This is a genomic window from Pseudomonas sp. BP11-1-1 (genome assembly GCF_052112105.1).
GTDB classification, from domain to species: Bacteria; Pseudomonadota; Gammaproteobacteria; order Pseudomonadales; family Pseudomonadaceae; genus Aquipseudomonas; species Aquipseudomonas alvandae.
This window is the reverse complement of the sequence record NZ_JAUTYU010000028.1, coordinates 1-54,296: the sequence shown is the minus strand read 5'-3', so window position 1 is coordinate 54,296 and position 54,296 is coordinate 1. Positions and strand designations below refer to the sequence as shown.

Genomic DNA, 54,296 nt, shown 5'->3' with positions numbered 1-54,296 from the left:
CCGGGACCCACACCGACTATGTCAAGCTCAATGCCATTACCGACAAATATGATGTGCCGTTTTCCATCGGCTTTGACCTGATCAAGGGCAACGAGGGCGGGACGGTGCAGGCGTCTTATTGGGTCAAGCGCAAGGCCGATGGCCATATCAGTCCGTCGGAGGTGCTGCCGATGAGCATTGGTGCGGGCATGGACTTGCTCGTCATGGGCGCGCGCGCCACGCAAACCAGCTCAGGCTCGCGCCATCTGTCATCGCTAGATAAGGTAACGCACGCGCCGCTCGTAGCGAGATGGCAATACGAGGGCGACAGTGGCGCGCCGGTCGAGGGCGCCACCTTCCGCGACAGCCAGCCCTGGCGAATCCTGCGGGTCAGCATTATGGATGATGAGGTCCGCATCAATCCCGCGAACCTGTTCGGAAGTGGTCTTGTTTGGGGGGGATCGTCGGAAGTCGGCGCCTTTGTGGCACGCCGCAATCGCGGCGATATGGTCGCCTGGGGCGCTCCAAATGGTGGCGGCAGTGTGCCGGGGCCGATCGCGGGGCTCAACGACGTTGTCGACGTAGCCGGTACTGATTTGGCCTTTGCGGCGCGGCGCACTGGTGGACAGGTTGTCGCCTGGGGCCACGCAAGCTTTGGCGGCAGCGTGCCAGGGCCAATCGCGGAGCTTACCGACATCGTCGACGTGATCGGTGTCGGGGACTCCTTTGCGGCGCGGCGCACTGGTGGACAGGTTGTGGCCTGGGGCGCTCCAAATGGTGGCGGCAGCGTGCCAGGGCCAATCGCGGGGCTCACCGACATCGTCCAGGTAACCGGTAATCAGAGCTCCTTTGCGGCCCGGCGCGTTGGTGGACAGGTTGTCGCCTGGGGCCACGCAAGCCTTGGCGGCAGCGTGCCAGGGCCAATCGCGGAGCTTACCGACATCGTCGACGTGATCGGTGCCGGGGCCTCCTTTGCGGCGCGGCGCACTGGTGGACAGGTTGTCGCCTGGGGCCACGCAAGCTCTGGCGGCAGCGTGCCAGGGCCAATTGCGGGGCTCACCGACATCGCCCAGATAACCGGTAATCAGAACAGCTTTGCGGCGCGGCGCGTTGGCGGACAGGTCGTCGCCTGGGGCGATACACGTAGCGGCGGTAGCGTGCCTGGGCCGATCGCGGGGCTCAACGACATCGTCGAGATAATCGGTACTTCAGCCGCCTTTGCGGCGCGGCGCGTTGGCGGACAGGTCGTCGCCTGGGGCATCGAAAGCTTTGGCGGCAGCGTGCCAGGGCCAATCGCGGAGCTTAGCGACATCGTCAACGTGACCGCGTCAGGGGGTGCATTCGCGGCCTTGCGCGCCAATGGCACTGTCGTGGCCTGGGGGCACGCGTCGCGTGGCGGCGACATCAGCGCCATAGTCGCTCAATTAACCGATGTGCGGGCTATCTACTCCAACTTCCAAGCCTTTGCGGCGCTGACCGGCGACGGCCGGGTAGTCACCTGGGGCGTACCTGATCGCGGCGGTGACAGCAGTGCGGTCCAGGACCAGCTGCGCGGCCAGATCTCGTACGAAGCCGCCCCGGCCTCAAGCGGAGCGGCGCAGGTCTGAAAGAACGCGAGCTCGCCTTCGGTAAATAGGGGCGGACTGTGAAATTGTGTAAGGGTTTTGTTCGCGGGGGGGCGAGGGCGTATATCCTTGGCGGCTTGAGATTTCTGCGCCTGGATATCGCCATCGCGAGCAAGCTCGCTCCCACAGTGGGTCTGTGCCATACAGAAGACTTGTGGGAAGAGGCTTGTTCGCGATGAGGCCTAGCCCAGCACCACAGCATTTGTCTGGACCCACCCATGCCCAACATCCTCCTCGTCGAAGACGACGCCGCCCTCTGTGAACTGATCGCCAGCTACCTGGAGCGCAACGGCTATCACGTCAGCGTGCTCAACCGTGGCGACCACGTCCGTGAACGTGCGCGGGCGAATCCGCCGGACCTGGTGATCCTCGACCTGATGCTGCCGGGGCTGGACGGCCTGCAGGTCTGCCGCTTGCTACGCGCCGATTCGGCGACCCTGCCGATCCTGATGCTCACCGCCCGGGACGACAGCCACGATCAGGTGCTGGGCCTGGAGATGGGCGCCGATGACTACGTCACCAAGCCCTGCGAGCCACGGGTGCTTCTCGCTCGGGTGCGCACGTTGTTGCGGCGCAGCAGCCTGACCGAGCCGCAGACGGTCAACGATCGCATCGTCATGGGCAACCTGTGCATCGACCTGTCCGAACGCACGGTGACCTGGCGCGGCCAGCCGGTGGAATTGTCCAGTGGCGAATACAACCTGCTGGTGGTGCTGGCACGGCATTCCGGCGAAGTGCTGAGTCGCGACCAGATCCTGCAACGCCTGCGCGGTATTGAATTCAATGGCACCGACCGTTCGGTGGACGTGGCGATTTCCAAGCTGCGGCGCAAGTTCGACGACAACGCCGGCGAAGCGCGCAAGATCAAGACCGTATGGGGCAAGGGCTATCTGTTCAGCCGTTCCGAGTGGGAATGCTGATCGATGTGGAAGCTGCTGATTCGCCTCTATCTCGTCACCATCGTTTCCTACAGCGCGGCGATCTACCTGATGCCGGAACTGGTGATCCGCCTGTTCCAGGAGCGCTTCCAAGCCTACAACCTCGACTATTCCCGTGGACTGCAAACCCTGATCGTCAAGCAGTTCCGCGTCGTACCCAGCGCGCAATGGCCGGCGCTCGCTGCGCAGATGGACAAGGAATTCGAGCCGTTGCGCATCGAGCTGGCAGCCACCGAGGACACCGGTTTCACTGCGATCGAGCAGGCGCGCCTAAAGCGTGGAGAAAACGTGGTGCGCATCGGCGATTGGGGCTGGCGCACCCTGGCGGCGGCGCCTTTGGACGAACGCACGGCGGTGAAGATGGTTGTGCCGCCGGATCCGGCGGACGTCAGTTGGCTGTATTGGAGCATCAACGTGCTGATCGGCGCGACGATGCTTGCCTGCCTGCTGCTCTGGCTGCGGCCGCACTGGCGTGACTTGGAACGCCTCAAGCGCACCGCCGAGTGTTTCGGCAAGGGGCATTTAAGTGAGCGTACGAAGATCGCGCCGAGTTCCAACATCGGCAGCCTGGCCCATGTATTCGATACGATGGCCGGGGACATCGAGAACCTGCTCAACCAGCAGCGCGACCTGCTCAACGCTGTATCCCATGAATTGCGCACGCCGCTGACCCGGCTCGATTTTGGCCTCGCCCTGGCGTTGTCGGAGGAGATGCCGTCGGCCAGTCGCGAGCGCCTGCAGGGGTTGGTGGCGCACATTCGTGAACTGGACGAGTTGGTGTTGGAGTTGCTGTCCTACAGCCGCCTGCAAAATCCCGAGCGTTTGCCGGAGCGGGTTGAAGTGCCGTTGGATGAGTTCATCGACAGCATTCTCGGCAGCCTCGACGAAGACCTGGCCGCGCCGGAGGTGGTGATCGACGTGCTGCTGCACGGGTCGCTGGAGCGTTTTGTGCTGGACCCGCGCCTGACCGCCCGCGCTTTGCAGAACCTGCTCCGCAATGCGATGCGTTATTGCGAGAAACGCATCCAGGTCGGGGTGCTGGTCAGCGAGCAAGGCTGTGAAATCTGGGTCGACGATGACGGCATCGGCATCCCCGACAGCGAGCGCGAGCGTGTCTTCGAACCATTCTACCGCCTGGACCGCAGCCGTGACCGCGCCACCGGCGGCTTCGGCCTCGGCCTGGCGATCAGCCGCCGCGCCCTGCAAGCCCAGGGCGGCACGCTGACCGTCGAGGCCTCGCCGCTGGGCGGGGCACGTTTCCGGCTGTGGCTCCCCACACCGTCTTGAGGCCAGTGCAGTCTCTGTGGTGAGGGGATTTATCCCCGCTGGGCTGCGCAGCAGCCCTGAATCAATGAATTCAATCTTCCTGGCACACCGAGTTGTCTGGTTTGGGGCCGCTACGCAGCCCAACGGGGATAAATCCCCTCGCCACAAGGGAAATGCTGTTCACTTAAGGTATCGATATTCCCGTGGCGAGGGAGCTTGCTCCCGCTGGGCCACGAAGTGGCCCCAAACAGTCAACCAAACAACCCCGCCGCAATATTGATCGAAAAACCCAATATCGCCGTGTTGAACACGAACCCGATCAACGACTGCGCCAAGACAATCTTGCGCAACTGCCGTGTGGCAACCCCCACGTCCGAGGTCTGCACCGCCACGCCGATGGTGAACGAGAAATACAGAAAGTCCCAATAGTTGGGTGTGGTCAGCCCCTCGGCAAAACGCAGGGCCGGTTCCTTGCCGTTCCAGGTGTAATACAACCGGGCGTAGTGCACGCTGAAGATCACCCCGATCAGCAGCCATGAGCCGATAACGGTCAACGCGGTGACGCCGTAGTGCAGCAGTTTGCCAGCGGTTGCCAGGTCGCGGCTGCCGGCCAGTTCAAAGGTGATGGTCGCCAGGCTCGCCAGCGCCGCGATGCAGACCATCAGCAAAACCAATCCGGCGTTTTCGTCCTCCATCTCGGCGATGCGCTTCACGTCCGGCGCCTTGGCCCGCACCGTCAGCCAGAACATCAGCACCAGGTAGGTCCAGACCCCGGCGTTCCAGCCGATCAGGATCTTGCTGATGATCGAGTCCGTTGGAATCAACAGGCCCGCTGCCAGGCCGATGACGGTGGCTAGGGAGAGTCGCGGATGAGTGCGGGTGAGGCGGGGCATGGGGGCTCACTGTGGCGTGGAAATGCTCGGAGTATGAATCATCCGCTGGTTATGTCATTGGATTGAATCAGCCGTACGCCGGCCTCCTGCATGCGCCGCATGGCCGCGTCCATTGAGCCGTCGATATCGATGCCCCGGCAAGCGTCGAGCACGACGATTGCGTTGAAACCGACCATTCGTGCGTCAAGCGCCGAATACATCACACAGAAATCCAGGGCCAGCCCGACCATGCACACGGTGTCGATGCCGCGCTCCTTGAAGTAGCCGGTCAGGCCGGTCGGGGTCTGGCGGTCGGCTTCCATGAAGGCCGAGTAGCTGTCGATGGCCGGGTTGCAGCCTTTGCGGATGATCAGTTGGGCATGAGGCAAGTCCAGGTCGGGATGCAGGGCGGCGCCCTGGGTATCCTGGACGCAGTGTTCGGGCCAGAGCTTTTGTTCGCCGTAGGGCAACTGGATAAGGTCGAAGGGGTGTTTGCCTTCGTGGCTGGAGGCGAACGAGGCATGCCCGGCGGGGTGCCAGTCCTGGGCACAGACAACGTTCAGGAACGAGCGGCCGAGTCGGTTGACCAGCGGCACGATTTCGTCGCCGCCCGGCACCGCCAGTTGGCCGCCGGGGATGAAGTCGTTCTGGATGTCGATCACGAGTAAAGCGGTGGTTGTGGCTTTGGTATCCATAGGGGTCATGCCGGCTGCTCCTGGTAATGATCTGTGGAGATTAGCCGAACCTGCACGGGCTCAGGTTGTTCTTTGTCGCGGGCACCGCATCGCGAGCAAGCTCGCTCCCACATGGGCTCGGAGCCGAACCTCAGATTTTCATACGTCCGCAGCCTTCTGTGGGAGCGAGCTTGCTCGCGATAGCGCACTGGCAGCCGCCTGCCCCAGTGTCTTTCGTCGCAAACTTTCCAAGGATGATGGCTTTTTGATGTGTGGTCAGTGCACTCTCGTCCCGATTGTGTACAATCGCCGCCTTTCAACCGGGCATGGACGCAGTACGGCCTTCAGGTCACGAGAAAAATCCATGCTCATCGGCAGTTATTCCCCCGCCCTTGTTTCGATTTCTTTATTTGTTGCAATCCTCGCTTCTTTTACCGCCCTGGACTTGACCGGGCGTATCGCCACGGCCCAGGGCCGGGCCAAGCATTACTGGATGGCCGGTGGTGCGCTGGCGATGGGCGTGGGCATCTGGTCCATGCATTTCATCGGCATGCTCGCGTTCACCTTGCCGGTGGAGCTTGGCTACGATGTGGCGATCACCGCGCTGTCGCTATTGATCGCCATTCTTTCCAGCGGCTTTGCCTTGTGGTTGGTCAGCCAGCCGCAACTGCGGGCCTGGCAACTGGCGTTCGGTGCGTTGGTGATGGGCACCGGCATCAGTGCCATGCATTACACCGGCATGGCCGCGTTGCGGATGCAGCCGGGTATCGACTATGACCCGACGTTGTTCGGGGCTTCGTTGCTGATTGCCGTCGTGGCCTGTGCGGCGGCGCTGTGGATCGCTTTTCGCCTGCGTCGGAACACCCCTCATGTTCGGCTGGCTCGCGCTGGCGCCGCGGTGGTGATGGGCGCTGCCATCGTCGGCATGCACTACACGGGCATGGCTGCGGCGCAGTTCAGCGAGGGCAGTTTCTGCGGTTCCCTCGATGGCCTGAGCGGCAAGGGACTCGACAATCTGGTGCTGATCACCACCCTGGCGGTGCTGGCGATTGCCTTGCTGACTTCCATCCTCGACGCCCGCCTGGAAGCTCGCACGGCGGAGCTGGCCAGGTCGCTGACCCAGGCCAATCGGGAACTGACCCAATTGGCCTTGCACGACCCCCTGACCGGATTGCCCAACCGCGTATTGCTGGCGGATCGCATCGGCCAGGCCATGCACCGAGTGCAGGAGCAGGGCGGTTGTTTCGCCTTGATGTTCATCGACCTGGACGGCTTCAAGCCGGTCAACGACGCCTTTGGGCACCACATGGGCGATCTGTTGCTACGGGACGTGGCCCTGCGCTTGCGTGAAGATTTGCGCAACCAAGACACCCTCGCGCGTATTGGCGGCGATGAATTCGTCCTGCTGGTGCAGTTGGCTGATCCTGACGATGCCCTGCGTCTGGCTGCGCGGCAGGTCGGGCTGATCGGCCAGACGTTCCGTGTCGCCGACCATGACTTGCAGATTTCCGCCAGCGTCGGCATTTCGCTGTACCCCGGTAACGGCCAGAGCGCCGATGAATTGCTGATGAATGCCGACGCGGCGATGTACCACGCCAAGGGCGCCGGCAAGAACGGCTACAGCTTTTTCGACGCCTCGATGAACAGCAACGCCCGCAAGCAATTGCAACTGCTGCAAGACTTGCGCATCGCCGTTGAGCAGCGGCAATTCAGCCTGCATTACCAACCCAAGTTCGACGCCGCCAACGGCCGTCCGGTGGGCGCCGAGGCGCTGTTACGATGGACTCATCCGACCCAGGGCCTGTTGATGCCCGATACCTTTATCGATCTGGCGGAAAAAACCGGGCTGATCATCCCCATCGGCGAATGGGTGCTCAACGAAGCCTGCCGGCAGATGCGCGAATGGTACGTGCTGGGCTACACCGACTGGCGCATCGCAGTGAATCTCTCTGCGTTGCAGTTCTGCCATGTAGGCCTGGTGCAGAGCGTCGCCAAGGCGCTGGAGACTCACCATCTGCCGCCAAACAGCCTGACCCTGGAAATCACCGAGACCACTGCCATGAGCGACGCGGACGCGAGCATGACGGTGTTGCAGCAGTTGTCGGACATGGGCGTGGACTTGTCCATCGACGACTTTGGCACCGGCTATTCGAGCCTGATGTACCTCAAGCGCCTGCCGGCCAATGAGCTGAAGATTGATCGCGGTTTCGTCCGCGACCTGGAGCACGACAGCGACGACGCGGCTATCGTCTCGGCCATCGTCGCCCTTGGCCAGGCCCTGGGCCTGCGGATCGTCGCCGAAGGGGTGGAGACCGATGTGCAGCAGGACTTCCTGACCCAGTTGGGCTGCGACTCACTGCAAGGTTATCTACTGGGGCATCCGCAGCCGGCCGAGCACTTCCTCAAGAACATCCGCCAATTCCCGCGCGTGGCAATCGCCTGAGGCGACTGCTCAGGAAACGATGTCGAATGCGGTGCTGCCCAGCCGCTCGCCATTGATCAGCACATGCACCGAATGCCGGCCCTCATAGTGCCGGCGCGTGGTCAGCTCGCGGATGTGCTGGGAGCGGCTGAGGTTGGCGGACGCCAGGGCGGGCAGGTCGAAGGTCTTGAGCTTGAATACCTTGGCCGACGTGCCGCCGGATGCCTTGACGTAGTCGATGGCGTAATCGATCACCAGACGCTGGTTCTCGGGACACGTCGATTGCACTTTGAACGACAGCGTGACTTGCTCCCCCAGGCGAATCACCGCCGGCAGCACTTGCAGATCCGAGACCTCGACCTGAGCCTTGCCACCCGCTCCGATCACGGCCAGCGCACGAGGATTGCCTTGCTTGATCAGGCTGCGCAGGGCATGCCGGGCGATCCAGGCGGTGTGGCGCTGCTGGAGCGGCCAGCCTTCGATCCGGTCGAGGACCCATTCGGGATGCTGCTTGGTCACGTCGTTCAGGTGGTTGGCGACGGATTTGCGTACGTACAGGCTGTCGTCGGCCTTGAGCGTTTCGAGGATCGCGGCGGCGAGTTCCGGGTTGGCCTGGATCGGTTCCAGGTGGAACGACCAAGGCAGGCGCGGGCGGCTGCCTTCGCTGGCGAGGCGGCGGACATGCTCGTTGGTGTCCAGTGCCCAGTCGTGCATCACCGCTAGCGTGCGCGCCAAGTCATCGCGCAGGAAATGCCGTACGGCGAATTCTGCTGAGCCGAATCGGGTGAAGTATTTGAGGGTGTCCATGGAGGACTCGAACGCATGTCGACCGTACGACGCCACGTAGTGCGGCAGGAACATGCTGACGAACATGCTGTTCAGCCGCGGAGCCAGGGCGCGCAGGACTTCCAGCGATGCTTCGTAATCCAGCGGCAGCACCGCATGCAGGCATTCGCTGACCCGCGCCATGCGCTGCATCACCGACAACTGCGCCAGTCCATCATTGGCCATGTTCAGGAACGCCTTGGCATCGAAGGCGGGGTAAACCGCACGCATTTCCGTGGCGATGTGTTCGAGGCGGGTGCTGTTGAAGATTTCCTTGAGGGCTGGGGAAGAGGTGGTGGTGCTCATGTTGGGTCCGTCCGGCGGGTGTTGGGCCAAGGCTCGCCACTATGCCATGCCCGGCACAACCTGTGGTGAGGGAGCCCGCCGCGTCTCGACGCTGCGCTGTCGCGCGGTGAACTAGGTCATGTGGCGAGGGGATTTATCCCCGTTGGGCTGCGCAGCAGCCCTAAAGCAGTGAACTCAATCTTCCTGGCACACCGAGTTGCTTGGCTTGGAGCTGCTGCGCAGCCCAGCGGGGATAAATCCCCTCGCCACAAAAGGGGGGGGGCCCAGCTTCCAGGCACCACAGTAAACGGAATGATTCGCCGCCGCCGAAGTCCCAGACTCAGTACCTTGAATTAATTGGAGCTCTTCTATGCGCAAACCCACCCTCATCGCCAGCCTGGTCCTGATCGCCGGCCTCGGAGCCTTTGGGCCTGTCGCCCAAGCCGTCGAGAAGACCGGCGATGCCCTGGAGCATTCGCCGAGCAATGGTCGCCGGCTGGTGGAAAATGACCGGGTACCGGCGGACTACCAACGCGCGGACAGGGCCGTGAAGGACTGGAAGCAGAAAAAACTCGAACAGCCGACAAGTGAGCAGCAATGGGTGCAGATCGACGATAAATACCTGCTGATCGAAACCGTATCCGGCGCCATCGTCAAGATTGTCCCTGCGACACGCTAAAGCACTTCGCCTTTATCCCACAGATGAACCAAGTCGCCAGGTGCCCGGTCCTCGGGCACCTGCAGCACCATCTCGTCGTCCTGGTCGTTGGATCGGTAACGCACCTCGATCTGGAAATAACGCTGGTCGCCCCGGCCGGGCGTGGAGGAGGTGAGTGGCAGGCACCCCTCCAGCACCGAACAGATGCGCGTGCGTTGGTCGAGGTCGCATTGGGCGAACTCGATTTCCCGGGGACGGGTCAAGGCGTGGATCGCCGCGACGCCGCCCTGGCGCGACAGCTTCACGACTGCTTTGTCATCAAGGTCTGGAAGGGTTTTCATCCGTTCTCCTCGTTCAGGTCAACGCCCACCTGCGTCCAGCCGTCCTGCACCGCCTTGACTTCCCGGGCGCCGAAGCGTTGGCGGGCGTGCTCGACGGTCAGGCGGGCGAACGCACTGAAGGACGCATCGTTGGCCAGTTGCCTGTCGCACAAGGTGTCATACCAGATTCGCCCGGCCTTTTCCCAGGCGAATCCGCCGAGCGCGGTTGCAACCAGATAAAAGGCCCGGTTGGGAATGCCGGAGTTGATGTGCACACCGCCGTTGTCTTCGCGGGTGATGACGAATTGGCGCATGTGTGCCGGCTGGGGATCCTTGCCCAGCAGCGGGTCATCGTAGGCTGTGCCGGGGTTGGACATGCTGCGCAGGCCGTCGCCGTTGATCTTGTCGGTGAGCAAATCGGCGCCGATCAGCCAGTCGGCCTGCTCGACGGTCTGGCCCAATACGAATTGCTTGACCAGCACGCCGAACACATCGGAAATCGACTCGTTCAACGCGCCGGACTGGTTGGCATAGATCAAGCCGGCTTCGCTCTCGGTGACGCCGTGGGCCAACTCGTGGGCCACCACGTCCAGGGAGCGGGTGAAGCGCTGGAAGATCTCACCGTCGCCGTCGCCAAATACCATCTGCGCGCCATTCCAGAAAGCGTTCTCGTAGCCTTGGCCGTAATGCACGCTGCCGACCAGGGCAAAGCCTTTGTTGTCGATGGAGTCACGCTCCAGCACTCGCCAGAAAAAATCATAGGTGGCGCCGAGGGCGTCGTAGGCTTCGTCTACCGCTGGGTCACCGCTGGCCGGCTGGCCTTCCAGGCGTACTGGTTGGCCCGGCAGCTCCATGGTGTTTTGCGCATCATGCACGCTGCGTTGGGGATGGCCAGCCTTGCCGGGCTTGGGCAATTGGGCGGCTACGGGTGGATGAATGGGTGGGCCAGGGTTGTGGCGCAGGTTGTTCACGTGGGTCAGGGTGCCGAGGGCGCTGGAACGCTGCTGCTCGGAGCCATGGGCGATGATGCGGTTGAGAATGTAAGGCGGGATGAAACCGTGGAGGGGGCGAGAGTCGATCATCAGAAAATCCTTATCTGAAATGCAGGGTCGATACCCATGTGAACCGAAGTGACCGTTGCGGTTCCCTTTGCCGCAAAAGGTTGCCTGTCACGCAAATATCTGCGAAAACCCCGCGCCTGGATCACACGGGAAAGAAGCCATGCTTGAAGAATTGCAAATCATCGACCTGGAAGAGGGCGACGGCAAAAGCGTAGTCAAAGGCGCGCTGATTACCACCCAATACCGCGGCACCCTCGAAGACGGCACGGAGTTCGATTCATCCTACAGCCGCGGCAAGCCGTTCCAATGCGTGATCGGCACGGGCCGCGTCATCAAGGGCTGGGACGTCGGGCTCATGGGCATGAAGGTCGGCGGCAAGCGCAAACTGCTGGTGCCGGCCCACCTGGCCTACGGTGAACGCTCCATGGGCGCCCACATCAAGCCCAACGCCGACCTCATCTTTGAAATCGAATTGCTGGAAGTCCTGACGCGGGACGATTGATGGCGTTTTTATTGATTACCGATCGCTGAACAGCGGGATGCGTCCATTGACGGAGGGGCGGTAGCGCCAGGTCAACTGGTCCAGGCCCGGCTCGCGTTCCAGAATGGCATCTAACGTCGCATGGGCGATGGTCATCGCCAAGGCCTGGCCTGGGCATTCGTGGCGGCCACTGCCAAAGCTGAAGCTGCGCCGATTCGGCCGATCCAACAGGAGGGCGTCCGGTTGCGGATTGAGCTGCGGGTCGCGATTGGCCGAGGCCAGCAGCACCAGGACCACGTCGCCCTGCTGCAGGGCAGTGCCGAGAATTTCGCAAGGGGCGGCGATGAAGCGCCGGGTGTTCTGCACTGCCGGGTCGAAACGTTGGACTTCAGCCAATAACGGGCTGATTTGCGTGGGATCATCCCGTAGCTCGCGTTGTAGCGCTGTATCACGGATCAACGCCAACAACGCGTTGCCGATCAGGCCGGCCGTGGCTTCATGGGTTTGCGAAAGCAAGCCGATCAGGTTGGCGATCCGACTGTCCGCGTCGCCCGCTTCGAAGCCTCGGCAGATGCCGTTCAACAACTGGCTGTCTTGCGCAACGATCCGCTCCTGGAAAAGCTTCGCCAGTTGTTCGCTGGCCCGGTGCGCAGCTTCCAGTTGCGGGGCTTGGCTCAGGGGCGACAGGCAGGCGACGAAATCCCCCGTGAGTTCGCTGATCAGGTGGCTGTCCGTCGGATTGAAGCCCAGCAGTTGTGCCACCACGCTGACCGGGCCGATGAACTGCGCCTGATGCACGCCTTCGGCACCCTGCCTGAGCCAGCGCGCCTTGACCAACGCCTCGACCTGGTGGGGATCGATGTCTTGCAACCCCGGCGCAATCGCCGCCCTCGGGCAGCGTTGTCGTTCACCTTCGTTCATCCGCATCAGGTGCCCGAATACCTGGCCCGCGGGACCCTTGGCAATCGCTTGCGGCACCGGTTCGTGGGCGGGGCGCACATGGCAGTCGGGGTGATGCAAGACGGCGCACACGGCTTCGGCCCTGCTGGCTACCCAGAGGTTAAGGTGTGGGTCGAAGTGCAGTCCGCCGCTGGCGCGAAGGGTCGCGTAGTAGGGGTACGGATCGGCGTGTGTCGCGGCGGTGATCGGGTCCATGATGGGCTGCCTCGTTCATGCGGGAGAAGTGCTGCTACTATCTTCAGTCGACGCATGGCTTGATTCGTCCGGGAGCGAAATATGAACGCAGAGCAACACGATGTAGGCGTGTCCCAGGTGGCCGCGGCGATTGCCGAACCGGCCCGGACCCGAATGCTCTGCGCACTGATGGACGGCCACGCCCGCACCAGCACGGAGTTGGCGAGCATCGCCGACGTCAGCGCGTCCACCGCCAGCGCCCACCTGGCGAAGCTCAAGGAGTTGGCCCTGGTGCGCTTGCATGTGCAGGGCCGTCATCGTTACTACAGCCTCGCCGATAAGCGTGTGGCAGAAGCCCTTGAAGCATTGATGGTGATCGGCCAGAACGCCGCGCCGGCGTTCACCTCGCGCACGCCGGATCGCCTGCAATTCGCTCGCACTTGCTACGACCACATGGCCGGTACCCTGGCGGTGCGGCTGCATGATCGCTTGCTCGAAGCCGGGTGGCTGCTCGATGTAGAAGGGCAGGGTTATCGGCTGAGTGAAACGGGTGAGGCGCTGTTTGCAGGCTTGGGGATTGACGTGCAGGCATTGGCGGCCCAACGGCGGCGGTTTGCCTGCCCCTGCCTGGACTGGAGCATGCGCCGGCCGCACCTGGGTGGTGCCTTGGGGGCGGCGTTGCTGCAAGTGGCGATCAAGCGCAAATGGGTGGTCCAGGACCTGGACAGCCGTGCGCTGGGGGTGACGGCCGCTGGACAGCGGGAAATGGTGGCGCGCTTTGGGATCAGTCCCGAGACGGAGGTTGAATCCACTGGCGCTTTCGCGAGTAGGCTCGCTCCCACAGTGGATCTGCGCTGAACGGAGAACCGTTGCTCACCGAAATTCCCTGTGGGAGCGGGCTTGCCCGCGAAGGGGCCGTCGCATCCAACATCCATGCAAGCTGAGCCACCGCCTTCGCGAGCAAGCTCGCTCCCACAATGGATTTGCGGTGAATACAGGCGTCATGAACACCTGAAATCCCTGTGGGAGCGGGCTTGCTCGCGAAGGGGCCATTCCATGCAACTGACCCACCGCCATTGCCACATCATCCAACCATATGCCTGCGCCGATATTCATCCGGCGTGGTGCCCATCATTTTGCGGAACATGCTGATGAACGCCGAGGCGCTGCTGTAGCCCAGGTCCAGGCCGATGGTTTCCACGCTCTGGCCACGTTCGAGCAGGGCCAGGGCCTCGATGACTTTCAAGCGCTGGCGCCATTCCACCAGGGACATGCCCAGGTCTCGCTGGGCCCGGCGCATCAGTGTGCGCTCGGTGGTGTTGGCGGCGCGGGCCAGTTGCGGCAACGAGCGCGGGTCGCTGGGGTTCGCCTCCAGGGCCCGCAGCACAGGGCCCAACAGCGGATCATCCGAAGAGGGCAGGTAACTGCCGACGTGGGGCGCCCGGGCCAGCTTGTCCACCAGCACCTGCAACAAGCGCTGCTGTTCGGGCGTCTGTGGCTGGCTCGGCGGGTCGCTGCGCAGCTCTTCCAGCAACGCGCGGATCAGCGGACTCAAGGTCAGCGCACAAGGTACGGCCGGCAACGCGCCGCACAGTTCGGCCGCCAGGTACAACGAACAATGGCAGGCTTCATGCCGATTGAACCCCACGTGTTCCATGTCCGGCGGCAGCCAGATGCCGTACTGCGGTGGCGCCAGGTAATGGTGCTGGGCGATCTCGATTTCCATCACACCGCTGTAGGAGTAGACGAACTCACCCCAGGCATGCCGGTGCCGGGGGTACGTGGCATGGGCCGGCATGCAGGCGCTGCGGAAGAAAATCGGCGAGGGCAGGGCCGCGTCGAACGGAGGAATCTTCAGGTGTTGGGCTGGAGGCTGCATATCGACCGCAATGGCGGATTACCGGGATGGCTTGTCGGGTAATCACTATATCCAGCAAAGGTGTCAGGCAGACAATCCTTTCATCTCTTTTCTGCCCGAGGACCTTTTCCATGACCACCCGCCGCGCCCTGGATGGCCAGGTCATTGCCCTGATGACCGGACTCTGTGCCATCTGGGGGTTCCAGCAAGTCGCGATCAAGGCCGGCGCCGTCGACATGGCGCCGATGCTGCAATTGGGCGTGCGCTCGGCCATCGCCGCGGTACTGGTCTGGCTGTTAGTGCTGGCGCGCGGTGAACGCCTGTCCCTGGCCGACGGCAGTTGGCGCCCAGGCCTGTTGGTGGGGTTGTTGTTTGCCCTGGAGTTCGTGATGGTGGGCGAAGGCCTGCGCCATACGACGGCATCGCACATGGTGATTTTCCTCTACACCGCACCCATGTTCGCCGCCCTCGGCTTGCACTGGAAACTGCCGAGCGAGCGTCTCAAGCCGGCGCAATGGCTGGGCATCGCGGTTGCCTTCGGTGGGATCGTGGTGGCCTTCAGTGGCGGCTCGGGTGCGGCGAACGGCAGCTCATTGCTCGGCGATGGCATGGGCTTGCTGGCCGGCGCGCTGTGGGGCGCAACCACGGTGACGGTGCGTTGTTCGCGGCTCACGGACCTGCCGGCCAGCCAGACGCTGCTTTATCAGTTGGTGGGTGCCGGGGTGCTGTTGATCGGCATGTCGGCAGCGCTGGGGCAAACGACAATCAACCCCACGCCACAACTCATTGCCAGCATGGCGTTCCAGGTATTGCTGGTGTCCTTCGCCAGCTTCCTGATCTGGTTTTCCCTGCTGCGCCGCTACCTGGCGTCGCAATTGGGCGTGCTGTCGTTCATGACGCCGCTGTTCGGCATCGGTTTCGGTGTCTGGTTGCTGGATGAGCCGCTGGAGCCGAACTTTATCGTTGGCGCGGCTTTGGTATTGAGTGGGATCTTGCTGGTCAGCGGTTATGGATGGTTTCGCCAGCGTTGGGGGCGAGGGCCGGTTTTGCGGCGAGGGTAACTGAACGAAGGTGTAAAAAAGCCCACCCCTGAAGCAGGGGTGGGCTTTTTACTGCGGTCGCGCAATCTCTGTGGCGAGGGGATTTATCCCCGCTCGAGTGCGAAGCGCTCGCAAGGTTTTTGTGGCTCACCCAAGTACTTGGGGGTTGCTTCGCAACCCAGCGGGGATAAATCCCCTCGCCACAAAAAAGCCCTCAAGTGCCTAGGGGGCTTGGATCAAACCTTGACGATCCAACCTGCTGGCGCTTCCACGTCGCCGGTCTGCACGCCGGTCAACTCTTTGTAGAGCTTCTGGGTGATCGGGCCGACCTCGGTTTCGCTGTGGAACACGTGCAGCTTGTCCTTGTAGCTGATGCCGCCGATCGGCGTGATCACCGCAGCGGTACCGCAGGCGCCGGCTTCCTTGAAATCCGACAGCTTGTCGATGAACACGTCGCCTTCGATCACTTCCAGGCCCAGGCGCGATTTCGCCAGTTCGATCAGCGACAGGCGGGTGATGCCTGGCAGGACCGACGGGGAGTTGGGGGTGATGAATTTGTCATCGTGGGTGATGCCGAAGAAGTTGGCCGAACCGACTTCCTCGATTTTCGAATGGGTCAGCGGATCCAGGTAGATGCAATCGGCGAAGCTGGCTTTCTTGGCCTGGGAGCCGGGCATCAGGCTGGCGGCATAGTTGCCACCGACCTTGGCCGCACCGGTGCCTTGCGGGGCGGCGCGGTCGAAGCTGGAGATCAGGAAATTGTGCGGAGTCAGGCCACCCTTGAAGTAGGCGCCGACCGGAATGCAGAAGATCGAGAAGATGAACTCGGGTGCGGTGCGCACGCCGATGTTGTCACCCACGCCGATCACGAACGGACGCAGGTACAGCGCGCCGCCAGTGCCATACGGCGGGATGAAGCGCTCGTTGGCGCGGACCACTTGCTTGCAGGCTTCGACGAACTGCTCGGTGTCGACGTGCGGCATCAGCAGGCGGGCGCAGCTGCGCTGCATGCGGGCGGCGTTCTGGTCCGGGCGGAACAGGTTGATCGAACCGTCCTTGCAACGATAGGCCTTCAGGCCTTCGAAGCACTGCTGACCGTAGTGCAGGGCAGTGGAGCCCTCGCTGATGTGCAGCACGTTGTCTTCGGTCAGGGTGCCTGTGTCCCAGGCGCCATCGCGCCAGTGCGACAGGTAGCGCTTGTCGGTCTTGATGTAGTCAAAGCCCAGTTTGTCCCAATTGATGCTCTCGTTACCCATGACACCCTCTATTTCCTGACAACCGTCGAAACGGTTCAAGGCTTCTGACGTTTTGAATGGGGACAACAATACTTCATTCCGGGGGTGTTTCGCAGCTTGTGGCGAGGGGATTTATCCCCGCTGGGCTGCGAAGCGGCCCCATTAGCTCAGATATCTGACGCCTGGCGCTGACAGGTTTGGGGTTGCTGCGCAACCCAGCGGGGATAAATCCCCTCGCCACAGGGGGAGTCACCCACAGCTGTCACAGATGCAACGCATGCCCCAGCGCTCGCAACGCCGCTTCCTGCACCGCTTCACCCAGCGTCGGATGAGCGTGGACAGTGCCGGCGATGTCTTCCAGGCGCGCACCCATTTCCAGGGATTGGCCAAATGCGGTGGACAACTCCGAGACCCCCACGCCAACTGCTTGCCAACCGACGATCAAGTGATTGTCCCGGCGCGCCACGACGCGGACGAAACCGCTTTTCGATTCCAGGGTCATGGCCCGGCCATTGGCGGCGAACGGGAAGCTCGAAACGATGCAGTCCAGGCCGGCAGCCTTGGCCTCGTCCGGCGTCTTGCCGACCACGACCACTTCCGGATCGGTGAAGCACACCGCTGCGATGGCGGTCGGATTGAACTCCCGGTGCTCGCCGGCGATCAGCTCGGCGACCATTTCACCCTGGGCCATCGCTCGGTGGGCGAGCATCGGTTCGCCGCTCAGGTCGCCGATGGCCCAGACATTGCGCATGCTGGTCTGGCAGCGGTTGTCGATCTTCACTGCCGAACCGTTCATCGCCAGGTCCAGCGCTTCCAGATTCCAGCCTTGCGTATTTGGCTTGCGCCCGACCGCCACCAGCACCCGGTCGGTGTCGAGGTTCAGCGTGTCGCCGTTGGGATCACGCACTTGCAAGGTGCTGGCCTGGGCATCGAAACCTTCGACGCTGTGCTTGAGATACAGCCTCACGCCCAATTGCTTGAGCGCTTCATGCACCGGTTGGGTCAACTCACCGTCGTAGGCCGGCAGGATCCGCTCTTGGGCCTCGACCACACTGACCTCGGCGCCGAGCTTGCGATAGGCAATGCCCAGATCCAGGCCGATGTAGCCACCGCCGACCACCACCAGATGCTTGGGCACCGAGGTAGGCGCGAGGGCTTCGGTGGACGAGATGATCGGCCCACCTATCGGCAGCATCGGCAGGTTGACGCTTTTCGAACCGGTGGCCAGCAGCAGGTGTTCGCACTGGATGCGCGTATCACCGACCTCGACTGTTTTGCCATCGATGACCTTGGCCCAGCCATGAATGACCTGGACCTTATTCTTCTTCAGCAACGCGGCGACGCCGGTGGTCAGGCGATCGACGATGCCGTCCTTCCATTCGACGCTCTTGCCGATGTCCAGGGTTGGCGCGGACACGTTGATACCCAAGGCCGAGCCCTGGCTGTGGTGGCGCGTCTGGTGGAACTGCTCGGCCACATGAATCAGCGCCTTGGACGGGATGCAGCCGATGTTCAGGCAAGTACCGCCCAGCGCCTGGCCTTCCACCAGAATCGTCTCGATGCCCAGTTGGCCGGCGCGGATCGCCGCCACATAACCGCCCGGGCCGCCGCCGATGATCAGCAGCTTGGTGTTCAGAGTTTGCATCGCCTACTCCACAAACAAAGTGGCAGGTTGTTCGAGCAAGCCACGCAGGGCCTGGATGAATTGCGCCGCGTCCATGCCGTCGACCACCCGGTGATCGAAGGAGCTGGAAAGGTTCATCATCTTGCGGATCACGATCTGGCCCTTGATCACAACAGGCCGCTCGACGATCTTGTTCACGCCGACGATCGCCACTTCCGGCAGGTTCAGCACCGGCGTGCTGACGATGCCGCCCAGCGCACCGAGGCTGGTCAGGGTGATGGTCGAGCCAGACAGCTCATCGCGACTGGCCTTGCCATTGCGTGCGGCCGTGGCCAGGCGCGAGATTTCCGCCGCACTGTCCCACAGGCTGCGAGCCTCGGCGTGACGCACCACCGGCACCATCAGGCCGACATCGCTTTGGGTGGCGACGCCAACATGCACCGCGCCGCTGCGGTGGATGACCTGGGCCTCGTCGTCATAGCGTGAATTCATCTGCGGGAAATCACGCAAGGCCACGACCAACGCGCGGACCAGGAACGGCAGCAAGGTCAGCTTGCCGCGACTGCCGCCGTGTTTTTCATTCAGGTGAACCCGCAGTTCTTCCAGGGCCGTGACGTCGATTTCCTCGACGTAGCTGAAGTGGGCGGCGCGCTGGGTCGCTTCCTGCATGCGCTGGGCGATCTTGCGACGCATGCCGATCACCGGGATCTGCTGCTCGTCGTGGCGTTCGGCATAACCCGAGCCGCCCTTGGCCTGTGGCGACGAACCCTGGGCCAGATAGGCTTCCAAGTCCTCATGCAGGATTCGCCCGGCGGGGCCGCTGCCCTGGACCAGGCGCAGTTGGATGCCCAGGTCCAATGCATGTTTGCGCACGGCCGGCGAGGCCAATGGGCGCTCTTCAGGGTCGCGGGCCACCGGAGCTTGCGGGGCGCAGCGTGGCGCGGCGGTTTTTTCCACCATCGGTTCAGGCGTGGCCACTGGCGCTGGCTTTGGCGCCGGCACAGCCGCCGCAGCGGGAGCCGATTGCGCCGACTCCTTCAAATTGCCCGCACCTTCCACCTCAATGCGGATCAGCTCGCTGCCCACCGCCATGACTTCACCCGGCTCGCCCCCCAAGGCGATGACCCGGCCATGCACCGGCGAAGGAATATCCACCATCGCCTTATCGGTCATCACGTCGGCCAACACCTGATCCTCGACCACCATGTCGCCGACCTTGACGTGCCAAACCGACAGTTCAACTTCCGCGATGCCTTCGCCGATGTCCGGCATCTTGATAACGTGCGTGCCCATTCAGACCTCCATGACCCGTTTCAACGCCGCGCCCACACGGGACGGCCCTGGGAAATACGCCCACTCCTGCGCGTGCGGGTAGGGGGTGTCCCAACCGGTGACACGCTCGATGGGCGCTTCCAGGTGGTGGAAGCAGTGTTCTTGCACCAACGACACCAACTCGGCGCCGAAACCGCAGGTGCGGGTGGCTTCGTGGACGACCACGCAGCGGCCGGTTTTCTTCACGGATTTGACGATGGTCTCCAGGTCCAGCGGCCAGAGGCTGCGCAGGTCGATGACTTCGGCGTCGATGCCGGTTTCTTCGGCGGCCACTTGCGATACGTAGACCGTGGTGCCGTAGGTGAGGATGGTCACGTCCTTGCCCGGACGGGTGATGGCGGCGACGTCCAGCGGCACGGTGTAGTAGCCGTCCGGCACTTGCGCTTGCGGATGCTTGGACCACGGCGTTACCGGACGGTCGTGGTGGCCGTCGAACGGGCCGTTATACAGGCGCTTGGGTTCGAGGAAGATCACCGGGTCATCGTTTTCGATGGAGGCGATCAGCAGGCCCTTGGCGTCGTAGGGGTTGGACGGCATGACGGTGCGCAGGCCACAGACTTGGGTAAACATCGCCTCGATGCTCTGGCTGTGGGTCTGGCCGCCATAGATGCCGCCGCCGCACGGCATGCGCAAGGTCATCGGCGCGGTGAATTCGCCGGCCGAGCGATAGCGCAGGCGCGCCGCTTCGGAAATGATCTGGTCCGATGCCGGGTAGACATAGTCGGCGAACTGGATCTCGGCCACCGGCCGCAGCCCATAGGCGCCCATGCCCACCGCCACGCCGACGATGCCGCTTTCGGAAATCGGCGCGTCGAACACCCGCGAGGTGCCGTACTTGTTCTGCAGGCCTTCGGTGCAGCGGAACACGCCGCCGAAATAGCCCACGTCCTGGCCGAACACCACGACGTTGTCGTCGCGCTCGAGCATCACGTCCATGGCCGAGCGCAGGGCCTGGATCATGGTCATGGTGGTAGTGGTCATGGCGGTGTCCAACGCAATATTGTTGTTGTGATCGTTCATGTCAGATCCCCAACTGCTGACGCTGGCGCTTCAAGTGCTCCGGCATCTCTTTGTAGACGTCTTCGAACATGGTCGCGGCGCTTGGAATCTGTCCGCCGGCGAGGGTGCCGTACTGCTCGGCTTCCTTCTGCGCGGCGATCACCTCGGCTTCGAGTTCGGCGGTGACGGCGGCGTGTTCCTCTTCGGACCACTGGCCGATCTTCACCATGTGCTGCTTGAGGCGGGCAATCGGATCGCCCAGGGGGAAGTGGCTCCAGTCGTCGGCGGGGCGATATTTGGACGGATCGTCCGAGGTGGAGTGCGGGCCAGCGCGGTAGGTGACCCATTCGATCAGCGCCGGGCCGAGGTTGCGGCGGGCGCGTTCGGCGGCCCAGCGCGAGGCGGCGTAGACCGCCATGAAGTCGTTGCCGTCCACGCGCAGGGAGGCGATGCCGCAACCGACGCCGCGTCCGGCGAAGGTCGTGGCTTCACCGCCGGCAATGGCCTGGAAGGTGGAAATCGCCCATTGGTTGTTGACCACGTTGAGGATCACCGGCGCGCGATAAACGTGGGCGAAGGTGAGGGCGGTGTGGAAGTCCGATTCGGCGGTGGCGCCGTCACCGATCCAGGCCGAGGCGATCTTGGTGTCGCCCTTGATCGCCGAGGCCATGCCCCAGCCCACGCCCTGGATGAATTGCGTGGCGAGGTTGCCGGAAATGGTAAAGAAACCAGCATCCTTGACCGAATACATGATAGGCAACTGCCGGCCCTTGAGCGGATCGCGCTCGTTGGACAGCAGTTGGCAGATCAGGTCCACCAGCGGCACCTCGCGGGCCATCAGGATGCTTTGCTGGCGGTAGGTGGGGAAGCACATGTCGTCGATGTTCAGGGCCAAGGCCTGGGCGCTGCCGATGGCTTCTTCGCCAAGGCTTTGCATGTAGAACGACATTTTTTTCTGACGTTGGGCGACGACCATGCGGTTGTCGTAGATGCGCGTCTTGAGCATGGCACGCATGCCCTTGCGCAGGATCTCGACGGGAATGTCGGCGGCCCAGTCGCCCAAGGCGTTGCCCTGGTCATCGAGCACGCGGATCAGGCTGCGGGCCAGGTCGGCGGTGTCGGCGGGTTCGACGTCGATGGGTGGTTTGCGCACCGTGCCGGCATCGGACAGATGCAGGTAGGAAAAGTCGGTCTTGCAGCCGGGACGGCCCGAGGGTTCGGGGACGTGCAGGCGTAGCGGTTCGTACGCTGGGTTCATGGCTTTCTACGCTCGATCTTGTGAATTTCTTGTAGTGGGCGCGCTAGCTGACGAATTTCCCTGGGTAGGTGGGAAATTGTCCTACAACAATCATAGGCTCGACGAAGAAGAATATTTTTCTCTGTTGGCTTGCTGTTCAGATCATTTGCAGATAAAAAATCTGCACAACGATAAAAAACAGGATTATTTGTCTCATGCGTAAATTGGATCGCACCGACATCGGCATTCTGAACAGCCTTCAGGAAAACGCCCGCATCACCAACGCCGATCTCGCCCGTTCGGTCAATCTATCGCCGACGCCGTGCTTCAACCGCGTCCGCGCGATGGAGGAGTTGGGGGTGATCCGTGAGCAGGTCACGCTGCTGGATGCCGACCTGCTGGGGCTGCACGTCAACGTGTTTATCCATGTCAGCCTGGAGAAGCAGGTGGAAGAGGCGTTGCAGCATTTCGAAGAGGCTATTTCCGACCGGCCGGAGGTGATGGAGTGCTACCTGATGGCGGGCGATCCGGATTATTTGATTCGCGTGCTGGTGCCGACGATCCAGTCGCTGGAGCGGTTCATGATGGACTTCCTGACCAAGGTCCCGGGCGTGGCGAACATTCGCTCCAGCTTTGCCCTCAAGCAGGTGCGCTACAAGACCGCGCTGCCGTTGCCGGCGAATGGGTTGACGCTGGGGACCTGAGTCACCCCACATTGGATATGGGGTGATCTTAGAGCTGGTTGATCGGAATCTTCAGGTAAGTCACGCCATTGCCCTCGGCCGGCGGCAAGTGTCCCGCTCGCACATTCACTTGGATCGCCGGCAACAGCAGCGTCGGCATCCCCAGGGTCTTGTCGCGCTGGGTCCGCATGGCCACGAACTCGGCTTCATCAATGCCATCGCGCACATGGATATTGCGCTGGCGCTGCTCACCCACCGTACTCATACACTGGGGCTCGCGTCCCTCCGGCGGATAGTCGTGGCACACGTACAGCCGCACGCCGGCAGGGAACGCCAGCAGCTTGCGGATCGAGGCGTAGAGCTGGTGGGCATTGCCGCCGGGGAAGTCACAGCGAGCGGTGCCCACGTCGGGCATGAACAGCGTGTCGCCCACCAGTATCACGTCGCCGTCGATCAGGTAGGCCATGTCTGCCGGGGTGTGGCCAGGCACGTGCAGCGCGGCGGCCTTGAGGTTGCCGATCAGGAAGGATTCATCGGCCGCGAACAGATGGTCGAATTGCGAACCGTCGATGGCGAATTGCGGCTCCAGGTTGAACAGCGTCTTGAACACGTTCTGCACTTGCCCGATGGATTCGCCGATGGCGATCTTGCCGCCCAATTCCCGGCGCAAGTAAGGCGCGGCGGACAGGTGATCGGCATGGGCGTGGGTTTCCAGCAGCCATTGCACCGTCAGTTGATGTTCGCGCACAAAAGCGATCACTCGATCCGCCTGTGCGGTGCCGCTGCGGCCCGAGGCAGGGTCGTAGTCGAGCACCGGGTCGACCACCGCGCATTGCCCGCCATCATGCTCATAAACCACGTAGGTGTAGGTCTTTGAAGCGGGATCGAGAAAGCTTTGAATCTGCGCGGGCATGACGGCGGACCTGTACGGGAAGAAGCGGTTGCTACGCTTGAGGTTTACGACATATGGTCCGCAGCTTAGTGAGGACCAAGGCGTCCTGCAAATGCGATCGCACCTGCCAACAGGTGTGCGCGGCTTGAGAGAACCGGAATGTTACTGGCGAGTTTTTTTGGTGTGGTCATGGGCCTGGTCCTTGGCCTGACGGGCGCGGGCGGCGGGATTCTGGCCGTGCCGGCGTTGGTGTTGGGCCTGGGCTGGAGCATGACCCAGGCTGCTCCGGTGGCTTTGTTTGCGGTGGGCAGCGCGGCGGCGGTCGGCGCCATCGATGGGCTGCGCCATGGCCTGGTGCGTTATCGCGCGGCTTTATTGATTGCCTTGCTAGGCGCTGTGTTCTCGCCGGTGGGCATCTATTTTGCCCACCAGCTTCCGGAAAAAATCCTGATGATCCTGTTCAGCCTGCTGATGGTGCTGGTGGCGGCGCGCATGCTGCGTCGGGAAACCGCGCAGCCCGGTCCCAGCGATCATGGTGCCGCCAGTTGGGGTCAGAAGAATTGCATGCTCGATCGCCAGACTGGTCGCTTGGCCTGGACCGCTCGCTGCACCGCCACGCTGTCGGCATTGGGCGCGGTAACAGGCATGGTTTCGGGCCTGCTGGGCGTGGGCGGGGGGTTCCTGATCGTGCCGGCGTTCAAGCAACTCACCGATGTGCAGATGCGCGGGATCGTCGCCACCTCCTTGATGGTCATCAGCCTTATTTCGTTGATTGGTGTGGTGGGGGCGTTTCATGCCGGAGTGAGCATCGACCGGGTTGGGGCGGTGTTCATGCTGGTGCGGGCGTAGCGAGCGGGTCGGAGCTTTTGTGGCGAGGGGATTTATCCCCGCTCGGCTGCGAAGCAGACGCCAGGCTTGATAATGGATGGGCCTGCTTCGCAGGCCAGCGGGGATAAATCCCCTCGCCACAAGGGATCGTGTGCCACCTAGAGCGCTCGACACTGCATCGAAAACCCCAACGCCATCGACTGCCCTTGCTCCAGCAAACGCAACCCCGGCCGTCCTGGCAGGTGATGGGCATTGACCGGATGACTCACCGGTTCGATGCAGAAAAAATCCAGGCCCACGGGGCAGTACAACAGGAAATAGTCGCTGCCGCTGGCGCGGCATTCCAGTTCATAACCGAGGTCCGGTTGTTGGATCAGGCACTGACCATCCCAGCCACCGAAGCCGTTATCGACGAGGGTGTCCGGCAATAGCTGTGGTTGTTGGAAATCCCAATCGGCGGGGACGTCCGCCAGTTCCGTCGGCAGTTTAGACGCGTCGCACAGCCAGACTTCTCGGGCCCGGGTTTGCAGGCGCGTGCCGGCTGTACGCGGAAAATACGGATGCAATCCCAGCCCGTGCCACGCGGCTTGTTCGGCCATGTGCGTGACATGCAGGGCGATTTGCAATTGGCCGCCGCTCAAGCGGATCCGCAGGCTGGCGCAATAGGCGAACGGTGTTTGGCTGTCGAGTTGCAGCAAGACTTCCTGGGCACTCTGTTCGGCCACTTGCCACGGTTGCTGCCAGGCACTGCCATGGATTGGAAACGGATCGTTGGGGCTGTTGGCTTCCAGGGCGAGCCAGCCGCCCGGGCAATCGAAACCGCCTTGTGCGATTCGGTTGGACCAGGGGATCAGCGGGAAGCAGCCGAGCTTGCCTGGCAGGCCGTTTTCTACAGCGTTCGGCGCGGGCGGGCGCAACAAGGGGGCGCCGTTGCTGCGCAAGGTCCATTCAACGAGGCTGGCGCCCAGGTGCGGGGCCAGGGTGAGGCGGGTCAGTTCGTCTTCGAGGTGGAGGAGAGGTGGTGTCATGGCGGCGTCTGATGGTTGGCAAAGCTGGAGGGGAATACGCCCAAGTGTGGCGAGGGGATTTATCCCCGCTGGGCTGCGAAGCAGCCCTAAAGGCTCCAATCTCGGTGTATCAGACAAATCGAGATGGCTGGTTTTGGGGCCGCTGCGCAGCCCAGCGGGGATAAATCCCCTCGCCACAAGGGGACCTATTGTTTTCTGTTACAACACCAAATGCGGCAGCCACAGGGAAATGGCAGGGATGTAGGTCACCAACATCAGCACCACGAACAGCATGGCGTAGAACGGCAGCAGGGCCTTGACGGTGCTTTCGATGCTGACCTTGCCGATGGCGGAGCCGACGAACAACACCGCACCCACCGGTGGCGTGATCAGGCCGATACCCAGGTTCACCAGCATGATCATGCCGAACTGCACCGGGTCCACGCCGATGCCGACGATCACTGGCATCAGGATCGGCGTGAGGATCAGGATCAGTGGCGCCATGTCCATCACGGTGCCCAGCAGCAGCAACATCACGTTGATGCACATCAGGATCACGTAGCGGTTGTCCGACAGCGTCAGGAATGCGGTGGTGATCTTCGCCGGGATTTCCATCAGCGTCATGATGTAGCCGAAGCTGGCGGCGAAGCCGATCAGGATCATCACGATGGAAATAGTGCGCACCGTCCGGTGCATCAGTTTCGGCAACTCGCTCCACTTGTAGTCGCGATAGATGCACATGGTCACGAAGAACGCCCACACCACGGCGATCGCGGCCGATTCGGTGGCGGTGAACACACCCGAGAGGATGCCGCCCAGGATGATGAACAAGGTCATCATGCCCCACATGGCTTCCTTGCAGATCTTCAATGCTTCTTTGAGCGGAATTACTTCGCCTTTAGGGTAATTGCGCTTTTTCGCGAAGACCAGGCACAGCGCCATCAGGCAGAGGTTCATCATGACGCCGGGGACGATGCCGGCCATGAACAGTGAACCGATCGACACGGTGCCGCCTGCTGCCAGCGAGTACAGCACCGCGTTGTGGCTTGGCGGTGTCAGCAGCGCTTGCACCGAACCACTGACGGTGACGGCGGTGGCGTAATCACGCGGGTAGCCCCGGCGTGTCATTTCCGGGATCAGCACCGAGCCCACCGAAGCGGTGTCGGCCACCGAGGAACCAGAGATCGCGCCAAAGAAACTCGACGCCACGAGGTTGACCAAAGACAGGCCACCGCGTACGAAACCTACCAGCACGCTGGCGAAGGCCACCAAGCGACGGGACATGCCGCCCTCGGCCATGATCGCGCCGGCCAGGACGAAGAACGGAATGGCCAACAGCGAGAACTTGTTCACCCCGCCCGCGACCTGAATCATCATGGCCTGGAACGGAATGTCGATCCACCACGCTCCGATCAGGGCGGCAGCGCCCAGGGCGTAGGCGACCGGCATGCCGATCAGGATCAACAACAAAAAACTGCCCAGCAGAATCAGAGCGTCCATTAAGCGGCACCTTCGTTTTCTTCAACCAAGTCGAACTGCACGACCCGACGCTGGCTTTGATCACCCAGCAAGAGTTTTTCCAAGACGAAAATCAAGGTCAGGAAGCCACCGACCGGGATCGGCATGTACGTGATGCCGACGCGCAGGGTAGGGATGGCGCTTATGAATTGGTTCCAAGTGGTCATGCACAGCTTGGCGCCCCAGACGGTCATGAATATGCACACCGCCGCCATCAATAACTGGGTGAAAATCGACGCCGCGGTTCGCCATTCAGATGGCAAACGGCTGGTGACCATGTCCACGGCCATGTGCGATCCGGAACGGTAGCTGGAGGCAGCACCGATGAAGGTAAATACCATCATCAGCAGGATGGCGGTGGGCTCCGGCCAGCTGGCGCCCGAGCCCAATACGTAGCGGGCAAACACACCCCAGGGAATCATCAGGGAAACTGCCAGGACAGACAGGCCGGCGACCCAGATGCAAGTCATGTAAATCGTGTCGTTGATACGCAGCAGCAAATTCTTCATCGGGTTCCACCGTAACTGGGTGCGCCTTCAACCGCAGGCGCGCCCAGCCTTTTCAAGAGTGCAGATTGAGAGGCCTTACTGGACAGCTTCGATGCGCTTGATCAGGTCGGCATACGGCGCACCGTATTTGGCCCGGACTGGCGCGGTGGCGTCGTAGAAGGGTTTCTTGTCGACCGTGATGAACTCGACGCCGGCGGCCTTGAGTTTTTCCTCACTGGCGGCGGACTTCTTGTCCCACAGCACGCGCTCTTCAGCCTGGGCAGCCTTGGCGGCTTTTTTCACCATGTCCTGCTGTTCGGGCGTGAGCTTGTTCCAAGTGATTTTCGACATCACGATCGGCTCGGGTAGGATCAGGTGACCGGTCAGGCTGTAGTACTTGGCGTTCTGGTAGTGGTTGTGTTCGAGCAGGGTCGGCGGGTTGTTTTCCGCGCCGTCGATCACGCCGGTCTGCAGGGCGCTGAAGATTTCGCCGGTGTCCATGGCGATGCCGTTGGCGCCCATGGCGTTCATCATCTCGATGAACATCGGGTTGCCTTGGACACGGATTTTCATGCCCTTCAGATCTTCGAGCTTGCGCACGGGATTCTTGGTGTAGATGTTGCGCGTACCACCGTCCATCCACGCCAGGGCCACCAGGCCGAACTCCGAGTTGGTGATCCGGTCCAGGATCGCATCGCCGACTTCACCGTCGATGACAGCGCGCATGTGCGCCTGGTCGCGGAAGATGAACGGCATGTTGAACACGTTCACGTCAGGCACCACAGGACCGACGATGCCCAGGCTGACGCGGGACATCTGGATCGCGCCGGCTTGCATCTGCTCGATGACTTCTTTTTCAGAACCCAGTACGCCACCGGGGAAGTACTTGAACTTAAGTTCGCCCTTGCTTTCGGCTTCCAAGGCTTTACCCATGGATTCCTCGGCGACCACGGTCGGGTAGCCCTTGGGGTGGATGTCGGCGATCTTGATATCGAGGGCGTGTGCCGCCTGGGCCAGGAAGGCCAGGGGCAGGGCTGCGATCAGAAGTGTGCGTTTGAAATTCATGCTCAATCTCCAGTCTTGTTGTTTTTTTTATGGCTCATTCAGTGAAGCGGTGAAGCAGATCAGTTCGCGGAGTGTTTCCGTCCTCCGAAAGCAGGTTCAGCCAGGCCCTTGACGCCGGGGTTGAGCGCGAACACGCCACCGGCCAGGGACTGCGGATCGTTGTCGTCACCCGGACGAATCGTGGTCACAAACAGGGTGTCCATCTGGCTGCCGCCAAAGGCGCACATGGTCGGTTTTTTCACCGGTACTTCCAGGGAGCGGTCGAGACGTCCGTCCGGGGTAAAACGGTAAATCAGCCCGGCGTCGTTGGCGCAGATCCAATAGCAACCGTCGGCGTCCACCGCCGCGCCGTCCGGACGACCGGCCAGGGGCATCATGTCGACGAACAGCCGCCGGTTGGACGGGGTGCCGCTGTCGATGTCGTAGTCGAAGGCCCAGATCTGCTGGATCAGCGGGTGCGAATCAGAGAGGTACATCGTCCTTCCGTCCGGGCTGAAGCCCAGGCCATTGGGCACGATGAAGCCGCTCAGTTGCGCCGCGACCGGGCTGCGTTGCCCGGCCTCATGACGGTACATCCGGCCTTCGTCGGCGTTGGCGCCCATGTTCAGCACCATGCTGCCGGCCCAGAACCGGCCCTGGCGATCGCAACGGCCATCGTTGAGGCGCATGTCGGTGCGACTGTGCTCGACGCTGGCGCAGAGTTCACTGTCCAGGCTGCCGTCGTCATGGGGGTGCAGGCGGAAGAAACCGCTCTCCATGCCCGCGACCCAACCGCCGTCCTGGTGACGGGCGATACAGGCGAGCATTTCGGGCGCTTCCCAGCCCTGGATTTTTCCGCTGCTGGCATTCCAGCGTTGCAGGCCCCCGCTGGGGATGTTCACCCAATACAGGGCGTTTTCCTCGGGGACCCACACCGGGCTTTCCCCGACGGCGTTGCGTGCGTCGACAATCAATTCGGCTTGCATGGTGATTCCTTGGTTCGTTCGTATCCCATGAACAACAGGCGAATCAGTCGTCGAACGGGCCGGCCGCCACAAAGGCGCCACCCTGGTAGATCATGGCCGGGTCATCGGCGGCCGGCATTGGCTGCGCCTCGACCTTGGCGCGGAAGACTTCCGACGTGTCCTTGGGCTTGTAGCCCAGGTGCGCGGCGTGGCTGTTGTCCCACCAGACATCACGGTTGGCGGAGACGCCGTAGACGATGGTGTGGCCGACTTTCGGGGTGTAGAGCGAGCATTCGATCAGTTGAGTGAGATCGTCGAAGCTCAGCCAGGTGCTCATCATCCGGCGGTTCTGCGGTTCAGGGAACGACGAACCGATGCGGATGCTCACGGTCTCGATGCCGTAGCGATCGAAATAGAAATTGGCGACGTCTTCGCCGTAGGACTTGGACAGGCCGTAGTTGCCATCCGGACGACGAAGGCAATGGGCGTCGAGGGTTTCGTCCTGTTTGTAGAAACCGATGACGTGGTTGGAGCTGGCGAAGATCACGCGTTTGACGCCGTGCTTGCGCGCGGCTTCGTAGATGTGGAACACGCCGCTGATGTTGGGCCCGAGAATTTCTTCGAATGGACGTTCAACCGATACCCCGCCGAAATGCAGGATGGCATCGACACCTTCCACCAGTTGATGCACGGCCTGCTTATCAGCCAGGTCGCACGGCACCACTTCCTCGCTTTCGTCGATGGCCGGCGCCATGTTCGCGATGTCCGACAGGCGAATGTGACGGGCATAAGGCTTGAGGCGTTCGCGCAAGACTTTGCCAAGGCCGCCGGCGGCGCCGGTCAAGAGCAGGCGATTGAAGGGATGGCGAATCTGTGTCGTGGTCATGGCATTACCTGAGCAAACAGTGAGAGGTACAGTTGTTATAAGTTGTCGTACGACCGAGAGGGAATATCCTTATCCTTCCGCTACCTTGTCAACGTTTGATCGACGAACCGCTCTAGGTCGGCATCCTTGCCGGGCTCGCCATGGCGCTGGCAGGCGCACATGGCAAGGGTTCCATGGGGTGTTACAGGAGCGAGATCGGATAGCTGATGAAGATGCGGTTCTCGTCGAATTCGTTGGTGCTGAAGTCGCGACGAATCGATGCGTTACGCCACTTCACGTTCAGGCTCTTCAGCGCACCGCTCTGCACGGTGTAGGCCAGTTCGGTTTCACGGCCCCATTCCTTGCCGTCATCGACGGTGGCGGTGTGCACGTTGTCACCGCTGATGTAGCGGTTCATCAGGGTCAGGCCCGGCACGCCGACAGCAGCGAAGTTGAAGTCATGGCGCACTTGCCAGGATTTTTCCTTGGCGTTGTCGTAGCTGGAGTTGTAGCTATCGTTCGCCAGGGTGCCGCCGCTGGTGCCGTTGACGCGCATCCAGGCATCATCGCCGCCGACTTTCTGCAGGCCGACGTAGAAGGTGTTGCCGCCGTATTTGGCGGAAAGCATGGCGAACGCGGTTTTGTTGTCGAGGTCGCCGGCCAGCGCGCTGCCGTCTTCCTTGCCGGTGAAGTAACCAAGGTTGGCGCCCAGGGTCCAGTCGCCGATCGGCTGGCTGTGGGTCAGGTTGAAATACTGCTGCTGGTAGATGTCGGACAGTTCTGCGTACCAGACGCCGACCTGGGTGCGTTTTTCGTTGAAGGCGTATTCACCGCCGCCGAAGTTGAAACGGTCGGAGGTGAAGGCACCACGGCCGTTCATCGACATGTCTTCCATGCTCGCGTCGTTGCGCGGGCTGTTGGCGCGGAACTGGCCGCCGTAGAGGCTCAGGCCGTTGATTTCGGTCGAAGTGACCTGGCCGCCACGGAAAGTCTGGGGCAGGGAACGACCGTCGTCGGAGCGCAGGATCGGCAGCACCGGCATCCACTCGCCGACCTTCAGTTCGGTCTTCGAGACCTTGGCCTTCAGGGCGACGCCCAGGCGACCGAAGTCATCGGCGGGGCGGCCATCGTCGTGCACCGGCAACAACTGGGTGCCCGTCGTGCCTCGACCACCGTCGAGCTTGATCGAGTAGGTCCCCAGCACGTCCACGCCGAAACCGACCACGCCTTGGGTGAAGCCGGACTTCGCGTCGAGGATGAAGCTCTGGGTCCATTCTTCGGCTTTGCCTTGGGCGGCGTTGTCGTTGGTGAAGTTGCGGTTGAAGTAGGCGTTGCGCAGGTTCAGCGTGGCCTTGGCATCATCGACGAAGCCTGCGGCACTGGCCGTCAACGGCAGGAATGCCGCCAGGCTGGTGCAGCCGAGCAAGGTCAATACAGGTGTGGAACGGAGAAGGGTACGGCGGCTGGAACGGGTATTGGACGGAAAACGGGCACGTGTGCTCACTCTGGCGCTCCTACTTTTTGTTGTTTTTATTTGTCATACGTCGTCGTACAACATGGCGGAGATTATTTGTTGGTCGTTGTCCGTTGTCAACTGGCCATTATCGGAATTATCCAAGTCGAGAGTGCTTCAAAATGAGGCGTGTCAATGGCTGTCGAACTGCAGAGTCCAGATCGAGGCCCGTTGCGCTGCGCCATTCGCGTGTTGGCAAATGGCGGGGGGCAGGGCTAGGTTGTGCGATGACCGGTCTAAGACATTAGTCGAATGGTTGGGATGGACAATGTCCCTCGCCACGAATCCCCTCGGTGTTCTTTCTATAGTAGGCGGATGCTAGTCTTGGCCAACGCTGTCGCCAGGGAGCCCTCATGGGCAATCACAAGATCGAGATTCGTCGCAGTAACGTCGAAAAAATTCTGTTGGCCGCCGAGAAGGTCTTCGCCGAAAAGGGCTTCGGCAGTACCGCCATGGCGGACATCGCCGCTGAAGCGCAATTGCCACGGTCCAATCTGCACTACTACTTCAGCACCAAGAACGAGTTGTACAGCGCCGTGCTGTTCGACTTGCTGGATGTCTGGAAGCAGGACGCCTTGTGCTTCGAGATGTTCGACGACCCACGTGTCGTGCTCAGCAGCTACATCCGCGCCAAGATGAACCACTCCCGCAGTCGGCCCTATGGCTCGAAGATCTGGGCCAACGAAGTGATCCACGGTGCGCCGGCCCTGGGGCAAGCGCTGGATGCGAGCCTCTACGACTGGGCCAAGATGAAGGAAGCGAAGATCCGCCAGTGGGTGGAAGACAAACGCATCCTGCCGGTGGAACCGTCCAGCCTGCTTTACATGATCTGGGCCTCGACCCAGCACTACGCCGACTTCGACCATCAGATCAACATCCTCAACGACCACCAGCCGCTGTCCGACATGCAATTCGAACGGGCGGTGCAGACGGTCACCAGCGTGATCTTGCGGGGGATAGGGTTGCAGCCTTGAGGGCTTTGTCATTGACTGTCGAGCGGGGTCAACCTCAACCACGGAGGCTCTCGATATGGACCTGGCCGAGCAATACCGCAACTACATCGCCTGCCTGAACGCTCGTCGCTGGCAGGACCTGGGCAGCTTCGTCGACGACAACGTGCAATACAACGGCAAACCGGTGGGGCTGGCAGGCTATCGGGCGATGCTGGAAAACGATGTGAGCACCATCACCGACTTGCGTTTCAATATCGACCTGCTGGTCGTCGAACCGCCGAATGTCGCGAGTCGCTTGCTGTTCGATTGCTCGCCCCGAGGACGATTCCTGGGGCTGGAGACCCACGGCCGGCGGATTCGATTTTCCGAGAACGTGTTTTATACCTTCGAAGGCGGAAAAATCGTTCGGGTGTGGTCGGTGATCGACAAGGCAGCGGTGGAGGCTGCGCTGCAACGCGAAGGCCCTTCAGAAGAAGGGCCTTGAGCGAAAAACATGTGGGAGCGAGCCTGCTCGCGAAGGCTGTGTGGTCGTTAGCGCAGGTGCTAACGGGTCGATTGCTTTCGCGAGCAGGCTCGCTCCCACAGTTGAAGTCAGCTACCGAGCTTCATTCCTTGAGGAACGTCAGCAGGTCCTGGTTGAGGCGATCCTTGTGCGTCTCGGTCAGGCCGTGCGGCGCGCCAGGGTAGACGATCAATCGAGCGCCCTTGATCAAGGCTGCCGAGGCCCGGCCCGCGGCGTCGATGGGCACGATCTGGTCGTCGTCGCCGTGAATCACCAGCGTCGGCACGTCGAACTTCTTCAGGTCGCCGCGGAAGTCGGTCGCCGAGAACGCCGCGATCGAGTCATAGGTGTTCTTGGCGCCGCCCTGCATGCCTTGCGCCCAGAACGACTGGATCAAGCCCTGGGACGGCTTGGCGCCCTTGCGGTTGTAGCCGTAGAACGGGCCGGAAGCGATGTCCAGGTACAGTTGCGAACGGTTTTCCTCAGAGGCTTTGCGTAATCCGTCGAACACCGCAATCGGCAAGCCGCCAGGGTTGGTGTCGGTCTTGAGCATCAGCGGCGGGACCGAGGACACCAGCACGGCTTTCTTGACCCGGCTGGTGCCGTGGCGACCGATATAGCGAGCCACTTCGCCGCCCCCTGTCGAGAAACCGACCAAGGTCACGTCCTTCAGGTCCAGCGCCTCGATGACCGCCGCCAGGTCGTCGGCGTAGTGATCCATGTCGTTGCCTTCCCACGGCTGGCTGGAACGGCCATGACCGCGACGGTCGTGGGCAATGACGCGATAGCCCTTGGAGGCGAGGAACATCATCTGTCCTTCCCAGCTGTCGGAGTCCAGCGGCCAGCCGTGGCTGAAGGTGACGACCTGACCGTTGCGCGGGCCCCAATCCTTGTAATAGAGCTGCACGCCATCCTTGGTGGTGATGTAGCTGGCGGACTGCACAACGCTGCCGACCGCGGTGGCGCTGGCGCCGGCCTGGACGGGGGTAGCGGCTTCTGCGCCGAGGGTGGCCAAGGCCAGGATGGCGACAGCGAAGGTGCGGTTGAATGTGTTCATCGTTTCTCTCTCCATAAGGGACGGTTTGATCTGTCGGGATCGTTGTCGATCGCGTTGGTGGGCAGATTAGAGAGAGCGAAGCGCAACGAGAACGGCGCTGGCATCGATAACAACTATAGGGATATCGGATACCAGCGTTTTTGATCGTGGCGAAGCTTGCCCCCGTTCGGCCCTGTAGGAGCTGGCGAAGCCTGCGATCTTTGTAGATCTTTCGCTTGAACAATCAACCAAACGACGGCATAGGCCCCAGCGAGTTGAGGATCCAGGTGACCGCAGCGACGGCAACGAGCACCGCTGCCAGCAAACCGATGAACAGCCACTTGACGACTTTCAGCCACTTCGGCGGACCGGCGCTCGGGGCGAAGGTTTCCACCGCGTGACTCATGGCTTCGGCGCAAAAGGGGCACTCGCCGTTGTCCTCGAGAATCAGGGTGCCGCAGTGATCACAATTCTTCATGTCGTACCAAGGCTCGGAAACGTTTGTCCAGCGGCGAACCGTCGCCGCACCTGATGCTCAGTATTTATAGACGATGCCCAGCCTGCCCATGATTTCCATGGCATTGACCAGGCCCAAGCCGTTCATGGGCAGGCAGGCAAACGCCTGGCACTCGTCGAAATGCGTGCCGATGGCCAGCAGCTTCAAATCGTGGGTTTCCAGTCGCGCATTGAAATACTGCAGCAGCGCCCGTTCCCAATCGTTGGCGCGATTGACCGCGTCCACGGTTTTGCTGTCAGGCGTGGGGACTTTGATGCCCAGTTCCCGCAGCGGGGCGAGGGCATTGATGGCGTGGACGCCTGACAGCGCCCACTCCTTCCATTCGAACTCAGCCAACCGATGGGCGTCGGCCAGTGCCGATCGCAGTTGCGTCCAGGCCCAGTCCCACTGACCGTTGGGGGCGGGCATGTTTTCGATCAGCGCTTGGGCAAGCGCCTCGTCGAACAGGCAATCGAACAGGTCTGCCAGCGTGTCGGCCGGATCCGGTCCAGGCCCCTGATCCTGGGTGTCCAGGTCATGGCTCAAACGCTGCCAAAGACTGGCCAGTTCCGTCCAGTCGTCTTCATCCATGTCGTCATCGATCACCTGCGCCTTATGGCCGCGGTGATAGTTGTCCAGCCGCGTCTTGTGAACCTGGACAGCGCCCTCGGCGACGCTCACTTCGTAGCTGCTGTGGTCCAGGTAGCTGGTCTGGAAGACGATGCGGTCAGCAAAGAGGTCATGCACGAGGCTTTCCTCGGCATCGAAATAAGCCGCGCCTTCGAGCGTGCCGTGGGCGGTGATGATGCGTTGCAGCGACAGGGGATCGATGGCGTTCAGGGGCATTTATTTCACGCTCTGTACATGCATGTCGATGGAAGTCCCGTCGTGCTTGTCGGTACTGGCGTGGTAGAAGAACCCGTAGTCGACCAAATAGTAATAATGATTGGCGGGAAGGAGTCTTTTACTCGGAAGCTGTTCCTGGCAACTCATGGCCTTGGCCTGGCCGCTCAGGGCCGGGTTCAGCTGCTTGGCCGGCAATTCGCGGTCGATGCGACAGTCGAAGACTCTCGGCTCCGTACCCAAAGTACCGATGAGGCTGCTGGTGTTACTGCCTTGTCGGGTGTAACCCAGTTCGCTGCCGACCGGCATGTGTCGCCAATCGCCACGAAAGCTCAAGCTGTCGATGACCACGGTGTTTCTCGACATCGTGGCCTGTTCCACGCCGGAAAGCATCAACAGGCCACGCCAGGTGATCTTGCGACCGTTGAGGTGTTCGCTTTTGTGAATGAAGCGCAACTGACGGGTGTCCGGGTCAGTGGACAGAAAGTATTCGGTACGTTCCGGCCTGCTTTCCTTGGGGAAGTTGACGGTGCCGGCCAGTTCCACGTAGGTCAGCGTCTTGATCGGCGCGGGCATGTCGAGTTGCTCGATGGTTTTCAAGACGTCCGGGTTGATGACCGGGTTACCATCGGCCCTCATCGGTACGGTGCGGAACTTGAACGTCGGCGTATTGACAGGTTTTGTCTGCGTTTGTTGGCTGGCGCAAGCGGCCAATGCCAGGAAGGTGATACCAAGGATAAGACGTTGCACGGGTGACTCCGATAAGTCCATTTTGAGGGAGGCTGGCAGGTCGTTGACGATCTATCGCAGGCGAGTTACTGCTCAGTGGAAACGGTCAAGTCCGGATCGGCTTCAGCCGCCATCTTCAATCGATCCGCTTTGCTGATGTACTTGTCCTTGCTCTTGGGGGCCAGTTTGGCGCTGGCCTTCTTTGCGTTGGCCTTGAGCAGCTGGTTGATTTTTTTGCGGCGGTTCATGTCGTTCCACTTGGGTTTGAGAGGCAGACGCGATTTAACGCTCGGTTGCCGGCATTTTCAAGAAACGCTGTTCATGATCCGCATTCGGCAGCAGGCAAACGTCGTATTTGCCAAACAGTCGATAACGATTCAGCGCAATGTGATCGTAGACCCAGTCTCGAAGTGCGCGCGGCAAGAGGCGCAATACATTCACCGCGTGCCAGCGACCGGGCAATTGCGAAACCACTTCGAAAAACGCGTCCGAGCGCTCCCACAGTTGCTGGTCGCGGATCACCGCCATGGTATCGAACTGGTCCACTGGCAAACCCGCCCATGCGAGCAAGGCCTGGCCTTCAGGCGATTGCACCGCCGCCAGCCGCACCCGTCGCTGCCGATCATGGCGTATCAGGAACTTCGCCCAGCCGTTGCAAAGCTTGCACACGCCGTCGAACAGGACCACCGTTTCGCCTGGCTTGAGCAGCGGCGCGGGGGAAGGTCGGGTTCTTGAGGCTGGCATACGAGTGGTCCTGGGACTTGGTTAGGTTGGGATCATACAGACTGTCAGGGTGTGTTTGCCTTCTGAAGGCTACCGCCGTGGGCAATTTGAGTGCGGGAGACAGGAAGCGAGTAACTGCTGTGTTACGTTCTGTATCATTGTCTGATGGTATTCCGCATGCCAGAAAATCGCACCCTCTTCCATACCGCTCTAATCTGCCGCTTTCCAATCCCTTCAGCTCATTTGGCCGATTTTTTGCAGTCCTCAAGTAGCGATTCCCTTGAGACTCACCCCAATGATCCGGCCCTCGTCACGCTTTGATAACGCCCATGGTCGCCACCTGTTCCCTGCAGGTGGTTCGGCTCGCGCGTTGCCAAGTGGCGCCATGAAGGTCTTTCTTCGTCGGTCCGTCTCGCCATCTCCCGTTGTTCTCCAACGACTTCCGGCTTGCGTTGCCGCCAAGCAGAACGGTTTCTGGCAAATAGTCAGCTGACCCTTTCCCGTGCGTTTGACGCGTCCTGTGCCATGCCTGCTCCAGCGGGCGTGCCGCCTGTCTTTATCCGCTGAGCCGTTGGCAAGCTGTTGTTGCGCTTGCCGGGGAAGCTGCACCCGGAAGAACGTTGATGAACACTGAAACCGCAATCCTGCTGGTCGATCTACAAAAAGAAGATCAATTCGCGCTCCCGCGATTTGAGCAAGTGATCAAGAACGCCGCATCGGTCATCGATGCCGCTCGTAGCCTGAACATTCCGTTGTTCTACACGCGGCATATCAATGATGCCCATGGCCGCGACTTGATGCTGGGTGAGCCGGTCGATGAACTGGGCCGGCCCACCACCTATCTGGCGGGCACCGCCGCTGTGGAGATTCTCGATGAGCTTGCGCCCCAGGCGGGCGATGTCGTGATCGACAAGCATCGCTACAGCGCTTTCCATGGCACTCGGCTGGCCCAGATGCTCGGCCGCAGGGGCATCAAGCACTTGGTGGTCATGGGCGTGCTGACCGATGTGTGCGTCATGACCAGCGTGTTCGACGCGTATCAGCGCGACTTCCAAGTCACTGTCGTGGCCGACGCCTGCACGGCGACCACCGCTGCCGCCCACTACTCGTCGTTGCTGATTCTTTCCAACTGGATCTACGGGCTGGAGATTTTCTCTGCGCAGCAGTTGCTGCGACGTTGGCAAAACCAGCCAGCGGTCTCGCTCCGCACCGCGACGCCCGACCATCTCGCCTTCCTGCCAGAAGCGTTCGTAGAAGCCATCGAGCATCTCGAAAGCCGTCTCGTCAACGATCGCTAATCGGAGAGAACAATCATGAAAGTTGAAAACAGAAGCATTGATTTCATCCCCGAAGACGAACGCTATGGCGAGCCTCGCTCGTTGTTCTTCGTATGGTTTGGCGCCAACGCCAACATCACCACGGTCGCCGCCGGCGTATTGCCGATCAGCCTGGGCCTCAATCTGTTCTGGAGCGTGCTCTCGATCCTTGTCGGTTCCATGATCGGCGCGGTCTTCATGGCCTCGCATTCCGCGCAAGGGCCGCGGTTGGGCATTCCGCAGATGATCCAGAGTCGCGCGCAATTCGGGGTGTTTGGCGCCATTGTCCCGCTGTTGTTCGTGATGTTGATCTACCTGGGCTTTTTCGTCAGCAACACGCTGTTGGCGGCCCAGGCCGTTGCGACGGCAAGCCCGTTCAGCAACGAAGTGAACATCATCCTGCTCGGCGTGGTGTGCTTCCTGGTGGCCTTGGTCGGCTACCGGTTCATCCATCGTTTCCAGAAGATCCTTTCGCTGGTGTCCATCGCGGTCTTCGGTTTCGCCACCGTCCTGTCCCTTGCGTTGCCCATCGAACCCGGACAGTGGACACCGCAAGGGTTCAGCCTGGTGAGTTTCCTGGCCTCGGTGAGCATTTCGGTGACTTGGCAACTGTCCTATGCGCCTTACGTTGCCGATTACTCGCGTTACCTACCAACCCGCACGTCCACCCGCCAGGTGTTTTGGTACAGTTATTTGGGAACGGTCATCGGCGGCAGCTGGATGATGGTGCTGGGCGCAATGCTGGCCAAGGGCGTGGCCGGGTTCTCGGATAATGTTGGCTTGAACCTGGTCGGGCTCATGGGGGGAGGGACGTTGTTGATGTTCGGCTTCGTGCTGTACGGGCAGGTCGCGATCAACGTGTTCAACCTGTACGGCGCGTTCATGTCGACCGTGACGGTGGTCGAGCCCTATGCGCAACTCAAGGTCACGCCGCTTGTACGCGCGGGGTTCATGTTGGTCATCTGCGCCGCCGCGACCGGTTTGTGCACGCTGGCCCAGAATGACTTTTTGCAGTTCTTCCTGAACTTCATCTTCTTCATGAGCTACTTCCTGATCCCGTGGACGGCGATCAACCTCGTGGACTACTACGCCTTGCGCAAAGGTGTCTATCGGATCGCGGACATCTTCGAACCGGACGGTATCTATGGTCGGGTGAACTGGATCGCGGTCAGTGTATTCCTGATCACCATCGTGCTTGAAATCCCGTTCATGAGTACCTCGTTGTACACCGGTCCGGTTGCCAGTGCCTTGCAAGGGATCGATCTTGCCTGGGTCGTCGGCTTGCTGATTCCCGCCGGTGCCTATTACGGCTTGATGAGCCGCTATAGATGCGCAGTGACAGCGCCTGTCGAGACTTGACGGCGAGCGATGATGCCTGGGGAGTCGAACGGATCGATCGCCCAAGGCAGCATCAGCGTACCCGACTGCGACTCTGCACCGACAGGTCCAGGGCTTTCTGCATGTCCAGCCGCGCCGAGCGGCCCACGTCCTTGTCGTTGAGCTGGTAATTGCGCTCCGACGGCAGGATGGGCGCGGTGAGGTCTTCGCCGTCCATTCGTTCGAAATCATGGTTGTCGCCGATGGTCATGGCGCTGCGCCGCAGGAGCATGCGCAGCTGTTCTGGCTGAAGTTCTGGATTGATCGACAGCATCGCCGCCAGCAGGCCCGTGACCATCGGTGTGGCGTAGGACGTGCCGCAATGCACCGCACCGTCCTCGCCGGCGTTGACCGTCGAGGCGTGGGTGCAGGCGGCGGCAGTGATGTCGACGCGCATGTCGATGTTCGAGGAGCTGCGCTTGACCGCGTAGCCGGGGTCGTCGACGGCGAGTGCGGCCCGTTCGTTGCGCTGGTGCCCGCCGACCACCAGCAATTGCTCGGTGATGAACGAGGAGGGCAGGCGGTATTCGTCGGTGCCCGAAAAGGAGGAGCCGTTGCCGGCGGAGTTCACCACCACCACGTCGGGATGTTCCTTGCGCAGCCACAGGAAAAATTCCTCCAGCAATTCTTCGTAGCCGCCCATGGCGATGCCCGAACGCAGCAGCGAATCCACGTCATCGCCTTTGACATCTTTCGCCCCCACGCGGTGAATGCCCCAGCTCCAATTGAGCACGCGCACGCCGTCCTCGACGAGGTTCACCGAAGCGGCGATGTTGGCGGTGATCCCCGCATCGGAATTGCGCTCGACGATCACCTCGAAGCCACCGCTGGCCTTGTCCAGGCCCCGGAGAAAACCGCTGTTGCCGCCATCGTTCCAGCGCGCCGCGAGGATCCCGGCCACGGTCGTGCCGTGGTTGTCCGGCTTGTCCGCATCGCGGGCGTAGACGCAGGTGCGCGGCACCGAGCAGGGGCCGAGGTAATCGGCAAAATCCGCCGTGTCGAAATCCACGTCGCGCTCGATCAGGCCGATGCGCACCGGTTGCGGTCGGATCGGCGACTGCTGTCCGGGGATGCGCCGCTGGTAGTAATGCACCGCGTCGAGAAAGCGATTCGCCGCCCACTCATCCGAGTCCTGGGCCGGTTTTTTCGGCTCGTCAGGCTGGGCGGGCGCTTGCTCGGCCTCTTCCGCCCCTGACTCCTCGATCACCACCGCATCGACGCTGGTCTCGCTGCCCAGGCGCAGCACCAACGCATCGCGATGCACCAGATCCTTGGCCGGCAGGCGCAGCTGATACACGTTCAGCGGCGCTATGCTGCCGACCACCTTCGCGCCATATTTGCCGGCAAGCCGCTCAGCCTCCTGGCGGCCATCGTGACTTTCCTCGATCAGCACGCTGACCAGATCCACATAGGTGGTCAGGCCGTCCATGTTCTTCGCCACCTCGTTCGGCCCAGCGGCGAGCACGTGGCTGTTGCCCATGGTTAGCCAAACGGCATTGCTCAGGCGTGGGCCGTCGGCCAGCCAGAGCGGACCGCTGTGGTAATCGGCGCTGTCCAGGCGCAAGCGCAGGCTTTGTCCTTCACGCTGGATGCTGTGGGCAGGAATCGTTTTCTCGCCCAGTTGCAGTTGTGGCGTTGCGTCACCCAGCCCACGTGCGGTCAGGCACCATTCCTGACGCTGGCGTTCGAGCAAGTCGCCGCAGCGCTTCAGGCCTTCCAGGCGCAACGGTTCTTGCGCGGAGGCGGTCGTGCTGGCTGTCCAGATCAGGAATGAGGCGAGGGCGACGGATCGTAAGCGCATGGGTGGAGTTCTTTGCTGGGGTTTGCTGTTCCGACCGCTGCGTCGATGGCTTCGTTCAGGCGTCCCTATCGAGCGTCATCGAAATGGAACAACCGAACCCGCACCGCAATCCGATTCATAAGCGTTTGAGGAACAGGGGAGTCCCATGTCTCGTCCACCCATGATCGGAATCATCGCCTGCTCAGGCAAGATCGGCCCGCACACCGTCCAGCTCAGCAACGACAAATACGCCCAGGCGGTCGCCACCGCCGCAGAAGCGCTGCCGGTGATCCTGCCGGTGTTCCCGGCGCTGATCGATCCTGCCCACGTCATTGCCGGCCTGGACGGGCTGCTGTTCACCGGATCGCCGTCCAATATCGAACCCCATCACTACGGTGGTCCACCCAGCCCGCCGGGCACCGAGCACGACCCGGCCCGGGACAACCTGGCGCTGCCGCTCTGGCGCGCCGCGGTCGAAGCGGGCCTGCCGGTGCTCGGTATCTGCCGTGGGTTCCAGGAAATGAACGTCGCCTTCGGCGGCTCGCTCCATCAACAGCTCGACGGCCCTGGCGCCGAACATGAACCGCCGAGCAACGAACCCGTCCAGGAACAATACGCCCGCAACCATGCCCTGACGGTGCGGCCGGGCGGCGTGTTGGCGCGGCTGGGGCTCAAGGACGTCATCGAAGTCAACTCCGTCCACGGCCAGGGCATTGCGCGGGTGGGGCAGGGCTTGCGCGTCGAGGCCGTGGCGGAGGATGGGTTGGTGGAGGGCCTTTCGGTGGAGGGCAGCCGGGCCTTTGCGCTGGGGGTGCAATGGCATCCGGAGTGGGAGGTGATGGAGAACGCGGATTATCGAGCGATTTTTCGGGCGTTTGGGCAGGCGTGCAGAGAGCGGGCGGGTTACGCCGGATCGTGACAACAGACGCAGAGCTTGTTGCCTTCAGGGTCCCGAAAGTAGGCCCCGTAATAATCCGGGTGATATTCAGGGCGCAGGCCTGGAGGACCTTCGCAGCGGCCACCCAGGGTCAGCGCCAGGGCATGAGTGTTACGCACGACCTGTCTATCGGAGGCCAGCAGGGCGATCATTTGCCCGTTTCCGGACGTCGCCGGTTCGCCGTCATAGGGTTTGCCAATTACAAAAAGAGGACGTGGGTTGTCAGGGTGCATCCAGCCCGCCCAGGGGCGTTCAAGGTCTTTGAACTTGAGTTCAAGGCCGAGCGCTTGCATGACCTCTTGATAAAACACAAACGCTCGCTGGAAATCGTTCGCGCCGATGCACACATGTGAAATCATCTTTTCATCCTGGAAAGGGGAAGGCCTGTTTCCACCATAGCAGCGTCTCCTCAAGGATTGGCCTTCATCCGTCCTTCGATCGCCACGCGCAAACAACCCCAGGCGATCACGCCGATGACCAGCAGCTCGGCGATACCGATAAGCACGTGGAATGAAAAGGTCATCGGCTGCTCCGCCCAATAGAAGGTTGTCGGGCGGGAAATGCCAATGCGCAGTCGTCCGGTAAACAGCGAGGGCACCAACGTGATGATGCGGGTCAGCTCGAACACAGCCAGGAACGCGCCAATCAGCGCGAGCAGGGCGCGTGCGGGTGTGCCCAGTTGCTCAGTCGTCTCCGCCGAAGGCGTCGGCGCCTTTGCTTTGCGCTGCCTGGCGATTTTCGCCGGGGTCGGAGCAGGCCGGTAGGCGGCCTTCGCAACGGGTGCCGAACCCACCGTTACCTCGCTGGGCATTGGTATTTGCAGGTAGTCGCTTATCTCACGCAGCCATAGGTCGGTGCGTTTGCTTCCCGGTACGATCGGAACGTTGCTGCTCGTCAGGCGATGGGTGATGCCATCGCGCATCACCAGCCACAGTTGAGTGGCGGCTGGCTTGGCCTCCGGGTGGCGGCGCAGTTCGAAGTGTTTGGCGGCGTCGATCCTGAACACCGAATGCACCCGCTCACGGCGTCCGAAAAAGTTCTGGGTGCGGCGCTTGCCTTCGCCGTCGAGACGCGACAACAGCAAGGTCTCGCGGGTGCCGGTGTAAACCAGCAGCGCCAGGCCCAGGGCGGGAATCAGCAGCAGCCCGAGCACGAGCAGGAGCGAGGACAGCGGATCCATGCCTGCTGGCGAGGAGCCCGCCTCCATGATTGCTAGCACGGCCGCCCCAGGAAAGATCAAGGCCATCGCGCTTGCCAGCAATACGAATCCGCTCTGCACCCAATTGATCGAGTGGATGTGCAGGTCATCGCGCGCGGTGCGCTCGAATTGATATCCGATCAGCATGCAGGGCTCCTGATGCGCCGCTTGGAGAACGCCGAAGGGCTGCGCAAAGCCGCAGGCGACGATCGTGTTCCGGGCAGCGGAGAATACCTCATGCGGAGGATCACGTAGAACATTGGGTGTGGGTAGGCAACGTCGCCACAGCTATCCTGCAAAGGAGTACATCGGCTCAAAACCGACGCGTTGGTGACTCCCGAAAAAGCCTCACGTGGACATCGCTTTCTGGTAGGCGTTGATCAGGTTGTATCTACCTAGTTTTTGGATGACCAGGGACTCGGCGCCGGTCTTCAGGCCAGTCATTGTCTGAAAGATATAGCCCGTGACAGGCGCTTTGTCGTTTATCAACGCATCCAGGATCTTCTCGACCAGCGTGCTCTTTGCATATTGGTCAGCTGTGGAGGAGCTGGCAAGTCTGTAGTCGTCGCTAAATAGTCCAATCAGGCACCTGAATATCCACATGGGCGACATTTGCTGTCCATAGAGCGTGTTTGTAAGTTTAGCTCCCAGGCTGCCTTTTGATTCTATTATCAAATACTCTTCGACGGCCCCGCTTGACATGTTTCTACGGATCCAGATCTGATCTATTCCGTTGGTCCTTCCTGAGGCGGCTTTGCCAATTTTCATCTGGTAGTCCTGACCCTGAATAGTCAGCAGGTATTTGGTTGCGGCGTACTCGCCGCGGGCTTCTGCAGTGCCCGCATCATTCAAATTATTAAGATGCGTTCTAACACGCCTGGCTGAGTAGATATCATGGTGAACGAATCTCTCCCATCCAGGCTGGCTCGCGCCGAAGGAACCAAAAACCCAGGATTTGACATTTCGCATAAGGTCAAAGTTGGCGCGGTTGCGGTCGACGATTTCGTTAAATCGTCGATTGAATTCAGCGGGTGGAATCTGGCGCATGTCCCGTGAGGTAAAACCCTGTTGGGCTTCCTCTTTGTTCTCCATGAACCACTGAACCCTTTCTGCAAGCCAGTAATCCTGGATATTGAATACAACCGCTGCCGAGACCGCTTTATTGATATGTTTGGGGCCCGTGTGTCTGGCGTCTCTCCTGATAGCTTGCTTGATTTGTTCTTCGTCGGTTGAGTCCAGGAGAATCAGCTGGGTTGCAAGATGGGTGGAGCCGATATTGGCCCCATATCTGTTCTGGTACTGATTGACCACATGGTCATCGATCTGGTTATTGGATTTGACGATGGCGATTGAGCCGACGGAGGTATAGGGGTAGGCCTGGGTAGACAGGGCAAGCTGATCCCCCCCGCGTGCATCGAAGTGCAAGATTTCTGTGCTCTCAACTGTTGCGATAGGGTTGCAGTACCTGAGTATCTTGTCGTTGAGCGCGTCCATGGAGTCATAGCTTGTCAGCTTGTTCATGTTCGTTTTCATCCTCTGAAATGAACGTCCGATGGCTCCAAAATAGTTCATGGTCGTGTTCCATGCCAGAAAGGTTCAACTGGGCTCAATTGTCACGTCGAGTTTGGCCCTACATCGGTCGATGAAAACGGAGCGACCGGTTCAGGAAACGTCCTACATCGCCACTCACATCCCCTGCGTTAGCGTCCGTCCTGGATTTTCAGGATGAGATTCGCGACTTGTGACCACACGCCCAAAAGACCTGCCCAAGGTTCGTAATCCACGTTCCGGCGAAGGGCACAACATCTCCTATCGGGACATGACGTCCAGCGAGCTGGCGGACTACGAAACCCTCCAGCGCGGCCATGAAGCCATGCTCGCCCGACAGGCTGCCTATGAAAACGAACGTTGGGCCACGGTGGAGAAAAAGCCTCTCGTCATCACCGGCTCCGTGTTTGCCAAGAGCTGCAAACTGCCCAACGGAATCATTGACTACAGCAACCCCAACGGCTTCGTACCGCCGGACCTGGTCAAACAGTACGGTGATCTGACGTGGCTCGGCGGCCGAAGCGCCGACGCTTCGGGAAGCGTTCCCCTCAAGCAAATCGGCTCAAGCGCAATACCCGTCGCCTGGGGCCGGCTCGCACTGGGAGGTTCCGCTGTGCCGGCGGCTGGCGCCGCTACTGGCACGGTCGGCGCGGCGTTGTTGACCGGCATCGTCGCCTTGCTCTGGCCCTCCAACCTGGGCGACAGCGCCCTTTACAGCGAAGACCAGCTACGCCAGCTCAAACAGGCCCGCACCCGCATGCGCCTGAGTATCGAGCAGCAGGCCGACGGCAGTATCAAGGGCTACGGCTTCTATACCGGCCAAAACCGCGGCTGGGAAATGGTTGACCGTCGTCCACCTCACTCCTCGCGGCGACCAATACATCGCCGACCTGGGCGACGGCATCGAACTGATCTGGACCCCAGCCTCCGATCCCTCCGACACCCTTGGCATCCCTGCGTTGGATGCCGCGCCCCAAACGCCACACATCTGGATCTACCCACCGACGCCGGTGGCGGACAGCATCATCGTCAACCCGATTTATCCGCCAGAGTACAAGGATTTCGTCCTTGTGTTTCCGGCGGATTCGGGGGTTCGGCCGGTTTATGTGGTTTTGAGCACGGCTCACCTCAAGTATTTCCCAAAACCGGGCTTTCCAACGGCGTTCCCAAGTGCAAAATGGGCCCCGCCCAAGACTCGCATGAAAGGCGGAGGACTGCGTCCACGCTGGAAGGATAAAAACAATATTTATGAATGGGATTTTCAACATGGCGCAGTAGAAAAATACGACAAGCGAGGGAAACATCTGGGTGAGTTCAACCACATTACAGGTGTCCAGACGAAACCAGCCAACCCAACGAGGTGGATTGAACCATGAACCACAAAATAATGGGCGTCATTGACGGCGATGACTTCGCCTCTTACGAAACAGCGCTCGTCATTAATGACCAAGAATTGGCAACAATAATGAACTGGACTGGACAGGAGGAGCAACTATACGACTATGAACTGACTGCTTCTCAAATTAATGAGTTGGAAGCCGCCTGCTCGATAATACTGCCAAGAAACCTAGTACTTTATCTCACTACCAGCGGGAACCAGCCTGGGGGAAAATCATAAAAATCGGAGGGGTGAGAAAGTTTGCGACCCGATTACCGGCAAGCGAACCAAACCCGCCTGGCCTGCAACGAAGGTAAAAAATCAAGCCCGCCGTTGAAATTTTTGACAGCCCTAAAGGTAGAAATGTTTATAAGTGGGGCTCTAGGTATGGAAGTGGAGTTGTATCGTGCAAGCGATGGAAGCCACTTAGGTGCATTCAGCCATGAGACAGGACTTCAAGTAGGACCGATCCGAAAAAATCGTAACATCAAAAAATATCTGTGAGGGTTCGATGGGTTTGAAAATCAGATTGGATTGGTATGACAAGAGAACCGAGTTGGGTGAAGGAAAGGAATATTCGAGGGATATGGGCGACGATATGTCAGCAATTACCGCGCTGGGATTGGGGAGCGAGCCAAGGATATACGACGGAGGTTTTGATGTGCTCGAAGAATGGATCCCGCTTCTTCAACCCCTCTTCAATCACTCAATCGCTCCTGAGCAGTTTGATTACCAGATCTCATTTCGTTACCGAGCAGCGTGGTAGCAGCGGGGCAGCTCGTCCTTTCGAAGGGTATTTTTTTGGCAGTGGGGTGCCGTGTCTTACTTCTCAATAACGGGTTTTTATCCCGACGACAGAAATGACGATTCATTGCAGTTTGAAATGGACATAAAAAACGCTGAGCAGAATGAAATGCTCGCCCAAATAACCGAGGGGAAAACGTTCGTCGAAGTCGGGCCTGGAGAGCTAGAAATAACAAATGAGCAGCTAAGGGAAATAGGACGGGTGCTGGGTATGGAGTTCCCAGCGGGATTGGAGTACTACATTGGAACTTGTGTCGATGCCTGAAAAATACCAAAAAGGAATCGTATGGGTCTCAAATTGCGACTCGAGTGGTATGGCAAAAAAACAGAGTCTTTCGAGGGGGAGGAGTATTCAGAGGATTTGGGTGACGACGGCGCTGTTGTCGAGGCTTTAGGTCTTCCAATCGAGAATAATATTAATAACGGAGGCTTCAATGTCGTCTTGGAATGGGTGGCGATCTTGCAACCCCATTTTCAACACTCAATTGATTGGGGTGGCTATGACTATCAGATAGCCTTCGACTATCGAGACAGTTGGTGATCCCCGCGTAAGGTTTTTCAAAGGTATTTTCAAGCAATAGCGCTTGGATCATGCCTGCCTGCCGCAAAAGGCGCAGTCCTGAAACAGATCCGAACTGTTTCAGGACCAGAAAGAATCCGCCCTTAACTAGAAACTGTACTTGGCCGTCAACATCATATTCCGCGGATTGCCATACGCATCCCCCCCATAACTCGCAGAGTTGGCGATAGTCGAGTAGTAGCGGCGGTCAAAGATGTTGTTGGCGTTGACCTGCAGGTCCAGGTTCTGGTTGACCCTGTACCCGGCCATCAAGTCCGTGACGGCATAGCTGCCCTGTTCGAGGCGGTACTTGCTGCCGTTGGCCAGCGGAATGTCGTTGTACATCCGGCTCTGCCAGGAGACGTTGCCGCCAACGCGCAGTTTTTCCAGCGGGCCTTGGAAGCGATAGTGGGTGGTCAGCTTGAAAAGATGTTCCGGCGTGTCAGTGTCGAACTGCTTGTTTACATTCAGTGGATTGGCGGCGTCCTTGATGGTGTGGGTTCGCGCGTAGGTATAACCACCGCCGACCTGCCAGTTTTCGGTCAATGCGCCTTGCACTTCGAAGTCGATCCCCTGGCTGCGAATCTCGCCTGAGGCCTCGTTGCAGGTTGCCTGCGGACAGTTGGGCACGACCACCTCTACTGCGCGGTTTTCCTGGTCGATCCGGAACAGCGCAACGCTCGCATTCAGCGCGCCATCAAAGTACTCGCCCTTGATCCCGACTTCATAATTTTTACCTACGATCGGCTTGACCGGGGACCCGGACCTATCCTTTGCGCTCTGCGGCGTGAAGATGTCGCTGTAGCTGACGTAGACCGAATACTGGTCGTCCAGGTCGTAGATCAAGCCGGCGTAACGGGTGACGTTTCGAGTGACCTTGTAGTCGCCCTCGCCATCATGATTATCGTAGTCGTACCAGTCCAGGCGTCCGCCGAGGATCAGCTTCAGCGGGTCGGCCAGGCTCAGGCGTGTGGTGAGGTAGACGCCGTCCTGGGTGGTCACCTCGCGCTGGTTGTTCGTATGGACGAAGTTCGGTTTCGCGGCGTTGATCGGCCAGTTGGTGTCGTAAGGGTTGTAGCTGTGGGTGGTGTCGTCGTAGATGCGCTTGCTCGCGCCCACAACCAGTTCATGGGTGCGTCCGAATACCTCGAAAGGGCCGCTGGCAAAGGCGTCAACGCCGGCCTGGTTTTCGTCATGAGCGGCCTGGTAAACCGTGCGGGCCAGCGTGTTGTTGACCCAGCGCGATTGGTAAGAGCCGGAGAACAGGGCGTTCTGTTCTGAGTAGTTTGCGTTGAGTTGGAGGTTCCAGTCATTGGCCAAGCGATGTCGTACTTCGGCAAATACTGTGTTGATCTCCTGGTCCTTGTTCTCCCAATCCGTGCCCGGATTGTAAGAGCGCGGCAGGTCGAGGTGATGACCGTCCTGGCCGATCATCGAGGAACCCCAGAAGTAATTGGTCTTGTCCTTCTGATGGGAGAAACCCAGGGTCAAGGTGGTGTCTTCGCTCAGGTCTGCTTCGGTGACCGCATAGAACAGGCCGTGATTTTCCTCGACATCATCGATAAAACTGTTGGCGTCGCGGTATGAGGTCACGACCCGGCCACGCAGGGTGCCGCTGTCGTTGAGCGGGCTGGACGCATCGACCTCTCCACCGTAATCGTCCCAGCTGCCGGCGGTACCGGTCAGGGTGAGTTTCTGTTCGGCCAGTGGGCGCTTGCGGACCATGTTGATCGCGGCTGACGGGTTGCCTGCCCCGGTCACCAGGCCTGTGGCACCGCGCACGATCTCGACCCGATCAAACATTGCCAGGTTGGGCTGGGCACCGACCGAAACGCCGTTGTAGCCGGTCGGGATCCCGTCATACATCAGGTTATCGATTTCGAACCCGCGCGCCTTGTAGGTCTGCCGGCCAGGGCCGCTGGAAAAATCCAGGAACAACCCGGGCGTCGCCTTGACCACGTCGTTGATGCTGGTCATCGCCTGGTCATCCATACGCTGACGCGTGATGACCGTAACGGCTTGCGGGGTTTCACGCATGGTCAGCGGGAGCTTGGTTGCCGTCGACATCGAACCGGTTGTGTAGGATTCGGTGCCTTCCGTAGTACTCCATAACTGGTTGCTCGTGACTTCGGTCGCGCCCAGTTCCAGCGTGGCCGGTGGGGTGTTCTGGGTGGCGGCGCTGTTGTCATCGGCGTAGGCGGGAGCCAGGGAAGCCATGCAGATCGCCATGGCCAGGAGATCACGGGTAGGGGTGAAATAACGCGGGGTGGTGGTGCAAGTCGACATGAGTCGGTTCTGAGATGCTAATGATTGAGAGAACGATTAGCATTTAAGGGTCTCAAGATTTTTCTGAACGATAAAGCCTCCATTGGCTGGAATTGCCGACGTAGAGCGGTGCGCTGCGAATCCTCTATCATGAGCAGACGTTCATGCCCCGTGTTTTTCACACAACTCCCCGGAACCGTATACATGAGAGATCTGCCGCCAACCGCCACATTGCGAGCCTTTGAAGTCGCCAGCCGGCACCCGACGTTCACTGCGGCTGCGGATGAATTGCACGTCACGCAAAGCGCGGTCAGTCATCAGCTCAAGCATCTCGAGGCGCTTTGGGGGTTGCAGTTGTTCGAGCGTGGCAAGTCATTGAGCCTGACGGCGGCGGGGGCTGCGCTGGCGCCCATCGTGCGGGAGTTCATCATGAGCCTGGAGGCGACGTTGAGCGATCTGCGCGAGCAGAAAGGCCGGGTCCGAATCAGCGTCAGCACCACGTATTCCTTCGCGCTGAAGTGGTTGCTGCCACGCTTGCCAATGCTCTCTCGCCAGCATCCCGAGCTGTTGGTCTCGCTGGACACCACGGACAAGGTCATCCACTTTTCCAACGGCCAGGCCGATGTCGCGATCCGGCTCGGCAAGGGCATCTATCCTGGCCTGTATTCGGAGTTCCTGTTTGGCGAGCAGGTGTTTCCGGTGGCCAGCCCCGATCTGCTGCAACGCTTCGGCACGCCCTACGGCCCTGCCGATTTGTTGCATTTCCCGCTGCTGACCCGGGATGGCGCCGAGCTGGTGCCGAAGTGGGAGGCCTGGTTCCAACAGGTCGGGCTGGCGTTCTTGCCGATCAAGGAAAGCGTGCGGTTTGGTGACACCAACATGACGGTCGAAGCCGCGCTGCTGGGCCAAGGCGTCGCGTTGGTGCGCAGCGGGCATGTTGAAAACGAAATCAGCGACGGCCGTCTGGTGCGGTTGTTCGATGTGCCGTTCCCATCGCCGCTTGCTCACTACTTCGTGTGTCCCAAGGGCATCGAATCGCAGCCGCACATCGTCAGCTTTCGCCAATGGCTGATCAGCGAGGCGCTGAAAGTCCAGCGAAGCTATAAGGTATGAAAGTCTGTTCATGGTCCGATGAGGAGACTTCGCTGTAGTCCGGGCGATGGGCTGCCTAGAATGGCGACCATGCCTACCCATATCGTCTTCCTGGTTCTTTTCGCCGCGCTCCTGCATGCCAGTTGGAACGCATTGCTGCGTGGCGGTGCCGATCGGCTGTGGTCGATGACGGTGATGTGCATCGCCATCGCCATCACCTGTGTCGTCGCCGCAGCGTTCATGGTGCCGCCAGCGGTTGAAAGTTGGGGCTATGCGCTGCTTTCGGCGTTGCTGCATGTCGGCTACAACCTGTTCCTGGTGCGCAGCTACAGGGTCGGCGACCTGGGGCAGATCTATCCCATCTCCCGTGGATCGTCGCCGGCGCTGATTACTTTGGGTGCCGCCATTTTTGCCGGGGAGAACATCACCCCCGGCGAGATGCTGGGGATTGCGCTGGTATCGGGCGGCATTATCTCGCTGGCCTTCAGGGGCCGCAGCCTGTCAGTCCCCAGCTTGCCCTACGCGCTGGGAACCGGTTGCTTCATCGCGGCCTACAGCGTCGTCGACGGCATGGGTGCCCGGCTCTCCGGCGCTCCGCTTTCCTACACGGTGTGGATGTGCGCCTTATGGGGCGTGCTGATGCCGGCCGTTTACATCGGCCTGCGCGACGCCCGCAGCTTGTTTTCGCTGCGCCCCGGAATATTCTCCGCGTTGGCCGGCGGACTGGTCTCGTTGCTCGCCTATGGCATCGTCATCTACGCCATGAACGAAGCGCCGTTGGGCGCGGTATCGGCACTGCGCGAAACCAGCGTGCTGTTCGCGTTGCTGATTGGCTACGCGTTCCTCGGCGAGGCACTCACCACCCGCCGGATCCTGGCGTGCGCAGTGATCGCCAGCGGCACCCTCATCATTGGCTAGGAGGTATTTCAATGGATAACGTCTCGCCCGCACCGCTGATCCTGATAACCGGTGGAAGTCGCGGGGTGGGCGCCGCCACCGCCCGGCTTGCCGCCGCAAAAGGCTATGACGTCGCGATCAGCTACGTCGCCAACGAACCCGCGGCGCTGGCCGTGGTGGCGGATGTGCAGGCGCTGGGACGCCAGGCGTTGGCCGTGCGGGCCGACAGCGCGGACCCCGGGCAGGTCGATGAATTGTTCAAGGCCATCGACCGGACGTTCGGAAGGATCGATGTGCTGGTCAACAATGCCGGGGTGCTGTCCACCCAGTCACGCCTGGAGGACCTCGGCTTCGAACGCATGCAGCGCATCTTCGCGGTCAACTCCATCGGTCCGATCCTCTGCGCCCAGCAAGCGGTGAAGCGCATGGCCTACCGGCACAACGGCCCGGGCGGCGTGGTGATCAACATCTCTTCAGCCTCGGCGCGCCTTGGCAGTCCCCACGAATACGTCGACTACGCCGCCTCCAAAGGCGCCCTGGAGACGTTCACCATCGGGTTCGCCAAAGAGGTGGCCCGGGAAGGCATCCGCGTCAACTGCATTCGCCCCGGGCACATCTACACCGACATGCACGCCAGCGGCGGCGAGCCGGGGCGGGTCGATCGCGTCAAGGACTCGATTCCCATGGGCCGGGGCGGCCAGCCGGAGGAGGTGGCGCGGGCGATTCTGTGGCTGGCGAGCGCGGAGGCGTCGTTCGTGACCGGGACCTTCCTGGATGTGACCGGGGGAAAGTGAGCCGTCGTCGTTCGCTGGGAATCGAAACCTCACTGGTCGCTTGAAACGGCTTGCCGGCCGCCCCGCGATCACGGGCGAACCCGCAATCCAGGGAGCGGCACGACCCTGGGGTCAGGGCTTGAGCACCACCTTCACGCAGCCGTCTTTCTTGTCCCGGAAGGTGTTGTACATGTCCGGTCCGTCTTCAAGGCTCACGGTGTGGGTGATGACGAAGCTCGGGTCGATCTGCCCTTCCTGGATGCGCTTGAGCAGGTCGTCGGTCCAGCGATTCACGTGGGTCTGCCCCATCTTGAAAGTCAGGCCCTTGTTCATGGCGGCGCCGAACGGAATCTTGTCGATCAAGCCGCCATACACCCCGGGAATGGACAGCGTCCCGGCGGGGCGGCAGACGTACATCATCTCCCGCAGCACGTGGGGGCGGTCGGATTCCAGCATCACCGCTTGCTTGACCCGATCGTAGATGGAGTCGAACGAACGGGTCGCATGGGACTCCATGCCCACCGCGTCGATGCACTTCTCGGGCCCCTTGCCAGCCGTCAACTCGGCCAGGCGGTCCAGCACGCTTTCCTCATCGAAATTGATGGTGATGGCGCCACCGGCTTTCGCCATCGCCAGGCGCTCGGGCACGTTGTCGATGCACACCACTTGCCTGGCCCCGAGGATCACCGCGCTGCGCACCGTGAACTGGCCGACCGGGCCGGCGCCCCAGATGGCCACGGTGTCGGTGGGCTGGATATCGCATTGCACGGCGGCCTGCCAGCCGGTGGGGAAGATGTCCCCAAGAAACAACACTTGCTCATCGGTAAGCCCCTCGGGAATCACCACCGGCGTGAAGTCGGCATAAGGCACGCGCACGTATTCGGCTTGCCCGCCGGGGTAGCCGCCGGTGAGGTGGGTATAGCCAAACAGACCCGCCGTGGTGTGACCGAAGGCCTTGTCGGCCAGATCCTTGTTGCGGTTGCTGCGCTCGCAAACAGAAAAGTTACCCCGCCGGCATTGATCGCATTCACCACAACAAATCGTAAACGGGACCACGACGCGATCGCCGATCTTCAGCTTCTTGTTGGCCGAACCCACTTCCACCACTTCACCCATGAACTCGTGGCCCATGATGTCGCCATGCTTCATGCCGGGCATGAAACCGTCATACAGGTGCAGGTCCGAGCCGCAAATGGCGCACGACGTCACCTTGATAATCGCGTCTCGCGGGTCTTCTATCGTGGGGTCGGGGAGATGGTCATCACAGCGGATGTCTTTCTTTCCATGCCAGCGTAGCGCTTTCACTTGGGTATACCTCCTAGGTGGGGACGGTACGGTCGCTACGATCAGGCTCGTTGCGGACCTCCTGACATTTTCGGTTGGAGGAGGGGGGAGTAGTTCAAAGTAATGGTTGGGGAGAGC

Annotated in this window: 54 protein-coding genes and 2 pseudogenes; 24 read left to right on the top strand and 32 right to left on the bottom strand. The window is 61.0% G+C overall.

The genetic code is table 11. The features are described from left to right. The 3 genes from Q7C33_RS27755 to Q7C33_RS27745 all read left to right on the top strand — a co-directional run. On the top strand, positions 1-1,586 hold a 1,586-nt coding region (locus Q7C33_RS27755; protein ID WP_407684494.1), incomplete at its 5' end, for an RCC1 domain-containing protein. Positions 1,587-1,822: 236 nt separating this feature from the next. Beyond that, entirely contained in the window at positions 1,823-2,524 is a 702-nt protein-coding gene (locus Q7C33_RS27750; RefSeq protein WP_030141219.1) for a response regulator transcription factor, read from the top strand. 3 nt (positions 2,525-2,527) lie between these two features. Then, positions 2,528-3,829 carry an ATP-binding protein gene (locus tag Q7C33_RS27745; protein ID WP_407684493.1) on the top strand — a complete coding sequence of 434 codons (1,302 nt, stop codon included), beginning with the start codon at positions 2,528-2,530 and terminating at the stop codon, positions 3,827-3,829. Positions 3,830-4,059: 230 nt separating this feature from the next. Here Q7C33_RS27745 and Q7C33_RS27740 read toward each other — a convergent pair whose 3' ends face one another. Together Q7C33_RS27740 and pncA are read right to left on the bottom strand one after the other, a co-directional pair. Further along, on the bottom strand, positions 4,060-4,701 hold the full coding sequence (locus Q7C33_RS27740) for a DUF1345 domain-containing protein (RefSeq protein ID WP_030141222.1): 642 nt from the start codon (positions 4,699-4,701) through the stop codon (positions 4,060-4,062). Between the two features lie 38 nt (positions 4,702-4,739). Beyond that, a complete protein-coding gene (pncA, locus tag Q7C33_RS27735; protein ID WP_407684492.1) occupies positions 4,740-5,384 on the bottom strand; it encodes a bifunctional nicotinamidase/pyrazinamidase in 645 nt (214 codons plus the stop codon). Between the two features lie 334 nt (positions 5,385-5,718). Here pncA and Q7C33_RS27730 point away from each other — a divergent pair, with 334 nt between their 5' ends. Further along, positions 5,719-7,797 (top strand): putative bifunctional diguanylate cyclase/phosphodiesterase, encoded by a 2,079-nt coding sequence (locus Q7C33_RS27730; protein WP_030141224.1) that lies wholly within the window; start codon positions 5,719-5,721, stop codon positions 7,795-7,797. A 9-nt stretch (positions 7,798-7,806) separates the two neighbouring features. On the opposite strand, the gene Q7C33_RS27725 is transcribed toward Q7C33_RS27730, so the two are convergent. Beyond that, the gene (locus Q7C33_RS27725) at positions 7,807-8,907 is read right to left on the bottom strand and encodes a DNA alkylation repair protein (RefSeq protein WP_258650472.1); all 1,101 of its coding nucleotides are present in this window, start codon (positions 8,905-8,907) and stop codon (positions 7,807-7,809) included. Between the two features lie 349 nt (positions 8,908-9,256). Between Q7C33_RS27725 and Q7C33_RS27720 the strand changes: the two genes are divergently transcribed. Beyond that, positions 9,257-9,565: an RcnB family protein gene (locus tag Q7C33_RS27720; RefSeq protein WP_258650475.1), complete on the top strand. Its 309-nt coding sequence runs from the start codon at positions 9,257-9,259 to the stop codon at positions 9,563-9,565. Here the strand turns inward: Q7C33_RS27720 and Q7C33_RS27715 are convergent. Next, complete coding sequence (locus tag Q7C33_RS27715; RefSeq protein WP_030141227.1) at positions 9,562-9,885, bottom strand: protealysin inhibitor emfourin; 324 nt, start codon at positions 9,883-9,885, stop codon at positions 9,562-9,564. The two genes, Q7C33_RS27720 and Q7C33_RS27715, sit on opposite strands and share 4 nt — an antisense overlap. Continuing rightward, entirely contained in the window at positions 9,882-10,946 is a 1,065-nt protein-coding gene (locus Q7C33_RS27710) for a M4 family metallopeptidase (RefSeq protein WP_217861659.1), read from the bottom strand. The genes Q7C33_RS27715 and Q7C33_RS27710 overlap by 4 nt, the downstream gene beginning before the upstream one ends. 139 nt (positions 10,947-11,085) lie before the next feature. On the opposite strand from Q7C33_RS27710, the gene Q7C33_RS27705 reads away from it, so the two are divergent. Then, positions 11,086-11,427, top strand: coding sequence for an FKBP-type peptidyl-prolyl cis-trans isomerase (locus Q7C33_RS27705; RefSeq protein ID WP_407684491.1), 342 nt, complete (start codon positions 11,086-11,088; stop codon positions 11,425-11,427). A gap of 15 nt (positions 11,428-11,442) precedes the next feature. Here Q7C33_RS27705 and Q7C33_RS27700 read toward each other — a convergent pair whose 3' ends face one another. Further along, a complete protein-coding gene (locus Q7C33_RS27700) occupies positions 11,443-12,561 on the bottom strand; it encodes a cytochrome P450 (RefSeq protein WP_407684490.1) in 1,119 nt (372 codons plus the stop codon). A gap of 81 nt (positions 12,562-12,642) precedes the next feature. On the opposite strand from Q7C33_RS27700, the gene Q7C33_RS27695 reads away from it, so the two are divergent. Next, the gene (locus tag Q7C33_RS27695) at positions 12,643-13,398 is read left to right on the top strand and encodes an ArsR/SmtB family transcription factor (RefSeq protein ID WP_030141231.1); all 756 of its coding nucleotides are present in this window, start codon (positions 12,643-12,645) and stop codon (positions 13,396-13,398) included. A gap of 226 nt (positions 13,399-13,624) precedes the next feature. On the opposite strand, the gene Q7C33_RS27690 is transcribed toward Q7C33_RS27695, so the two are convergent. Then, on the bottom strand, positions 13,625-14,419 hold the full coding sequence (locus Q7C33_RS27690; RefSeq protein ID WP_030141232.1) for an AraC family transcriptional regulator: 795 nt from the start codon (positions 14,417-14,419) through the stop codon (positions 13,625-13,627). Between the two features lie 110 nt (positions 14,420-14,529). Between Q7C33_RS27690 and Q7C33_RS27685 the strand changes: the two genes are divergently transcribed. Then, positions 14,530-15,459: a DMT family transporter gene (locus tag Q7C33_RS27685; RefSeq protein WP_323155402.1), complete on the top strand. Its 930-nt coding sequence runs from the start codon at positions 14,530-14,532 to the stop codon at positions 15,457-15,459. Positions 15,460-15,674: 215 nt separating this feature from the next. Here the strand turns inward: Q7C33_RS27685 and Q7C33_RS27680 are convergent, their stop codons facing one another. From Q7C33_RS27680 to Q7C33_RS27660, 5 genes are all read right to left on the bottom strand, one after another. Beyond that, positions 15,675-16,694, bottom strand: coding sequence for a branched-chain amino acid aminotransferase (locus tag Q7C33_RS27680; RefSeq protein ID WP_258650487.1), 1,020 nt, complete (start codon positions 16,692-16,694; stop codon positions 15,675-15,677). A 241-nt stretch (positions 16,695-16,935) separates the two neighbouring features. Beyond that, complete coding sequence (gene lpdA / locus Q7C33_RS27675; RefSeq protein ID WP_407684489.1) at positions 16,936-18,318, bottom strand: dihydrolipoyl dehydrogenase; 1,383 nt, start codon at positions 18,316-18,318, stop codon at positions 16,936-16,938. Between the two features lie 3 nt (positions 18,319-18,321). Next, complete coding sequence (locus tag Q7C33_RS27670; RefSeq protein ID WP_030141236.1) at positions 18,322-19,590, bottom strand: dihydrolipoamide acetyltransferase family protein; 1,269 nt, start codon at positions 19,588-19,590, stop codon at positions 18,322-18,324. After that, entirely contained in the window at positions 19,591-20,649 is a 1,059-nt protein-coding gene (locus tag Q7C33_RS27665; RefSeq protein WP_030141237.1) for an alpha-ketoacid dehydrogenase subunit beta, read from the bottom strand. 1 nt (position 20,650) lies between these two features. Then, positions 20,651-21,886: a 3-methyl-2-oxobutanoate dehydrogenase (2-methylpropanoyl-transferring) subunit alpha gene (locus Q7C33_RS27660; protein WP_030141238.1), complete on the bottom strand. Its 1,236-nt coding sequence runs from the start codon at positions 21,884-21,886 to the stop codon at positions 20,651-20,653. Positions 21,887-22,080: 194 nt separating this feature from the next. Between Q7C33_RS27660 and bkdR the strand changes: the two genes are divergently transcribed. After that, positions 22,081-22,569 carry a Bkd operon transcriptional regulator BkdR gene (gene bkdR / locus Q7C33_RS27655; RefSeq protein WP_003202929.1) on the top strand — a complete coding sequence of 163 codons (489 nt, stop codon included), beginning with the start codon at positions 22,081-22,083 and terminating at the stop codon, positions 22,567-22,569. A gap of 28 nt (positions 22,570-22,597) precedes the next feature. Here the strand turns inward: bkdR and Q7C33_RS27650 are convergent, their stop codons facing one another. Continuing rightward, positions 22,598-23,461 carry an MBL fold metallo-hydrolase gene (locus tag Q7C33_RS27650; protein ID WP_407684488.1) on the bottom strand — a complete coding sequence of 288 codons (864 nt, stop codon included), beginning with the start codon at positions 23,459-23,461 and terminating at the stop codon, positions 22,598-22,600. Between the two features lie 138 nt (positions 23,462-23,599). Between Q7C33_RS27650 and Q7C33_RS27645 the strand changes: the two are divergent. Next, positions 23,600-24,277 (top strand): annotated as a pseudogene (locus tag Q7C33_RS27645) (sulfite exporter TauE/SafE family protein); the annotation flags it as partial. Between the two features lie 149 nt (positions 24,278-24,426). Here the strand turns inward: Q7C33_RS27645 and Q7C33_RS27640 are convergent. From Q7C33_RS27640 to Q7C33_RS27610, 7 genes are all read right to left on the bottom strand, one after another. Then, the gene (locus tag Q7C33_RS27640; protein ID WP_407684487.1) at positions 24,427-25,296 is read right to left on the bottom strand and encodes an aldose 1-epimerase; all 870 of its coding nucleotides are present in this window, start codon (positions 25,294-25,296) and stop codon (positions 24,427-24,429) included. Between the two features lie 198 nt (positions 25,297-25,494). Next, the gene (locus Q7C33_RS27635) at positions 25,495-26,775 is read right to left on the bottom strand and encodes a TRAP transporter large permease (protein ID WP_249875269.1); all 1,281 of its coding nucleotides are present in this window, start codon (positions 26,773-26,775) and stop codon (positions 25,495-25,497) included. Continuing rightward, positions 26,775-27,302: a TRAP transporter small permease gene (locus tag Q7C33_RS27630; RefSeq protein ID WP_198797978.1), complete on the bottom strand. Its 528-nt coding sequence runs from the start codon at positions 27,300-27,302 to the stop codon at positions 26,775-26,777. The genes Q7C33_RS27635 and Q7C33_RS27630 overlap by 1 nt, the downstream gene beginning before the upstream one ends. A gap of 75 nt (positions 27,303-27,377) precedes the next feature. Continuing rightward, positions 27,378-28,346, bottom strand: coding sequence for a TRAP transporter substrate-binding protein (locus tag Q7C33_RS27625; protein WP_407684486.1), 969 nt, complete (start codon positions 28,344-28,346; stop codon positions 27,378-27,380). A 59-nt stretch (positions 28,347-28,405) separates the two neighbouring features. After that, the gene (locus Q7C33_RS27620) at positions 28,406-29,311 is read right to left on the bottom strand and encodes an SMP-30/gluconolactonase/LRE family protein (protein WP_407684485.1); all 906 of its coding nucleotides are present in this window, start codon (positions 29,309-29,311) and stop codon (positions 28,406-28,408) included. A 43-nt stretch (positions 29,312-29,354) separates the two neighbouring features. Next, complete coding sequence (locus tag Q7C33_RS27615) at positions 29,355-30,176, bottom strand: NAD-dependent epimerase/dehydratase family protein (RefSeq protein WP_030141245.1); 822 nt, start codon at positions 30,174-30,176, stop codon at positions 29,355-29,357. A gap of 181 nt (positions 30,177-30,357) precedes the next feature. Continuing rightward, entirely contained in the window at positions 30,358-31,587 is a 1,230-nt protein-coding gene (locus Q7C33_RS27610; protein ID WP_407684496.1) for an OprD family porin, read from the bottom strand. Between the two features lie 434 nt (positions 31,588-32,021). On the opposite strand from Q7C33_RS27610, the gene Q7C33_RS27605 reads away from it, so the two are divergent. Beyond that, positions 32,022-32,642: a TetR/AcrR family transcriptional regulator gene (locus tag Q7C33_RS27605; protein ID WP_258650507.1), complete on the top strand. Its 621-nt coding sequence runs from the start codon at positions 32,022-32,024 to the stop codon at positions 32,640-32,642. 55 nt (positions 32,643-32,697) lie between these two features. Beyond that, positions 32,698-33,105: an ester cyclase gene (locus tag Q7C33_RS27600; RefSeq protein ID WP_323155492.1), complete on the top strand. Its 408-nt coding sequence runs from the start codon at positions 32,698-32,700 to the stop codon at positions 33,103-33,105. A 121-nt stretch (positions 33,106-33,226) separates the two neighbouring features. Here the strand turns inward: Q7C33_RS27600 and Q7C33_RS27595 are convergent, their stop codons facing one another. From Q7C33_RS27595 to Q7C33_RS27570, 6 genes are all read right to left on the bottom strand, one after another. After that, positions 33,227-34,180, bottom strand: coding sequence for an alpha/beta fold hydrolase (locus Q7C33_RS27595; protein WP_407684484.1), 954 nt, complete (start codon positions 34,178-34,180; stop codon positions 33,227-33,229). A 223-nt stretch (positions 34,181-34,403) separates the two neighbouring features. Further along, the gene (locus Q7C33_RS27590; protein WP_030142279.1) at positions 34,404-34,637 is read right to left on the bottom strand and encodes a hypothetical protein; all 234 of its coding nucleotides are present in this window, start codon (positions 34,635-34,637) and stop codon (positions 34,404-34,406) included. A 57-nt stretch (positions 34,638-34,694) separates the two neighbouring features. Then, positions 34,695-35,501: a DUF6630 family protein gene (locus tag Q7C33_RS27585; protein ID WP_334597388.1), complete on the bottom strand. Its 807-nt coding sequence runs from the start codon at positions 35,499-35,501 to the stop codon at positions 34,695-34,697. Then, positions 35,502-36,248 carry a hypothetical protein gene (locus tag Q7C33_RS27580; RefSeq protein ID WP_187293356.1) on the bottom strand — a complete coding sequence of 249 codons (747 nt, stop codon included), beginning with the start codon at positions 36,246-36,248 and terminating at the stop codon, positions 35,502-35,504. 65 nt (positions 36,249-36,313) lie between these two features. Then, positions 36,314-36,475, bottom strand: a complete 162-nt coding sequence (locus Q7C33_RS27575) for a DUF2986 domain-containing protein (RefSeq protein ID WP_080628626.1) — start codon at positions 36,473-36,475, stop codon at positions 36,314-36,316. Positions 36,476-36,509: 34 nt separating this feature from the next. Next, positions 36,510-36,971 (bottom strand): thiol-disulfide oxidoreductase DCC family protein, encoded by a 462-nt coding sequence (locus Q7C33_RS27570; protein WP_030142276.1) that lies wholly within the window; start codon positions 36,969-36,971, stop codon positions 36,510-36,512. A gap of 602 nt (positions 36,972-37,573) precedes the next feature. On the opposite strand from Q7C33_RS27570, the gene Q7C33_RS27565 reads away from it, so the two are divergent. Further along, positions 37,574-38,248, top strand: coding sequence for a cysteine hydrolase family protein (locus Q7C33_RS27565; RefSeq protein ID WP_323155489.1), 675 nt, complete (start codon positions 37,574-37,576; stop codon positions 38,246-38,248). A gap of 15 nt (positions 38,249-38,263) precedes the next feature. Next, complete coding sequence (locus Q7C33_RS27560; RefSeq protein WP_030142273.1) at positions 38,264-39,625, top strand: purine-cytosine permease family protein; 1,362 nt, start codon at positions 38,264-38,266, stop codon at positions 39,623-39,625. Between the two features lie 52 nt (positions 39,626-39,677). Here the strand turns inward: Q7C33_RS27560 and Q7C33_RS27555 are convergent, their stop codons facing one another. Continuing rightward, on the bottom strand, positions 39,678-41,444 hold the full coding sequence (locus Q7C33_RS27555; RefSeq protein WP_258650514.1) for a S8/S53 family peptidase: 1,767 nt from the start codon (positions 41,442-41,444) through the stop codon (positions 39,678-39,680). 145 nt (positions 41,445-41,589) lie between these two features. Here Q7C33_RS27555 and Q7C33_RS27550 point away from each other — a divergent pair, with 145 nt between their 5' ends. Then, entirely contained in the window at positions 41,590-42,342 is a 753-nt protein-coding gene (locus tag Q7C33_RS27550) for a gamma-glutamyl-gamma-aminobutyrate hydrolase family protein (RefSeq protein WP_258650515.1), read from the top strand. Here Q7C33_RS27550 and Q7C33_RS27545 read toward each other — a convergent pair. The 3 genes from Q7C33_RS27545 to Q7C33_RS27535 form a co-directional block, all read right to left on the bottom strand. Next, positions 42,327-42,719, bottom strand: a complete 393-nt coding sequence (locus Q7C33_RS27545) for a VOC family protein (RefSeq protein WP_217861676.1) — start codon at positions 42,717-42,719, stop codon at positions 42,327-42,329. The genes Q7C33_RS27550 and Q7C33_RS27545 overlap by 16 nt on opposite strands. A gap of 50 nt (positions 42,720-42,769) precedes the next feature. Next, the gene (locus tag Q7C33_RS27540; protein WP_030142269.1) at positions 42,770-43,705 is read right to left on the bottom strand and encodes a hypothetical protein; all 936 of its coding nucleotides are present in this window, start codon (positions 43,703-43,705) and stop codon (positions 42,770-42,772) included. A 201-nt stretch (positions 43,706-43,906) separates the two neighbouring features. Continuing rightward, entirely contained in the window at positions 43,907-45,079 is a 1,173-nt protein-coding gene (locus tag Q7C33_RS27535; protein ID WP_217861678.1) for a hypothetical protein, read from the bottom strand. 220 nt (positions 45,080-45,299) lie between these two features. On the opposite strand from Q7C33_RS27535, the pseudogene Q7C33_RS27530 reads away from it, so the two are divergent. The 6 genes and pseudogenes from Q7C33_RS27530 (at position 45,300) to Q7C33_RS27505 (ending at position 47,829) form a co-directional block, all read left to right on the top strand. After that, positions 45,300-46,482, top strand: a pseudogene (locus Q7C33_RS27530) (S-type pyocin domain-containing protein). After that, positions 46,479-46,724 carry a hypothetical protein gene (locus tag Q7C33_RS27525; RefSeq protein ID WP_258650522.1) on the top strand — a complete coding sequence of 82 codons (246 nt, stop codon included), beginning with the start codon at positions 46,479-46,481 and terminating at the stop codon, positions 46,722-46,724. The pseudogene Q7C33_RS27530 and the gene Q7C33_RS27525 overlap by 4 nt, the downstream one beginning before the upstream one ends. 123 nt (positions 46,725-46,847) lie before the next feature. Next, the gene (locus Q7C33_RS27520; RefSeq protein ID WP_407684495.1) at positions 46,848-46,988 is read left to right on the top strand and encodes a colicin E3/pyocin S6 family cytotoxin; all 141 of its coding nucleotides are present in this window, start codon (positions 46,848-46,850) and stop codon (positions 46,986-46,988) included. A gap of 7 nt (positions 46,989-46,995) precedes the next feature. Then, a complete protein-coding gene (locus tag Q7C33_RS27515) occupies positions 46,996-47,250 on the top strand; it encodes a cloacin immunity family protein (protein ID WP_258650523.1) in 255 nt (84 codons plus the stop codon). Between the two features lie 51 nt (positions 47,251-47,301). Further along, positions 47,302-47,553, top strand: a complete 252-nt coding sequence (locus Q7C33_RS27510) for a pyocin S6 family toxin immunity protein (RefSeq protein ID WP_258650524.1) — start codon at positions 47,302-47,304, stop codon at positions 47,551-47,553. A gap of 21 nt (positions 47,554-47,574) precedes the next feature. Then, positions 47,575-47,829 (top strand): cloacin immunity family protein, encoded by a 255-nt coding sequence (locus tag Q7C33_RS27505; RefSeq protein WP_258650526.1) that lies wholly within the window; start codon positions 47,575-47,577, stop codon positions 47,827-47,829. Positions 47,830-47,955: 126 nt separating this feature from the next. Here the strand turns inward: Q7C33_RS27505 and Q7C33_RS27500 are convergent, their stop codons facing one another. Continuing rightward, positions 47,956-50,133: a TonB-dependent siderophore receptor gene (locus Q7C33_RS27500; RefSeq protein ID WP_407684483.1), complete on the bottom strand. Its 2,178-nt coding sequence runs from the start codon at positions 50,131-50,133 to the stop codon at positions 47,956-47,958. Between the two features lie 183 nt (positions 50,134-50,316). On the opposite strand from Q7C33_RS27500, the gene gcvA reads away from it, so the two are divergent. The 3 genes from gcvA (at position 50,317) to Q7C33_RS27485 (ending at position 52,895) form a co-directional block, all read left to right on the top strand. Next, a complete protein-coding gene (gene gcvA / locus Q7C33_RS27495; protein WP_407684482.1) occupies positions 50,317-51,225 on the top strand; it encodes a transcriptional regulator GcvA in 909 nt (302 codons plus the stop codon). 69 nt (positions 51,226-51,294) lie between these two features. Continuing rightward, a complete protein-coding gene (locus Q7C33_RS27490) occupies positions 51,295-52,122 on the top strand; it encodes an EamA family transporter (RefSeq protein WP_407684481.1) in 828 nt (275 codons plus the stop codon). Positions 52,123-52,133: 11 nt separating this feature from the next. Beyond that, on the top strand, positions 52,134-52,895 hold the full coding sequence (locus tag Q7C33_RS27485) for an SDR family oxidoreductase (protein WP_030142259.1): 762 nt from the start codon (positions 52,134-52,136) through the stop codon (positions 52,893-52,895). 111 nt (positions 52,896-53,006) lie between these two features. On the opposite strand, the gene Q7C33_RS27480 is transcribed toward Q7C33_RS27485, so the two are convergent. Further along, positions 53,007-54,179, bottom strand: coding sequence for a zinc-dependent alcohol dehydrogenase (locus Q7C33_RS27480; RefSeq protein WP_334597396.1), 1,173 nt, complete (start codon positions 54,177-54,179; stop codon positions 53,007-53,009). Positions 54,180-54,296: the final 117 nt, after the last annotated feature.

Bases quoted from the DNA above. Each gene is read 5' to 3' on its own strand.
- Q7C33_RS27750 (WP_030141219.1), top strand. From the start codon at position 1,823: ATGCCCAACATCCTCCTCGTCGAAGACGACGCCGCCCTCTGTGAACTG.
- Q7C33_RS27745 (WP_407684493.1), top strand. From the start codon at position 2,528: ATGTGGAAGCTGCTGATTCGCCTCTATCTCGTCACCATCGTTTCCTAC.
- Q7C33_RS27740 (WP_030141222.1), bottom strand. From the start codon at position 4,701: ATGCCCCGCCTCACCCGCACTCATCCGCGACTCTCCCTAGCCACCGTC.
- pncA (WP_407684492.1), bottom strand. From the start codon at position 5,384: ATGACCCCTATGGATACCAAAGCCACAACCACCGCTTTACTCGTGATC.
- Q7C33_RS27730 (WP_030141224.1), top strand. From the start codon at position 5,719: ATGCTCATCGGCAGTTATTCCCCCGCCCTTGTTTCGATTTCTTTATTT.
- Q7C33_RS27725 (WP_258650472.1), bottom strand. From the start codon at position 8,907: ATGAGCACCACCACCTCTTCCCCAGCCCTCAAGGAAATCTTCAACAGC.
- Q7C33_RS27720 (WP_258650475.1), top strand. From the start codon at position 9,257: ATGCGCAAACCCACCCTCATCGCCAGCCTGGTCCTGATCGCCGGCCTC.
- Q7C33_RS27715 (WP_030141227.1), bottom strand. From the start codon at position 9,885: ATGAAAACCCTTCCAGACCTTGATGACAAAGCAGTCGTGAAGCTGTCG.
- Q7C33_RS27710 (WP_217861659.1), bottom strand. From the start codon at position 10,946: ATGATCGACTCTCGCCCCCTCCACGGTTTCATCCCGCCTTACATTCTC.
- Q7C33_RS27705 (WP_407684491.1), top strand. From the start codon at position 11,086: ATGCTTGAAGAATTGCAAATCATCGACCTGGAAGAGGGCGACGGCAAA.
- Q7C33_RS27700 (WP_407684490.1), bottom strand. From the start codon at position 12,561: ATGGACCCGATCACCGCCGCGACACACGCCGATCCGTACCCCTACTAC.
- Q7C33_RS27695 (WP_030141231.1), top strand. From the start codon at position 12,643: ATGAACGCAGAGCAACACGATGTAGGCGTGTCCCAGGTGGCCGCGGCG.
- Q7C33_RS27690 (WP_030141232.1), bottom strand. From the start codon at position 14,419: ATGCAGCCTCCAGCCCAACACCTGAAGATTCCTCCGTTCGACGCGGCC.
- Q7C33_RS27685 (WP_323155402.1), top strand. From the start codon at position 14,530: ATGACCACCCGCCGCGCCCTGGATGGCCAGGTCATTGCCCTGATGACC.
- Q7C33_RS27680 (WP_258650487.1), bottom strand. From the start codon at position 16,694: ATGGGTAACGAGAGCATCAATTGGGACAAACTGGGCTTTGACTACATC.
- lpdA (WP_407684489.1), bottom strand. From the start codon at position 18,318: ATGCAAACTCTGAACACCAAGCTGCTGATCATCGGCGGCGGCCCGGGC.
- Q7C33_RS27670 (WP_030141236.1), bottom strand. From the start codon at position 19,590: ATGGGCACGCACGTTATCAAGATGCCGGACATCGGCGAAGGCATCGCG.
- Q7C33_RS27665 (WP_030141237.1), bottom strand. From the start codon at position 20,649: ATGAACGATCACAACAACAATATTGCGTTGGACACCGCCATGACCACT.
- Q7C33_RS27660 (WP_030141238.1), bottom strand. From the start codon at position 21,886: ATGAACCCAGCGTACGAACCGCTACGCCTGCACGTCCCCGAACCCTCG.
- bkdR (WP_003202929.1), top strand. From the start codon at position 22,081: ATGCGTAAATTGGATCGCACCGACATCGGCATTCTGAACAGCCTTCAG.
- Q7C33_RS27650 (WP_407684488.1), bottom strand. From the start codon at position 23,461: ATGCCCGCGCAGATTCAAAGCTTTCTCGATCCCGCTTCAAAGACCTAC.
- Q7C33_RS27640 (WP_407684487.1), bottom strand. From the start codon at position 25,296: ATGACACCACCTCTCCTCCACCTCGAAGACGAACTGACCCGCCTCACC.
- Q7C33_RS27635 (WP_249875269.1), bottom strand. From the start codon at position 26,775: ATGGACGCTCTGATTCTGCTGGGCAGTTTTTTGTTGTTGATCCTGATC.
- Q7C33_RS27630 (WP_198797978.1), bottom strand. From the start codon at position 27,302: ATGAAGAATTTGCTGCTGCGTATCAACGACACGATTTACATGACTTGC.
- Q7C33_RS27625 (WP_407684486.1), bottom strand. From the start codon at position 28,346: ATGAATTTCAAACGCACACTTCTGATCGCAGCCCTGCCCCTGGCCTTC.
- Q7C33_RS27620 (WP_407684485.1), bottom strand. From the start codon at position 29,311: ATGCAAGCCGAATTGATTGTCGACGCACGCAACGCCGTCGGGGAAAGC.
- Q7C33_RS27615 (WP_030141245.1), bottom strand. From the start codon at position 30,176: ATGACCACGACACAGATTCGCCATCCCTTCAATCGCCTGCTCTTGACC.
- Q7C33_RS27605 (WP_258650507.1), top strand. From the start codon at position 32,022: ATGGGCAATCACAAGATCGAGATTCGTCGCAGTAACGTCGAAAAAATT.
- Q7C33_RS27600 (WP_323155492.1), top strand. From the start codon at position 32,698: ATGGACCTGGCCGAGCAATACCGCAACTACATCGCCTGCCTGAACGCT.
- Q7C33_RS27595 (WP_407684484.1), bottom strand. From the start codon at position 34,180: ATGAACACATTCAACCGCACCTTCGCTGTCGCCATCCTGGCCTTGGCC.
- Q7C33_RS27590 (WP_030142279.1), bottom strand. From the start codon at position 34,637: ATGAAGAATTGTGATCACTGCGGCACCCTGATTCTCGAGGACAACGGC.
- Q7C33_RS27585 (WP_334597388.1), bottom strand. From the start codon at position 35,501: ATGCCCCTGAACGCCATCGATCCCCTGTCGCTGCAACGCATCATCACC.
- Q7C33_RS27575 (WP_080628626.1), bottom strand. From the start codon at position 36,475: ATGAACCGCCGCAAAAAAATCAACCAGCTGCTCAAGGCCAACGCAAAG.
- Q7C33_RS27570 (WP_030142276.1), bottom strand. From the start codon at position 36,971: ATGCCAGCCTCAAGAACCCGACCTTCCCCCGCGCCGCTGCTCAAGCCA.
- Q7C33_RS27565 (WP_323155489.1), top strand. From the start codon at position 37,574: ATGAACACTGAAACCGCAATCCTGCTGGTCGATCTACAAAAAGAAGAT.
- Q7C33_RS27560 (WP_030142273.1), top strand. From the start codon at position 38,264: ATGAAAGTTGAAAACAGAAGCATTGATTTCATCCCCGAAGACGAACGC.
- Q7C33_RS27555 (WP_258650514.1), bottom strand. From the start codon at position 41,444: ATGCGCTTACGATCCGTCGCCCTCGCCTCATTCCTGATCTGGACAGCC.
- Q7C33_RS27550 (WP_258650515.1), top strand. From the start codon at position 41,590: ATGTCTCGTCCACCCATGATCGGAATCATCGCCTGCTCAGGCAAGATC.
- Q7C33_RS27545 (WP_217861676.1), bottom strand. From the start codon at position 42,719: ATGATTTCACATGTGTGCATCGGCGCGAACGATTTCCAGCGAGCGTTT.
- Q7C33_RS27540 (WP_030142269.1), bottom strand. From the start codon at position 43,705: ATGCTGATCGGATATCAATTCGAGCGCACCGCGCGCGATGACCTGCAC.
- Q7C33_RS27535 (WP_217861678.1), bottom strand. From the start codon at position 45,079: ATGAACAAGCTGACAAGCTATGACTCCATGGACGCGCTCAACGACAAG.
- Q7C33_RS27525 (WP_258650522.1), top strand. From the start codon at position 46,479: ATGAACCACAAAATAATGGGCGTCATTGACGGCGATGACTTCGCCTCT.
- Q7C33_RS27520 (WP_407684495.1), top strand. From the start codon at position 46,848: ATGTTTATAAGTGGGGCTCTAGGTATGGAAGTGGAGTTGTATCGTGCA.
- Q7C33_RS27515 (WP_258650523.1), top strand. From the start codon at position 46,996: ATGGGTTTGAAAATCAGATTGGATTGGTATGACAAGAGAACCGAGTTG.
- Q7C33_RS27505 (WP_258650526.1), top strand. From the start codon at position 47,575: ATGGGTCTCAAATTGCGACTCGAGTGGTATGGCAAAAAAACAGAGTCT.
- Q7C33_RS27500 (WP_407684483.1), bottom strand. From the start codon at position 50,133: ATGTCGACTTGCACCACCACCCCGCGTTATTTCACCCCTACCCGTGAT.
- gcvA (WP_407684482.1), top strand. From the start codon at position 50,317: ATGAGAGATCTGCCGCCAACCGCCACATTGCGAGCCTTTGAAGTCGCC.
- Q7C33_RS27490 (WP_407684481.1), top strand. From the start codon at position 51,295: ATGCCTACCCATATCGTCTTCCTGGTTCTTTTCGCCGCGCTCCTGCAT.
- Q7C33_RS27485 (WP_030142259.1), top strand. From the start codon at position 52,134: ATGGATAACGTCTCGCCCGCACCGCTGATCCTGATAACCGGTGGAAGT.